We start from the raw sequence: 57,671 nt of genomic DNA on the forward strand, positions 1-57,671 counted from the left end.
CGCGGGCGCGGCAAAGCTGAGCCGTGCAGACACTGGTAAAGGCCAGCGGGAAAAAGAGAATGACCAGGTTCTGCCCGCTGAAGCTGCTGAGCGAAACCGGTTGCTTTTCGGTGTTGAATAGTGTGAAAGCAGGTGCTTTCTGTCCGATCGATAACATAGGTTATAATGTGGTGGCGGTAAAAAATGGATTATTTCCGATCACAAAAGTACGTTCATTGCGCAATAAAATCGTACTTCGTGGTCCGTATAACTCTTTTCCAAACTATGCAATCGTACTGGGGCGTTGATTTGGGAGGCACCAAGATCGAAGGTGTTGTGCTGCAGGCCAGCTCCGGGTCGCTTCCCTCTCCCAAGGATGTGCTGATCCGTCAGCGTATCGATACCGAAGCCAGCAAAGGCTACGACCATATTCTGAGTCAAATTCAGAAACTTATAAACCAGCTGAAGGCCGAAACCGGTCTGACGCCCGAGCGCATCGGGTTTGCCACACCCGGTGCCTTCGACCCGGTGCGGCAGACCATGAAAAACTGCAACACCACGGCCCTCAACGGCAAGCCCATGAAACAGGATCTGGCCCGGCTGCTGGGTGTGCCGGTCGAGGTTGCCAACGACGCCAACTGCTTCGTACTGGCCGAAACCACCCTGGGTATCGTACCCGACGTGGTGCCCAACTACCAGACAGTCTTTGGGGTGATTATGGGAACTGGCGTCGGTGGTGGTGTCGTGGTGAAAGGGCGCGATGGCCAGCCTGTCGTGCTTAACGGCCTGCAGGGCATTGCCGGCGAGTGGGGCCACAACCTGCTCGAAGAAAACGGCTACCCCTGCTACTGCGGCAAACGTGGCTGCGTTGAGCAGGTGATTTCGGGACCAGCGCTCCAGCGCTACTACCACCAGATCAGCGGGGAAGCCCGGACGATGAAGGAAATCATGGAACGCTACCAGGCGGGCGAAGACCTGTTTGCGAGCCAGACTGTCAACCGCATGCTTGAGTACTTCGGCAAAGCCATGTCGGTCATTATCAACATTTTCGACCCCGACGCGATTGTGCTGGGCGGGGGCGTCGGCAACGTCGACCTGCTCTACACCGAGGGCGTGGAGCGGGTCCGGAAATACGTTTTTAACAATGGGGAGCTGAACACCAAATTCCTGAAGCCCAAGCTGGGCGACAGCGCCGGCGTTTTTGGCGGAGCCATGCTGTAACGAGTATGTACCATAACCCAAAAAAAAGGGGAGCCTCCGTTAGGGCTCCCCTTTTTTTTGACTGGTGCGTAACGCTATGACCGGGGCCGGCCCCCGCCTGGGCGACCACCACCGGCCCCGCCGGCCGGAGCTGCGGGCGCTGCCGCGCCACCATTGTCGGAGCCGCCTTCGTCTTTGAGGTCGTCGTTGCCCGATTTGCCGCGCTGCCGCTGGGGCTGATCGAAGCTGAGCTTACCGAACTTGTAGCTGAAGTTGACCCGGACGCCGGCATTGTACAGACTCGTAACGCTCTGTTGCGAGAACAGGGCCGACTCCGATGCCGAGCGGATGGTGAAGGGGTGATTGAAAAAGTTTTCGCCCGCAATGCCGAAGCTGCCGCGCTTGTCTTTCATGTCTTTCTTCACGCCAATGCTGTAAAAGCCGAAGCCGCCCGAATAACCCTGCAGCTGCACCTGCCGGCCGCGCATGAAGCCAAAGCCCTGCACACCCCAGCCGTTTTTAAGCGTCAGGTTGGTAAAAATCCGGCCCGACACGACGAAGCCCGAATTCGACGCCCGGTAGATCAGGTTCGAACTGTTGTTGGTCAGGTCGGCGTAGAACGCGTCGAAGCCGCCCCCGATCTGCCATTTCGAAAACAGCGTGGCATTACCAAACAGGTTGATTCCGTAGGCCGCTTCGCGTCCGATGTTCAGGTAGGTGGTGCGCAGGGCCTGGGCCAGCGCCGGACTCGTTACGGTGCCGGTAGCCGTCGTATCGAAGTCACGCACGCTGGTGATCGAGTTGTTGGTACGCCGGGCAAACAGGGTTGCGTTGATGTACACCGATTTGATGTACGTGCTGCTGCCCAGTTCGAGGTTATCCGTCAGCTCGGGCGACAGCAGGGGGTTACCCTGTACGATATTGAGCGGGTTCGACGAGTTGGGGTTGGGGTTCAGAAACTGGATACCGGGGCGCTGCAGCCGGCGGTTGTAAGCCAGCTTGATGGTTTTGCCGCCCTTCAGCGTTTTGGAGATGTTGATGCTCGGCACCAGATTACCATACGATGGGATACCCAGGTCTTTACCGGCCTGCTCGCCCGACTGCGACTGATCGTAGAAGGCACGGATCGTTGTGTACTCGTAGCGCGTACCGGCCTTGATCGTGTATTTATTTTTGGTCGTCAGTGTGTACGACAGGTACGTGGCGGCAATATTCTGATCGTAGTTGAGCGTATTGGCCGGCCGGTTGGGGTCGATCACGAAGGCGGCATCGGGGCCGTTGGCAAAATTGTACTGGTAGTTGCTTTCGACCTTCCGGAAAATCCCTTTACCCCCAAATTCGAGCAGCTGGTTTTTACCCAGTGGTGTCTGGTAATCGGCCCGGATGGTCGACTCCTGGTTGTAGCTGCGGTTGAGGTTCTGCTGCCGGAACTGGGTTGTTTCGAAGTTGGTGGCCGGGTTCATGATATCGGCCGTGAAATCGTTCGTGCGGTTGTTGCGGCTGTACTGGGCCGATACGCTGAACTCCTGCTGGGGTTTGGCGTAGGTCTTGGTGTAGTCGATATTGGCATCGAGCGTACCCGACAGATCGGTGGTTTTGACGTTGCGGTCGCTCAGGCTGGGGAAGAAGCCCGATGCACTCACCGTCCGGGTCAGAAAATTATCCTGATACTGGTAGTTGTTGCGGGCCCCGTAGCGCAGGCTGGCCGTCAGGGCGCTGGTCTTGCTGATGTCGTAGTCCCAGCCCAGCGTGTATTGCCCAAAGAGTCCGTTATTGCGGTTGTCGGCCGTCTGGCGGGTGGTGCTGCTGTTGGCCCCGAAGGTTTGCTGCGTATTGTCGAAAGCGCCCTTCACGTTGTAGTTTCCCCGTCCGAACCCGCTCAGGCTGAAGCCCATTTTGCCGGTGCGCAGGTTGCCGTTCAGGCCCAGGTTGGCGCCCCGGTTCCCCACCCCCGAATCGAGGTTCAGCGTGAATCCCTGCAAGCTGGTTTTCTTGGTAATGATGTTGATGATCCCGGCCGAGCCTTCGGCATCGTACTTGGCCGAGGGCGAGGTAATGACTTCGACCGTTTTGATCATATCGGCCGGAATCTGCTTCAGGGCGTCGGCCACACTGCTGGCCACGATCGTGCTGGGCTTGTTGTTGATCAGCACGCGCACGTTGCTGCTGCCCCGCAGACTTACGTTACCGTCCAGATCGACCGACAGCAGCGGCACCTTGCGCATCACGTCGCTGGCATCGCCCCCCTTGTTGGTAATATCCTTGTCGGCATTGTACACGATCCGGTCGACTTTCTCCTCAACGATGGCTGCCTGGCCCACTACGTTTACTTCGGAGAGTGTCCGCACATCGGGAATCAGCCGGATGGTACCGATGTTCACGTCGCCCCGCCGGTCGAGTTTCACGCTCGATACGGTTTTGTTGCGGTAGCCCACAAACGAGATGAGCAGCCCAAACTGGCCCGGCGGCAGTTTAGGCAGCGTAAACTGGCCGTTCTCATTGGCTACAGTGCCGTCGATTGGCTTTTTGGTTTGCGGGTCGATGAGGGCAATGCTGGCAAATTCGACGGGTTTGCCGGAGGTCGAGTCGACCACGGTACCGGTTAGTTTCGCGTTGCCCCGGCTGGTAGCGCCATCAGGCAGGGTAGCGGGCGTGGCTGGCTGCGGGGCCGGCGTCGGAAACTGAGCCGATGCCGCCGTTGCCAGCAGCGTGCCTGCCAGTAAAAAAGGTAAAGAATAGTTCATGATAATGGCCCAGCGGGCCCGATAAAGAAAATACAAAAGTCGGTACGTCTCCCGGAAAAAGACAATTGAACCTGAACAATGATTACGTAAACCGAGCCCAAACCCGGAATATTACATAAGCGGCCCGTTGTCTGGACAAGCGGACGGCATTACTCAGGAAAACAATTGAGCGTTATTACTCAGTGCCGGATAATCGACCCGCTCGAGCACGGCCGGTACGTTGGACGGTTCGGTTCTGGATGTAATCTGTTTGCCGACGCTGTAGCTGTGCAGCTGCGCATCGGGGTATGGCGTTGCCAGCAATCGAAGGGCGTCGGCCTCCGTCAGCTCGTCGTGCAGCCAGGCCTGCTCAGCCTCGGCCGTGAGCACGCAGGGCATGCGCTGCTTGGTGTTGTGAATAGCGGCCAGCAGGGCGTTGGCGTCGGTCGTCAGCATCGTGTAGGTCCGAAACGTGCCTCCGGGCTCCGACGGGTCGGCACCGGGTTTGATCCACTCGTCCCACAGACCGGCAATCGACACGATGGGCTGATCACGGGCGCTGATGAAGAAGGGATATTTCTTACCCCCTTCTTCATGCCACTCGAAAAAGCCCGTTACCGGAATCAGACAGCGCTGCCCCGAACGGGCGGCCGACCGGAAGGATGGTTTCTCGAACATCGTTTCGGATCGGGCGTTGATCGTTCGCGACCGAATGTCCGTCGCGTCGCTGCCCGTTTTCACCCAGTACGGAATCAGGCCCCAATGCATCAACTGCAGGGTATCGGGTTGTTGTCGGGTCAGAATCGGCCAGGCCGGAAAGGCGTAAGCATTGGCGTGATAAACGGGCAGCAGCCCCTCGGCACCAGGCAGGGTAGCCTGGTAGCGCACTTCGAGCTCGGGAAGGGGTACGTTGAGTGACGTATGAAAACACATAAGACAGCGGGTCAGAACAGGCACGCTGTGTTCAGCCCGATTGGCTGGTGCAGACAGCGCCGTGGAGACAACTGTGTGTGTACGAAAGGGGTTATGAAATTATAGCTACGCGCCCTTTTTCGATTGTACCGTCCTGCCAACAGCTGGCCGACGAACAAAAACCGGAACTGCCGGTTAGAATCCCTTGATTACCGACCCATATGGCCACTTCAGATACTCCAGTCTCCGACACCAAACCCACTCAGCCCGCCGGCGTCCTGTCGCTATCCGACATACAGGCACAGTGCTGGCAACAGCTCAGCGAGGCCGTCGACGCGCCAGACCACGGCTTCCGAACGCCCGTACTGGCCACTGCCACCCACGGGGGCGCCAACGCCCGCACAGTGGTGCTGCGCAAAGTCGACACCGATCATCGTTACGTGTGGTTTCATACCGACGCCCGCGCCGACAAAGTGCTCGAGCTGGAAGCGACGCCCCATGCGCTACTGCTGTTCTGGGATGCCGAAAAACAGATTCAGATTCGGCTGGGCATCGAAACCCGGCTGCATACCGATGATTACGTTGCCGATGAACATTGGCAGGCCCTGGCGCTCAGCAGCCGTAAAATGTACCTGTCGGAGCACCCGCCCGGCCACAGCATCGACACCCCCTACCCAGGCTTCCCGGTCGAGTTGGGGTCGGAGTTGCCCGATAAGGCGCAGAGCGAAGTGGGGCGGCCTAATTTTGCCGTGATCGAATGCCGGGTGTTGCGGATGGAATACCTGCACCTGAGTCGTGCGGGCCAGGCGCGGGCCTGTTTTCAGTACGAGCCGGTGAGCCAGATGACCTGGCTGGTACCCTGATCGGGCTAGCGCACGCTCCAGACATACAGTCGTTCGACCCGTTCGCGGGCCCAGGGCGTTTTGCGCAGAAACGCCAGACTCGATTTAATACTCGGATTGTTGCGAAAGCAGTTGATGGGAATCTGTTCGCCCAGTTCGTCCCAGCCGTAGCGCGCTACCAGTTCGGTCAGGATAGCTTCCAGTGTTTTACCATGAAGCGGGTTGTTCGGTTGCTCCGTCATATCCGGCAAAGGTACACGACAGGATGACGGGATAAAGCCAGTTTTTAACTATCATCGACAGGATTTCAGGATGAAACAGGGCTATTGATCCAATCAATCCCGTACTCCTGTCCAGAAAAACCATCGACAGGATTAGGGTATGAAACAGGGTTGTTAATCTAATCAATCCCATAATCCTGTCCAGAAAAACCATTGACGGGATTAGGGGATCGAACAAGTTTAAAAACCCACCAAATCCTGTCATCCTGTCTATAAACCAACACACCATGCCAGACCGCGGCTTCAACTATGATCTCGACTTCACATCGGTCGATTTTCGGCAGCAGCCCGAGTTGTACCGGGTGGGCAAGGGTGAGCAGGGCGTACTGCTCGTGCAGCCCTACAAAGGCGAAATACTGCCCCACTGGCGTTTTAAAACGCCCGCTATTGCCCAGGCTTCGGCCGAGGCCATCTACGAGCTGTTTCTCGCGTATAAAACCGACGGCGACTTTGTCGGTATGGACATGGCCCGCAAGTTTCTGCAGATGGGCTACACCCGCGCCCGGCGCTACGCCAATCACCGCAGCGGCCAGAAATACGACGGCCCGGTGCCCGCTGATCAGAAAGGGCGGTCGGGTGCCCATGGCCGCGATCAGCTCCCCCGATCCGAAGACCCGGTCAAAGCCGAGTCGGCCCGGATTTTCTACGGCATGTACCTCAAAGCCCGCGAAGACGCCGACTATCAGCGGCTGAAAAAAGCATGGCAGGCGCAGTACGGCTGATCTTTCCGTAGTTTTGCGGCTGGTTCCGGGGTTGATCTACCCCGCAACCGACAAACTACAACCACAAACTCGTTCCATGCAGCTCCTCGACGGAAAGTATCTCTCCCAGCAGATCAAACAGGAAATTGCGGCCGATGTCGCCCAGATTCGCCAGCAGGGTGGCAAAATCCCCCACCTGGTCGCCATTCTGGTGGGTGCCAATGGCGCGTCGGAAACCTACGTCGCGTCGAAGATGAAAAACTGCGAGGAAGTCGGCATGACCTCCACGCTCATCCGCTTCGAACCAACCGTTACGGAAGATGAACTGCTCGACGCCGTGCGGCAGGTCAACGATAACCCCGACATGGACGGGCTGATTGTACAACTCCCCCTTCCCCCCCACATCAATCCCGACCGGGTTATGGAAACCATTGCGCCCGCCAAAGACGTCGACGGATTTCACCCCATCAATATCGGCCGGATGGCCAAAGGGCTGCCGGCCTACGTATCGGCCACCCCGCAGGGCGTGCTCGAAATGCTCAAACGCTATAACATCGAAACCAGCGGCAAGCACTGCGTGGTAGTCGGGCGCAGCCAGATCGTGGGGCTGCCCATGTCCATTCTGATGCAGCGTAACGACTACCCCGGCAACTGCACCGTTACGCTGACCCATTCGCGTACGCAGAACCTGGCCGAAATCTGCCGCACCGCCGATATTCTGGTAGCCGCGCTGGGCAAGCCCGAATTCGTTACCGGCGACATGGTCAAAGAAGGTGCCGTGGTGATCGACGTGGGTCTGGAGCGCGTACCCGACGCCAGCAAGAAAAGCGGTTTTGCCCTCAAAGGCGACGTGAAATTCGACGAGGTGGCGCCTAGGGCCAGTTACATTACGCCCGTACCGGGTGGCGTTGGCCTGATGACCATCTGCTCGCTTATGCAGAATACACTGAAAGCCGCCCGGGGCGAGGTGTATTAGTTTTTCATCGCCCAGTCTGCCCTTTCTCAGTCGGGCGGTCAGCGCAGTTATCAGCTGCTCCTGACCGCCCGATTTCCATTGATAACCGGTTGGTCCGGTTGGCTGATGACAGCCCCGGACGGGCTTGTCAGGCAAAAAAATATTCGCCCGTAGTTATACCGACCGCTTGTTCCTTCCCGGCCAGGATCGGACTCCCGGCAAAATACAATCAGCTGACGGTTCAGGACACGCGCCTGTACTATAGTCATCGCTTCCACGCCATCCCCCGCCCATACGCAACCAGACGTGTTTCCTGGCTGGGCAGATTTGTAGACGGCGTCGCCGGCACACTACAGTGTTGCCCCCAACGCTCATCCGTTATCGTCTGAAAAGACCGCTCCCAACCTGGTTACCAGGCGCCTTCGATTCCCATCTCTCCATCCCGACAAGTGTTAGCTTACCAACCGTTCGGTTGCCCCGGCCAGGTCGCTGTCACCGGCGCATCGTCCTGACCAGAATCCTGTTTTCGCCTTGTCGGACAGGCCATCGATGGTTGGGTAGATATACCCGGACGGCCCTGACCAGCTCACCGGGTGGCCCGCTTTTTCGCGCTCAAACCATCAGTAGAAACGATTTAGCCGCCTTTTATTAAAAAAATTAAAAAAGGATAAAAAAGCGCCTGATCGTATTCAACGCCATGATATCGTGCCTGCGACCTGTTTGTGCGACCGTGGTCGTCAGGCAGGCTACGGTGCCGATACATATCTGCTAACCGACTATAGCCAGCCTCCTTCAAGTAGCCTTTACTCAATTTTTTTCACTCAATCCATCCTCTGAATGCCACGATCACTGTACAGTTCAGCGGCCCGACAACGGCGAGTTGCCCGCCGGTCGGCCAGCCAGTTTGTACTGGGCTTATGCCTCACTGGCGGTTCACTTACGGCCTTTCTGCCCACGCTGGCCGGGGCTGCGCCAACAACGCCCCCGCCCACCGGCAACCACCCGCTGTCGGCGGCCGGCGCCGTTTATGCGCTGCGGCCCGACCATCACCCGTTGTTGCGAACAGCCCAGGCCCCGCCCCCGGTCACCATCAAAGGCCGGGTGCTGGACGAACTGGGCAAACCCATTCCGGGCTCGACGGTGCTGGTGAAGGGAACCAGTAACACGGGTACCGTTACCGACGCCAACGGCGCCTACACGCTGAGCGTACCCGACGGCGGGGGTATTCTGGTAGTATCATCGATTGGTTTTACCACGCAGGAGGTGCCCATCGACAACCGGGCGGCCATCGACATCACGCTGAAAACCGACGTGAAGTCGCTCAATGAAGTGGTGGTGGTGGGCTATGGGACGCAGCGCCGGGCCGAGGTAACCTCGGCGGTGGCCACCGTAAAAACCGAGGATTTCAACCAGGGCGGCACCCGCAACGCGCTCGATCTGGTGCAGGGTAAGGTAGCCGGCCTCCAGATCACCCGAACGCAGGGCAACAACCCCAACTCCAGCCCGGCGGTGCAGCTCCGCGGTATCGTTTCCATCAACGGTACGCAGTCGCCCCTGATCGTGATCGACGGTGTACCGGGCGGCAATCTGGACCTGCTGCAGCAGGACGATATTGCCTCGTTCGACGTGCTGAAAGATGGGTCGGCCGCGGCCATTTACGGCACGCGGGGCAACGCTGGTGTTATTCTGATCACGACCAAGAAAGGCAAGGCTGGCCCGGCGCGCTTCGATTATTCGACCTACGTACAGCACGAATCGGTGGCCAGACGGCCAAATTTCCTCAACGCCGACCAGTGGCGGGCGTATCGGGCCGATCCAGCCAACCAGAAAGCCGGCCAGATGCAGGACCTGAAGGCGACAACGGATTTCTACGACCTGCTGCTGAACAAGCAGAACCTGAGTCAGTACCACAACCTGGCCCTGTCGGGCGGAGGGGAGAAAGGCAGCTACCGGGCGTCGATGTACTACAACGGGGCCGATCCGATTACCATCCAGAACTGGCGGAAGCAGTTTGGCGGACGCCTGAGTTTCAACCAGCGCGGCTTTGGCGACATGCTGACGGCGCAGGTCAACCTAGCCACCAATTTCAACCGGGCCAACCTGCTGGGCGGTAATTCCGGCGATTTCGAAAACGCGCTGGGCCGCAATCCAACCCAGCCCGTGTTCAACCCCGACGGAACCTACTACGAAGAAGGCTCGACCACCAACCCGCTGGGCCGGCTGAATCAGGAGAAAAATGAGCGGGCGCAGCAAACAACGTCGGCCGATGTGCGCTTTACGCTCGAACCCATTCCCGGTTTGCGGGCCTCAGCGTTCGGAGCCATCATCCGCGACAACCAGAACGACAACGAATACCGGTCGACCCAGTCGCGGTTTTCAGATATCGGTACCCTCAACGGCACGCCCGTCAAAAAAACGGGTTACGCCCGCAAGTACAACTACCTGTCGACCAGCCAGACCTTCGAATCGACGCTGGAATACGAGCGTACCGTGGCCCAGGATCACAGCCTGAAAGCCCTGGCCGGCTACTCCTACCAGTATTTCGTCGCCGAAAATTTCTCGGGGGCCAACAGCGGCTTTCTAAACGATATCTTCCAGGAAAACAACCTGGGGGCCGGCAACTTCCTGCAGCTGGGCAAATCGTCGCTTAGCAGCGGCAAGGAAGACAATACGCTGATTGCGTTCTTCGGCCGACTCAACTACGCCTACAAAGACAAGTACATGGCGCAGGCCATTCTCCGGCGCGAAGGCTCGTCGCGCTTTGGGGCCAACAACAAATACGGCTATTTCCCCGCCGTATCGGCCGGTTGGACAATCAGCAAGGAGTCGTTTATGAGCAACCTGGCGTTTGTAAACGAGCTGAAACTGCGCGTGGGCTACGGGGTGACAGGCAACCAGGGCATTCCTAACTACCAATCGGTGGTCCGGCTCAGCACGGGCAACCAGTATCTCAATGACGATGGCATCTGGCGGCAAACCTATGGCCCCAGCAACAACCCGAACCCCAACCTGCGCTGGGAACGCAAACAGGAGGTTAACGTTGGTGTTGACTTTGCTCTGTTCAACGGCCGCCTGACGGGGGCCCTCGACCTGTATCAGCGCCGGACCTCCGACCTGCTGGGGAGTTTCAACACCCAACTGCCGCCCTTTGTGCAGTCGACGCTGTTTACCAACGTGGGTGTTATCCAGAACAAGGGGATCGAGCTGACACTGAGCGGCACAGTGCTGAAAAAAGAGAACTTCAGCTGGAGTATGGACTTCGCCGGCAGCACCCAGACCAACAAGCTGGTGTCGTTCTCCGACGATGTGTTTAAGGTCACGTTCCTCACCTTCGGCGATATCGGGGGCTTCGGCGCCCTGGGGCCCGCCATCCGCACCATCGAAGGCGGACCACTGGGCAGTTTCTACGGCAAGCGGTTTGCCGGCTTTACCCCTGAGGGTCGCTGGCTGTTCTACAAAGCCACCGGCGAAGCCGTAACGGCCGACAAAATTGTGCCTAACGACGATTATGCCTACATCGGCAACGGGATTCCGAAGGTCTATGCATCGTGGACCAACCGATTCCAGTACAAAAACCTCGATCTGTCGCTGTTTTTCCGAGGCAAGTTTGGCTATGATATCCTGAACCTGCAACAGGTCTTTTTCGGCAATAAAATTTACCTGCCCAACAACGTGCTGGTCGACGCCATCACGCGCAACAACCAGATCAACGACGCCCTGCAATTCTCCGATTACTACCTGGAACCGGGCGGTTTCGTCAAACTCGACAACGTGACGCTGGGATATAATGTCAAGCTCAACACGCCCCTGGTCCGCAACCTGCGCCTGTACCTGACGGGGCGCAACCTGCTGACGATTACCAAATACCGGGGCCTCGACCCCGAAGTCGACGATACAGGCCTGGCGCCCGGTATCGATGGCCGCGGCTTCTATCCGCGCACCCGCTCGTTCACCGCTGGTCTAAACATTGGCTTCTAATCCGATACCCATGAAACGATATACTCTCCAGCTGGGCCTGACGGGGCTACTGACCCTGTCGGGGCTTACCAGCTGCACCAACCTCGACGAAACGCTTTACAGCCAGATCAACTCGGCCCAGTTTTACAACAACCGTCAGGAAATTCTGTCGGGAGTGCTGCGCCCCTATACCCACGCCAACGCCTGGATTGCGCCCACCAGCCAGCAAAGCTACTGGCGGCTCAACGAACTCACGGCCGATCAGCTGGCCTGGCCCCAGAAGGGCCGCCATGGCTACGACGACGCGCAGTGGATTCGGCTGCACGGCCACAGCTGGGTGTTCACGGAAAACAACATCTGGAATCCCTGGTCACTGCTCTTCACGGGTGTCGGTTTCTGCAACAGTACCCTGGGCGATTTCAACCGGGTCGATTTTGCCCGCGCCGGCGTTAACGACACCGAAAAGGCGGCTTTCATTGCCGAACTGAAAGTATTCCGGGCGTTTCATTACATGAAACTGATGGACCTCTACGGCAACATACCCATCGTTACCACGGTTGGTACGCCCCTGAGCCCGCCTACGGCCAGCCGGGCCGAGGTATTTGCCTTCATCGAAAAAGAACTGAAGGAAAACGTGGATTTGCTGCCCAACCTGAGCAAACAGCAAATCGGCCGCATTACCAAAGCGGCCGGCTACGCCATGCTGTCGGAGCTGTACCTGAACGCCGAAGTCTGGCTGGGCACCGCCAAATGGGATGAGTGCATTGCAGCCTGCGATAAGATCATTCGGGGCGAAACGGGCGGTCTGAACGGTGCCCCCGCCCTCGACCCGGATCTGGTGTCGACATTCAACAACACCAACGAAAACTCGAAGGAGGCCCTGTTTCAGCTGACCTACGATTACCAGGCCACGCCCACCCGCTGCGGCTGGAACAGCGACTTCTACCACTTTGCCCAGCGCCTGATCTACGACGGCGATGCCAACGGCAACAACGGCGTGGTGGTAATCCCGAGCGCCTACGATGCCTTTAAAGACACCGACCTGCGCAAGTCGACCTGGATGCTGATCGGGCCCCAGTATCAGGCTGCCGACCCGACCAAGCCGGTGCTGGGAACCGAAGAATACCGGGACAAGCCGCTGGTGTTCGTGAAGGAAATTCGCCGGGCGAGCGAAAACAAAACCAGTTCGACGATGATCGACGGAGAGGAAAACAGCGGTGCCCGCTTCAACAAATACCGGCCGGGCCGGCAAACCGAAGCCAAATACTGGAGCAACGACTGGCTGATCTACCGCCTGACCGAAATTTATTTCAACAAAGCCGAAGCCCTGATGCGGAAAAACGGCGGAACGGCCACCACCGAAGCCGTAGAGCTGATCAACAACTGCCGCAAACGGGCCTTCAGCGCAGTCGACTTCACCAAAGAAGCCTACACCCCGGCCACGCTGACCCTGACCGAACTGCTGGCTGAGCGGGGCAGGGAATTTATTTTTGAAGGGAAACGCCGTACCGATATGATCCGTGCCGGCGCCTTCACGCGCGTGTCGTGGTGGGATCATCAGCCCAGCGATCCAAGCAAAAATCTGTTTCCGATACCGCAGCGTCAATTGGCGGCCAACCCCAATTTAGTGCAGAATCCGGGCTATCCGGCCCGTTAAACGGCCATTAGCTTAACAAACTTTAACAGCCCGACCCGCCCGGTCGGGCTTCTTTTGTGTAATTTTGGCTCCGGTCTGGATAGACCCTTTACACAAAAAGCACAGTCACCTTTATGCAATCATTTAAACGCCTGAACACCCTTACCGGCTGGTTCGTGTTCGCCGTGGCGCTCGTTACGTATGCGATGACCGTCGAACGGACCGCCAGTTTCTGGGACTGTGGTGAGTTCATTGCGTGTGCGTTCAAACTCCAGGTGCCCCACCCACCCGGCGCTCCGTTCTTTCTGCTGCTGGGCCGGGTGTTTTCCCTGCTGTCGCTGGGCGACCTGACCAACGTAGCGTACTGGATCAACATGGTATCGGTACTGGCCAGTGCCTTTACCATTGCCTTCCTGTACTGGACCATTTCCATGCTGGCCGAGAAACTGCTGGCGCAGCCCGGCACGCGCCCCGACGACCGTACCTACTCGACGGCCGATACGCTGCTGCTGATTGGTACCTCGGCCGTAGGCGCCCTCGCCTACACCTTTTCCGACACGTTCTGGTTTTCGGCTGTCGAAGCGGAGGTGTACGGGATGTCGTCGTTTTTTACGGCGATCGTGGTCTGGGCCGCGTTTAAATGGGAGCGCATCGACGATGAAGCCGCGGCCAACCGCTGGCTTATTTTCATTGCCTACCTGACGGGTCTGTCGATCGGTGTTCACTTGCTGAACCTGGTTACGCTGCCCGCCCTGGCCCTGATCTATTACTTCAAGAAAACGGCCAAACCAACCTTCTGGGGCGGCACCATGGCGTTTGCCATCGGGATGGTGGTACTCGGTATCATCAACGCCGGCATTATTCCGGGCCTGCCCGGCATGGCGTTTGTAGTCGAGCGGTTTTTCGTCAACACGCTGGGGATGCCGTTCAACTCGGGCACCATTTTCTTCACCGTGGTCTTTATCGGGCTGGTCGTGTTCGGCATCATATGGTCGGCGCGGCAGAAACGGGTGGTGCTCAACACCTCGCTGCTGGCCCTGGCCTTCGTGCTGATTGGCTATGCCTCGTACATGCAGGTGCTGGTGCGGGCCGATTTTAACCCGCCCATCAACGAAAACGATCCGAGCGATGCGCTGAACTTCCTGTCGTACCTGCGTCGGGAGCAGTACGGCAGCCGGTCGCTGCTCTACGGGCCGGTGTTTACTTCGCGCCCCATCGATCAGAAACCCGGTGCCGCCGTCTGGAAAAAAGAAGGCAAGAAATACGTGGTGTTCGATCACCAGCCTGAGTACGTGTATGCGCCGGGCGATGAGATGCTGTTTCCCCGCGTCTACAGCAGCCAGCAGAATCACCCGCAGCTCTACCGCCAGATGCTGGGCCTCGCCGAAGGGCAGAAACCCACCATGGGCGACAACCTGAAATTCCTGTTCGATTACCAGCTGGGCCACATGTGGTGGCGCTACCTGATGTGGAACTTTACGGGCCGCGAGAGCGACGAAGAGGGCGCCGGTTACCTGATGCCCTGGTCGTCGGACGAAGGCGCCCCCGACCTGCTCAAAACCAACAAGGCCCGCGACAATTTCTACATGCTGCCCTTCCTGCTGGGGCTGTTCGGTATCGTGTTTCAGTACTTCCGACGCCGAAACGATTTCCTGATCGTGCTGCTGCTGTTCGTATTTACGGGTATCGCGCTCCAGGTGTTCCTGAACTCGCCCCCCTCGGAGCCCCGCGAACGGGATTACATCTACGTGGGTTCGTTCTACTTCTTTGCCATCTGGGTTGGTCTGGGCGTTATGGCCATTGCCGAAGGGCTCCGCGCCTACCTGAAAGCCGATGGGCTCCGCAACGGGGCTGTGGTGGGCCTGAGCTTGCTGGTGCCGGTGATGATGGGCGCCAAAAGCTGGGACAACCACGACCGCAGCGACCGCTACCAGTCGGTCGACTTTGCCAAGAACCTGCTGAACTCCTGCGCGCCCAACGCCGTGCTCTTTACGGGTGGCGACAACGATACCTTCCCGCTCTGGTATGTGCAGGAGGTCGAAGGGTTCCGGACCGACGTACGGGTGTGTAACCTGAGCCTGCTGGGTACCGAGTGGTACATTCAGCAGATGAAGCGCAAGACGTACCAGTCGGATCCGCTGCCCATTTCGCTTGAGTTCGATAATTTCAACAAAGGCAAGAACGACATCGTACCGTTCTACGAAGTGCCGGGCGTAAAAAACGGCATCGACCTGAAACAGTACATCAGCCTGATCAAAGGCAACAGCAGTGCCATTCAGGTGCCGCTTTCCAACGGCGACATGACGAGTGTACTGCCCTCGTCGGTGCTGTTCCTGCCCATCGACCGGGCGGCCGTAGAGAAAGCCAACTTTGTACCGGCGCTGCTCAAACCCATCATGCGCGACACGCTGCAGTGGACCATCGGCAAGAAGGACCTCTACAAGCCCGACCTGATCATGCTCGACATCATCGCCACCAACAACTGGCAGCGGCCGATCTACTTCTCGAGCACCCTGGCCAACGACAACTACCTGAACCTGAAAGACCACATGCAGCTGGAAGGCTATGCCTACCGCCTGATGCCGGTATCGGTGCAGGGCGCTACGGATGGCTACGTGAACTCGACGATCATGTACGAAAACATGATGAAGAAGTCGGCGTTCCGCGAGTTCGACAACCCGAAGGTGTACTACGATGAGACGTACCGCACGCCCATCGTGTCGGCCCGGATCGCGTTCTTCCGCCTGGCCGATCAGTTGCTGCGCGAAGGCAACAAGGCCCGTGCGCTCGAAGTGCTGAACTACTCGCTGAAGGTGATTCCCGACAAGAGCATCCCCTACGACCAAATTTCGTCGAACTACGTCCGGTTCCTGTTCGAGCTGGGCGAGCCCAAACGGGCGCTCGAAATTGCCGATATCATGGCCACCCGCGCCGATCAGGCACTGAGCTACGACAAAACGGGGCATCAGTACGGCAGTCCCAACTCCGACCTGTATGTGCTCCAGACCATTGTCGAAGCCTGCAAGGACGCCAAACAAACGGCAGCCGCCAGCAAATACGAAGCGATTTTCCAGCGGCACATTAGCACCTTTAACTAGTCGCACCTGCGTTCCGGCGCACCGGAACGCCGGACCGCCGGCGCTTCACGGTCTGTTCCGACGGCCCATTCCTGATCAGGGGTGGGCCGTCGGGCGTTTTGGGCCGATGCGGCACCGATGAAGTCGCGAAAAAGCCGTTTCTTTACGTAGACTATGCCACTTTACATTACCTCTCTCAATTCGGGCAGCAACGGCAACTGCTACTATGTGGGCAACGGGCAGGACGCGGTGCTGATCGACGCCGGCATTTCCCGCAAGCAAACCGAACTGCGCATGGCCCGGCTGGGCCTGTCGCTCGATACGGTTCGGGCTATCTTCGTATCGCACGAACACAGCGACCACGTGCGGGGTATCCATCACCTGGCCAGTGCCTACCGGCTGCCGGTCTACATTACCACCCAGACGCGCCAGTCGGTGCGGCTGCCCGACCAGAAATTTCCGATCAAACCGTTCCGGAGCCACGAGTCGGTCTGGATCGGCGACCTTTGTGTGAAAGCCTTTCCGAAATACCACGATGCCTGCGACCCCCACAGTTTTGTGGTCAGCTACGGCGACATTCGGGTGGGTGTACTGACCGATATTGGCATGGCCTGCGACGAAGTGGTGGCGCATTTCAGTCAGTGCGACGCGGCTTTTCTGGAAGCCAACTACGACGAGCAGATGCTGGCCAGCGGTCCTTATCCCTTCGTACTGAAACGCCGGATTCAGGGTGGTCGCGGCCACCTTTCCAACCAACAGGCGCTGGCCCTCCTGCGAGCCCACAAGCCGGCCCACATGAGCCACGTGCTGCTGGCTCACCTCTCCAAAGACAACAACAACCCCGAGCTGGTGCGCCAGCAGTTTGCGCCCCACATGGATCGGACCGAGCTGGTCATTGCCTCCCGCTACGAAGAAACCCCCGTTTATACCATCGGGGCCTAACGCAGACGGGGTTGCCGGAACCAGTTTCCAGCAACCCCGTTTAGTGTTAGCATCATCACTCCCTTTCAGTTGTCGGCTAAACCCGCTACACCCTGTTCGACAGGCGTCGTGTTTGCTGGCCCGTCGGACGACGCCCGAAAGGTTTTCATCATCCAGTGATTCAGCATAATGCATTTGATCGCCAGGCGGGTCATATCGTCCCGGGTAGGCTCATCGGCAGGCATTGCCTCAGCCGCCTGCAATACCTTTGCTTTCAGGCTTATAAAATCGGCCGGTGCATCCGGGCTGATGAGCTGCCGATAAAGCACGTAGATGTCGGCCCGGATGCGAACCATATCGTGTACTGTTTGCAGGGCCTTATCCGCCGGTACGGCACCAGCCGCTACTTTCCGTAGCAGCTGGCAGCGATAACTCGAACAGATGGCCAGACGGGGCTGATCGTAGATGGTGCAGCATCCGGCGAAGTACGTACACGGCTGCCGAAAGAAGGCCTGATTACCATCCACCACATACGCATCTTTTAGTCGGGGAGGCAGTTGCTCCCCCGGCTCCAACATGGCCTGCTCGAATAAAGTCCCGTCGCAACAGAAGCCACAGTGAAGGCAAATTTGCTGCTCCTGATTCAGGCTAGGCTGCATAGTTTGCGGATTTTGATAGGGTCTATAGTCTGCTGATTAGTCAAATCGCCAGGCTAACTACTTGATTTTATTTGCTTGCTTCAACGCTTCTTCTATGAGACGCTCAAACTCATTGAACTCCATCATCCCGCTGTTATTCGCATCAAACATTTTGATAATTTGAGCTGCTGCTGCTGGTGTAATATCCGCTTTTATATCATTTCTCATCTCCTTATCAAGCTTTATTTTGGCGATAAATTCAGAACCTCTTATGCCCCCTTTTGCCAGTACCAAAGCCAGTTCAGTAGCTGATATCTGACCACTTTTATCAACGTCGAACGTATCAAAGGCAGCTTTGATCTGTGCAGATGACGGATATGCAGGCATGGGCATGATTTCTCCCCCTTTGTCGCCGGAAGCTGAGTTAAGAACGCCTAAAGTAAGATCGTCATTCGTTTTCACTGCCTCAACCGTGGGGGCTACGGTATCGGTTGGCTGACAGGCCGAGAAGGTAAGCGTCATGGCCACGGCCATCAGGGGTAGTACTTTTTTTTTCATGGTGTTGTACTGTCTACGATGCGAGTAATTGTGAACCGATTCAGTTAAAACGTTTCTTTTTTCATGAATATAGAAACACATTTTCCCTGTAAGCAACCATTTGATCTACTTTGAGTGCGAATCGGCACTTTTTTGAGCACGAAACCGGTGTTCACCGTGTAATGCGAACCGGCGATATGTATTCTTGAACGACGCATAGCCAACCCAACCGGCAACCGACAGCGAGCCGCTTCTCCAGCTGCACCTGCTGGCCTGACCCTACCAAAAAGCCGCGGGGCTGATTCATACGAACCAGCCCCGCGGCTTTTTATAGGCTGCATCGACAGGCGTTTACCCAATCTTGCCAACCATATCTTCGGGCTTCACCCACTCGTTGAATTCGGCTTCGGTCAGGTAGCCCAGCTGCAGCGCCGTTTCCTTGAGCGTCGAGCCGTTTTTGTGGGCGGTCTGCGCAATCTCGGCGGCTTTGTAGTAGCCAATTTTGGTGTTCAGCGCCGTAACCAGCATCAGCGAGCTGTCGACGTGCTTTTTGATGTTGGCTTCGATGGGTTCGATACCCTCGGCGCACTTGTCGTTGAACGACACGCAGACATCGCCGATCAGGCGGGCCGAGTGCAGGAAGTTGTAGATCATGACCGGCTTGAACACGTTCAGTTCGAAATGACCGTTCATGCCGCCGATGTTGATGGCCACGTCGTTGCCCATCACCTGCGCGGCCACCATGGTCATGGCTTCGCACTGCGTGGGGTTCACTTTACCCGGCATGATGCTCGACCCCGGCTCGTTGTCGGGGATGTGCAGCTCGCCGATACCGGCGCGGGGGCCACTCGACAGCATCCGGATGTCGTTGCCGATTTTCATTAAACTGGCGGCTACCGTTTTCAGGGCACCGTGGGCTTCAACGATGGCATCGTGGGCGGCCAGGGCTTCAAACTTGTTTTCGGCCGTTACGAAGGGCAGCCCCGTCAGCGTGGCGATGTGTCTGGCTACGTTTTCGGCGTAGTTGGGGGGCGTGTTGATGCCCGTTCCGACGGCGGTGCCGCCCAGCGCCAGTTCGCTCAGGTGGGCCAGCGAGTTATTGATGGCCCGCAGCCCATGGTCGAGCTGCGAGACGTAGCCCGAAAACTCCTGCCCTACCGTCAGCGGGGTAGCATCCATGAAGTGGGTCCGGCCAATCTTCACCACGTGCATGAACTGCTTCGATTTGGCAGCCAGCGTATCGCGCAGTTTGGTGATGCCCGGAATCGTTACGTCGAGCAGAATCTTGTAGGCCGCAATGTGCATAGCCGTCGGAAACGTGTCGTTGCTCGACTGCGATTTGTTGACGTCGTCGTTGGGGTTAAGGTATTTTTTCTCGTCGGTCAGGTTGCCCCCGTTGAGCACGTGGGCGCGGTAGGCTACCACCTCGTTGACGTTCATGTTCGACTGCGTGCCCGATCCGGTCTGCCACACCACCAGCGGAAACTGATCGTCGAGCGAACCGCTCAGGATTTCGTCGCAGACCCGGCCAATCAGGTCGGCCTTATCCTGCGCCAGCACCCCCGCGTCGAGGTTGGTCAGGGCAGCCGCTTTTTTGAGATAGGCAAACGCCTGAATGATCTCGCGGGGCATTTTATTGATGTCCTGCGCAATTTTGAAATTTTCGATCGAGCGCTGCGTCTGCGCGCCCCAATAGACATTGGCCGGTACCTGTACCTGCCCCATCGTGTCTTTCTCGATGCGGTATTCCATGTGATTATTGAGCGATTAAGTGCATGGGTGATTGAGTGCTGGCTGGACGAGTTATTCACTCAATCGCGCACGCACCCATTCACTCACTGGGTTTCGTCGCAAAGGTAGAGTGCAGGCAGACAGGGTTGCAAGGAATTATCACCTTTGTATAGGCGGCATTATGGGTGGCAACCGAACCACATCCCTTCGATCTGCGGTTAACGGGGTACTACGTTCCCTCTCCTCCCCCGCTCGTATGGCAGCGCCTGTTCTCCCCAAAAAAATTGCGGCCCGGCAGCACGAAATTACGGCCGACTACATGGCCCTGCTCGACCGGCACCTGGCCGACGTGGTGGCCGGCCGCGTCGAACGCATGCACGAAATCCGCGACCTGGCCGACGAACTGCATATGCATCCCACCCACCTGAGCAACACCATCCGGCTCACGACGGGGCAGTCGCCCTGCTACTTTTTCGAAGCCAAAATCATGGACATGGCCCGGCAGCTGTTGCTCGATCCGGGGCGTTCGGTGGCCAGCATTGCCACCCTGCTTACCTTCGACCCGTCGAATTTCACCAAGTTCTTCAAGCGGTTTCAGGGCACCACACCCCGGCAGTACCGCGAAGAACAATGGGCCATACAGCGCCAAAAAACGGAAGCTGTCACCAGTTAATCGGAACTACTCACCATGTTGGGGCAGGCCGGGTCACCGACCTTTGTGTTGTCAGGAAAAGAAACGACCGGGCATGAGTATGCTACATGATGCTGTCGAAAACGGTTTCCGACCGTCTTTCTTCTGCCGGCTCACCGCTCGTTTCCTTCTCCTGTCACCTCACACATTTAGCACATAAAGCAAATGGCAACCGAACAGAAAATCGCATTGGTAACCGGCGGGAGCCGGGGCCTGGGTAAAGACATGGCCCTTCGCCTGGCCGACCGGGGTATCGACGTGCTGCTGACCTACAACAGCCAGCAGGCCGACGCCGAAGCCGTGGTAGCCCAGATTCAGGCCAAAGGGCAGCGGGCCGCAGCGCTCCAGCTCAACACCGGTCAGACGACCACCTTCGACGGATTTTATGAGCAGGTCAACGCCACCCTGCAGCAAACCTTCGGGGCCAGTTCGTTTAATTTCCTCATCAATAACGCCGGCATCGGGATGTATGTACCCTTCGCGCAGGTATCGGAAGACCAGTTCGACGAGTTGATGAATGTTCATTTCAAGGGCGTTTATTTCCTGACCCAGAAAGCGCTGCCCCTGCTCACCGACGGGGGCCGGATCATCAACATCTCGTCGGGTCTAACGCGCATCACCATGCCCGGCTCATCGGCGTATGCCAGCATGAAAGGGGCGGTCGAAATTTTCACGCGGTACCTGGCCAAAGAACTGGGTTCGCGGAAAATCACGGCCAACGTGGTAGCACCGGGCGCCATCGAAACCGACTTCGGCGGGGGTCGCACGCGCGACAATGCCGAAATCAACAAGATGATTGCGTCGCTGACGGCGCTGGGCCGGGTTGGGCTGCCCCACGACATTGGCGGGGTGGTGGCGTTCCTCTGCACCGATGATGCCTACTGGATCAACGGGCAGCGCATCGAAGTATCGGGCGGGCAGGGGCTGTAGGTCCATTACCCGACTCCGCAGCGGCAGTGGTGATGGGGGTTGGTCAGACCAAAGGGGGCATTCAGCCGTCCGGTTGAGACCTTCGCGCATCACCACTTGCTTTTGCCTGAAAGCCGTAGCAGCTTTACGAAAAACCCCAACCGCCCCTGCTATGGATCAGCGCATTATCAATCTGTTCGACGAATACACCCACAAGCCGCTCCGGCGCGACGATTTCCTGAAACGGCTGGCCAAACTAACCGGCAGTATGGCCGCGGCCCTGTCGGTACTACCCCTGCTCGAAGTCAATTACGCGCAGGCCGCTACCGTACCCGATCAGGACGATCGTATTAAAACCGAGTCGATTACCTACCCCGGTGCCGATACCACCATGAAGGGTTATCTGGCCCGGCCAGCCGCGGCCGGCAAGTATCCGGCGGTGGTGGTTATCCACGAAAACCGGGGCCTCAACCCCCACATCGAAGACGTTACGCGCCGGCTGGCGCTGGCCGGCTTTCTGGCGCTGGCCCCCGACGCCCTCTCGGCCGCGGGTGGTACGCCTGCCGATGAAACCCAGATGCGGGAGCTGTTCGGGAAACTCGACCCCGCCACTACGCGCTCCAATTTTGTCAAGGGCATCGACTACCTCAAATCCCGCCCCGACAGTACGGGCAAGGTGGGCTGCGTGGGGTTCTGCTGGGGTGGAGCCATGGCCAACCAGCTGGCGGTTCATTCGCCCGACATGAAAGCGGCCGTGGCCTTCTACGGCCGGCAGCCCGACGCGGCCGACGTAGCTAAGATCAAAGGCGCCGTTCAGCTGCACTACGGTGGGCTCGACGAACGGGTCAACGCCGGCATTCCGGCCTACGAAGAAGCGCTCAAGAAAGACAAGATTCCCTACGAACTGTATGTCTACGATGGCGCTCAGCACGCCTTCCACAACGACACGGCTCCGACCCGTTATAACGAAGCGGCCGCCAAACTGGCCTGGGGCCGCACCATCACCTTTCTGAAGAGCCGGCTGGCCTAGGCAAAAAAAAGCAGCCCGGCAGTGGGTTACCTTTTCGTAGTCAGGGTATTAAGAAGCAGATCACTTGTTAATTATCCCAAAACGAATACACCTGTGAAAAAATCAGCTTTCTTCCTGCTGTCGATGGCAGCCTTGGCTACGGCCTGTTCGAGCAATAAACCCGAGACGTCGGCCACGACGGTAACCGACACCACCATGTCGGCCATGCCGGATTCGGCCATGTCGACTACGACGACGACCATGAGCACCGATTCGATGAGCACCGACACCACCCGTCGCGATTCGATCAAATAGATTACGCTTTAGTCAACGACCAGACGCCCGGCTGATTCAGTCGGGCGTCTGGCATTTTTGGCAGATCCAACACGAAAAAATAAAGAACAATTGGTCGGCATGTAGTTTCTGTAGTAAACCGTCGCCCCTTCGGACAGATACCCTGTCCCGATCTGGCGATTGGCCAAACCTGCTTTATTCTCATGTCTACTCACAAATCAGCCGATGCGCTCCGCGATCTGGGGACGGTCGTCGGCGTTGGCATTCTGGCCGGTCTGGCCGGCACCGTGGCCATCACGCTCTCGCAAACCATCGAAATGAGCATTACTAAGCGCAAACCCAGCACGGTTCCGGCCGATGCCGTGTCGAAGGTGCTCGATGTGAAGGCTACCCAAAAAGAAAAGAAAGAAAAAGTGTCGCAGGAAATTCACTGGACCTACGGCACCGCCTGGGGCATTCCGCGCGGCCTGCTGGCACTGGCGGGCGTGCGGGGCTGGCCCGCCACGCTGGCCCATTTCCTGACGATCTGGGGAACCGGGCTGGTGATGCTGCCTAAACTTGAGCTGGCACCACCCATTACCGAGCAGGATGCCCAGACCATTGCGACCGATGCCCTGCACCACGCCGTTTATGCGGTCGGTGTCGGGCTGGCCTACGATGCCATCGACGGCGACCACTGATGTCATGGGCCCGGTTACTGTCCCTGGTAGCCGGGCCCATGAATACCGTTAAAAAAAACCGCATTCCGGCATACGCCCCGACGATCTGTGGGTTACCTTTGCGGCATGATTTCCCGAACGGGCATGTCCCCCTGCTTCCGACATCGACTTCATCAAGCTGGTCACTGACCTCCGGTCATACCCACACAGCCCCGCCCCCGTGCGTGACGGTCTGTTCTTTTCCTCTATTTTTGCTCGTTGTTTTCTCGTTGTCGCTACCGGTAGTAACTGGTGCCGACTGATTTTCTCACCACTTTGGTACCTGACGGGTCGCCCTGTTCCGATCGTTGGTTACCCATCGCACGCTGTGCTTTTTTCATGACCTCTGTATTACGTATTGCGCTTCAAAAGTCTGGTCGGTTGAGCGAAGACTCCTACCAGCTGTTTAAAGAATGCGGTATCCGGTTCGACTATGGCACCGGCAAGCTCCGCTCCGTTTCCTCAAACTTCCCCGCGGAGTTCCTGTTTCTGCGCGACGACGACATTCCGGGCTACGTCGAGGATGGCGTTGCCGACCTGGGCATCGTGGGCGAAAACGTAGCCGTCGAAACGGGCCGCGTTGTCGATACGGTGCATAAGCTGGGCTTTTCGAAGTGCCGCCTGTCGATTGCCGTACCCCGGGGTGCCGAGTGGAACGGTATTCAGGACCTTGAGGGTAAAAACATCGCTACCTCGTACCCCAACCTGCTGGGCCAGTATCTGGCCGGGCAAAACGTAACGGCCGATATTCACGAGATCAGCGGGTCGGTTGAAATCGCCCCCAGCATTGGGCTGGCCGAAGCCGTCTGCGATATCGTCAGTTCGGGCAGCACCCTGCTCAGCAATGGACTAAAAGAAGTCGAAACGATTTTCCGTTCCGAAGCCATCCTGATTGCCCGCCCGAACCTCGACGCCGACAAACAGAAGCTGCTCGACAAACTGTTGTTCCGTATCAAATCGGTGCAGACAGCCAAAAACAACAAATACATTGTGCTGAACGCCCCCAACCACGCCCTGCCGACGATTACGGCGCTACTGCCGGGGATGCGCAGCCCGACCATCACCCCGCTCGCTACCGAAGGCTGGAGTTCGGTCTATTCGGTACTGAGCGAAAATGAGTTCTGGGAAAATATCGAAGCCATCCGGGCCGCCGGCGCCGAAGGCATTCTGGTGATTCCAATCGAAAAAATGATTTACTAGCGGATTCGCCGTTCTTCGCACGTGGTTAGTGGTTCCTGCGGCAGCATGGCGTTGCGCCTGCTACCCACAAACCTCGAGCGATAAACCGCAAACGACAAACGTACATGAACATTATCCCCTTCCCCGACCGGACCGACTGGCCTGCCCTGCTGGCCCGGCCGGTGCAGTCGACGCAGCAGATCGAAGCCATTGTGGCGCCTATCCTCGACCAGGTCCGGACGGGGGGCGATGCAGCACTGATCGACCTGACGCAGCGACTCGACAAACGAACCCTGACGCCCGACACGCTGGCCGTATCACAGGCCGAGCTCGACGCGGCCGAAGCCCAGCTGAGCGACGAACTGAAAAGCGCCATCCGACAGGCTTACCAGAACATCCGGCTGTTTCACGAACGCCAGAAGCAGCCGGTCGAAAAAATCGAGACCATGCCCGGTGTTACCTGCTGGCGCCGGAGCGTCGGGATCGAAAAAGTAGGGCTTTATATTCCCGGCGGTACAGCGCCCCTGTTCAGCACCGTGCTGATGCTGGGGGTGCCGGCGCAGCTGGCCGGCTGTCGTGAAGTGGTGCTCTGCACCCCCGGTGCGCACCCCGCCATTTATTTTGCCGCCAAACTGGTAGGCATCACGAAGGTGTTTCGGATTGGTGGGGCACAGGCCATTGCGGCCATGGCCTACGGCACGGAGTCGGTACCCAATGTCTACAAGATTTTCGGCCCCGGCAACCAGTACGTCACGGCGGCCAAGATGCTGGTTGCCAGGGAAGGCATGGCCATCGATATGCCCGCCGGCCCGAGCGAAGTAGCCGTGTATGCCGACGATACGGCCGTGCCCGCGTTCGTGGCCGCCGATCTGCTGTCGCAGGCCGAACACGGCCCCGACAGCCAGGTGCTGCTCGTGTCGACGAGTCGCAAGCTGGTGGAGCTGGTCAACCTGGTGCTGAGTACGCAACTGGGCAAGCTGCCGCGGGCCGCCGTAGCCGGCCAGGCCCTGACCAACAGCAAGGCCATTCTGGTCGATACGGCCGACGATGCCATCGATCTGCTGAATGCCTATGCCGCCGAGCACCTGATTCTGAGCGTGGCCGATGCGGAGCAGGTAGCCGAGCGCATCATCAATGCGGGGTCGATCTTTCTGGGCAACTACACCCCCGAATCGGCCGGCGACTATGCGTCGGGCACCAACCACACGCTGCCCACCAATGGTTTTGCACGGGCCTACAGTGGCGTGTCGCTCGATAGTTTCGTGAAGAAAATAACGGTACAGCACATTACGCCCGAAGGGCTGCAGCACGTTGGCCCGGTAGTCGAGGCCATGGCCGAAGCCGAATCGCTCGACGCCCACAAGCGGGCCGTCAGCCTGCGGCTGGCCAGCCTGGCCGAGGAGGTAGCGCCGTAAGGCTGATCAGAGCCGTTTTTGTGCGTAAAAATTGGTAGTTTGTAGATAACAACTCATTAAACGACAAACGATATGAGCCAGTTGCTAATCGAAATTGATTCACCCGAGAACGAAGCTATTCTGCTGGCTTTATTGCCAAAGCTGGACGGTCGTTTGATCGAGAAAAAAGATAACGCAATTAAAAAGTCATTCGCTCAGATCGCTGAAGAAATTGCCAGCCGTGGGGGTGTCAGCGATTCATTTGGCGACGCTTCAGAGTGGCAGCGAGAAATCAGGAGTTGGGATCGGCGCTTAGACGGACGTGAGTAATGATTCTGGATAGTAACATCCTAATCTATTCTGTCGAACCGGCTTATGCACCGGTGAGAGCCTATATTGACGCTGGCAACAAGCCGATTTACGTTTCACTGATCTCCCATCTCGAAGTACTTGGTTATCACAGGCTAAGCGAAAACCATAGAATCGAGCTATCAGCGTTACTTGCCTCGGCAACCACGCTGCCAATCACCCAGGCCGTCATCGACAAAGCCATCGAACTGCGGCAGCAGCGCCGGCGGTCGCTGGCCGATGCCATCATTGCCGCTACCGCACTGCTACACAACCTGCCCGTGCTGACTAACAATGTAGCCGACTTCGCCGACGTAACTGGCCTGCCGGTTATTCCGCTGGCCGACATCCTGAACGCATGAAACACCTCGCCGACCTGCTCCTGCTGGGCGACCCGCGGCTCTACGAAACCTGCCCGCCCGTGCTGGAATCCGAACTACCGCTGGTGGCGGGCTGGGTCGCCGATCTGCACCGGGTGATGAACGAAATTCGGCATACCTACCAGTTTGGCCGGGGCATTGCCGCGCCCCAGCTGGGTATTATGAAACGGCTCGTTTACCTCAACGTCGACCGCCCCATGGTGCTCATCAACCCCGAACTGGTGTCGGTCAGCGACGAAACCGCCGAGCTGTGGGACGACTGCATGAGTTTCCCCAATCTGCTGGTGCGGGTTCGGCGGCATTGCGGGCTCACACTCCGATACCGCGACGAACACTGGCAAACCCATACCTGGCCCGTTACTGACTGGGCGCTCTCGGAGCTGATTCAGCACGAGTGCGACCACCTCGACGGCGTCCTCTGTACCATGCGTGCCATCGACGCCCAGTCGTTTCGCTGGCGCCCCACACCAATCCCGCCGTCAAGCTAATCAACGGCGTAAGCCTTTCATTCTGCTTTTTTTCCATGTTTCAGCTCGCTTCCCTACTCCGCCCCCACATTGCCGCGCTGGTCCCTTACTCGTCGGCCCGCGATGAATATACCGGCACCGAAGGCGTCTTTCTGGATGCCAACGAAAACCCCCTGGGCTCTACCACCACTGAGGGCAATTACAACCGCTATCCCGATCCGCACCAGGCCGCCATCAAGCAGCAACTGGCGCCGATCAAAGGCGTGCGGCCCGACCAGATTTTTCTGGGCAACGGCTCCGACGAACCCATCGACCTGCTGGTACGGGCCACCTGCCGGCCCGGCGTCGACTCGCTGCTGATCATGCCCCCCACCTATGGCATGTACGAAGTGTCGGCGGCTATCAATGAGGTGGGTCTTACCAAAGTACCGCTCACGTCCGATTTCCAGATCGATACCAATGCTGTGCTGGCGGCCATTACCGATACCACCCGGCTGATTTTCACCTGCTCGCCCAACAACCCATCGGGCAACCTGCTGCAGCCCGGGGCTATCCGGCAGATTCTGGAAGCGGCCACCACCGCCCTCGTCGTTGTCGATGAAGCCTATATCGACTTTGCCGATACCCCCTCCTGGACCAGCCAGCTCGACACGTATCCCAATCTGGTGGTGCTGCAGACCTTCTCGAAGGCGTGGGGGCTGGCGGGGCTGCGGCTGGGCATGTGCTTTGCCTCGCCCGAGCTGATCGCCGTACTGAACAAGATCAAGCCCCCCTACAACATCTCGGCACCAACGCAGGCGCTGGCCCTCGATGCGCTGGCCCACGAGGCCGACAAACGCCGGATGGTCGATCAGATTATGGCGGAGCGGCAGGTGCTGGCCGAGGCACTGGCAACCCTGCCCATCGTAGAACACATCCATCCGTCCGACGCCAACTTTCTGCTCGTTCGGTTTACCGACGCCAAAGGCACGTTCGCCCATCTGATCGAGCAGCAGGTCATTGTCCGCGACCGCTCGTCCGTGAAACTCTGCGATAACTGTCTCCGCATCACGGTGGGTACCCGAACCGAGAACGAGCGGCTGCTGGCCGTACTGCGCCAGCCGGCCGGTTCGACCGATGCCGGGGCGCTGCCGCTGGGCACGGGCGACGACGCCACCCGGCCCGAACTCGTGTCGAATACCTGAACCGGCTTTACGGTCGTTGCCCCTTTAACGTACCTTTGGGCCGGTATCACCGTCTCACAGCGGTCGATACCGGCTTTTCTTGTTTATCATTCCAATTGGTTATGCGGAAACTCCTCTTTATGTCGGCCCTGCTGCTGGGCCTTGTCAGTGCGATTAGCCCGGCGCGGGCGCAGTACAACAACTGGGCGGTGGGCTTCCGGCTCGGCGAGCCTTCGGGCATCAATGTGCGGAAATATTTTGGCGACAAACACGCCTTCGACCTCAACGTAGGCACCTACGGCGGCCTCTACGGCACCCGGCGCAGCTACCGCTCAGGCGAGTATAAAAGCGTTGGGCTCTCGGTGCAGGGGCACTACCTGTGGTATGCCAACCTGACCAAGAGCGAGAGTATCCGGGGCTACTACGGCTTTGGCGGCCAGGTCAATACCCGGCGGTATTACCCCGTCCGGCTCAATGGCGAGTATGAAAATGCGCTGTCGATCGGCGGGTCGGGCATTGGCGGACTGGAGTTTTTCCCGGCCAGCAAGCCCTATTCGTTTTTCCTGGAAACCGGCCTTTACGTCGAATTGCTGCAGGCGCCCTTCTTCCTGAACCTGAACACCGGGGTTGGCCTGCGCTACAACTTTTAGTCGGCGGCTTCCGTTGTTGGGTTGGCCCCAACCGGCTCGTGTCCTCACCCGTTATGCTTAAGATTTACAGTTCATCGGCCGGTTCCGGCAAAACCTACACCCTGACCCGGGAGTACCTCCGGCTGGCGCTCGACCCCGATCAGCGGGCGGGTTATTTCGGTTCCATTCTGGCCATTACGTTTACCAATGCAGCGGCCAACGAAATGCGCAACCGGATTCTGAAAGAACTGGTGGGCATCTCCGGCGAACAATCGGCGTCTCCGCTGCTCAACGATCTGACCCGCGCCTTTTCGAAGGCCGAACCGGGCACTCCGGCGTTCGAGGCTATGCAGGTCCGGCTGCGGCAGCGAGCGGCACTGGTGTTCCGAACCATTCTGCACAACTATGCCGACTTCAGCGTGACAACCATCGACGCCTTTACGCAGCGGGTAGTCACGGCCTTTACCGATGAACTGGGCCTGCCCTATTCGTTTGACGTCGAAATGGATACCGAAGCGGTGCTCGAAGTGGCGATCGACAACCTGATCGAGAAGGCCGGCACCGACGAGATGGCCGAAATCACGACCATCCTGAGCGAGTATTACCGGCTGACGGCCGAAGATGGCAAGAGCTGGAACCAGTTGCCGGCAACGCTGAAGGAGTTCGGCAAAAACCTGACCTCCGATCAGCATTACGATGCCGTGAGTGCCGTGCAGGCCCTGTCGCCAACGGCCCTGCGCACCATCCGGAGTCAGCTCGTGAGCCACAACCGAACCATCGAAGCCGACATTGTGGGCCACGCTCAGCGGGCCTGGTCGCTGATTACCGGTGCGGGGCTCACAGAAGACGATTTCAAAGGCAAGCGCAACAGCCTGGCGGCTTACTTTAAAGCCATCGTCGAAAAAGAGCCCCACAAGGAGCCATCGGCTACGCACCGGACCCAACGCACTACGGGGGAATTATACATGGCCAAGGGCACACCCCTGTCGGTGATGGCCGCTATCGACGCCATGGCCGATGAACTGTGCGCCTGTTTCGACGCCATCGACACCATTCGGGCCACCAGCGGCCAGCAGCTGGCCCTGTTCGATGCGCTGATTCCGCACCTTCAGAAGATGGCCCTGCTGGGGCAGATGCGCGTTGAGTTCGATGACCTCCTGCGCCGGGATGGGCGCGTGCATATCTCGGAGTTCAACAAAAAAATCCTGAGCATCGTCAGCAGTGAACCCGTTCCGTTTCTGTACGAACGACTGGGTACCCGGTACAACCACATCCTGATCGACGAATTTCAGGACACCTCGCGGCTGCAGTTTGCTAACCTGCTGCCGCTGATCGAAAACTCGCTGGCGGCCGGCCATTTCAACCTGGTTGTAGGCGATGGTAAGCAGGCGATCTACCGGTTTCGCGGGGGCGATATGGATCAGATTGTGGCGCTGCACCGGCAGGATCTTGACAGCCTGAAAGAAACCCACGGGGTCGACTCCTGGACGGCCGACCGGCTCGACACGCTGCACGGGCTGATTGAGCCCGAATTACTCGATACCAACTGGCGCAGCGCCCGGCCCATCATCGAGTTCAACAACCAGTTTTTTGAGTTCACGGCCCGCGCCTTCGAACAGAAACACCCCCGCATCGCCGATGTCTTCGACGCAGCCCGGCAGTTTCACCAGAAGACCAGCGAGCGCACGCCCGAGAAGGGCCACGTGCAGATCAATTTTATCCCGAAAGAGAAAGACAGTGAGGTAGAAGATGGGGCCACCTTTACCCGGCAGATGCTCGACAAAACGCTCGAGCTCCTCAACAAAGCGCTGGCTGAAGGATACCAGTATGGCGATATCGCCATACTGTGTCGTAAAAAAGACCACGCCCGCATGTTGGCCAACGAGCTGAACCGGCTGCGGATTCCGCTGATCTCAGCCGATTCGCTGTCGCTCGAGTTTTCGGAACCGGTTAAATGGCTCATTGCCGTGATGCAGGTGCTGCAGCGTCCCGATCAGCTCCTGCTGCGCTACGAACTGCTTTACCTCTACCACCGCGTCATCCGGGGTATTTTCCCGAACGATACCCTTACCGAACAGCTCCGGGCGGTGGCCGAGGCCGGGCACGAAGCGGTATTTGACTACCTGCAGGCCGAAGGTTACCCGCTTGACCCCTACGCCCTGGGCCAACTGAACCCCTACGAACTGACCGAGCAGCTCACCGCCCAGTTCAACCTCTTCAACCAGGCCGAACACAATCCGTTTCTGTTCCGGTTTCTGGATGAAGTACTGACCTTTAACCAGAAACAAAGCGGTCACCTGAGCGATTTCCTGGTACATTGGGAGGGCGTGCGCCAGAAAATCTCGGTCGAGGGCGCGCTGGTCAACGCGGTCAGTATCCAGACCATCCACAAATCGAAAGGCCTCGAGTTTCCCGTCGTTATCATTCCGTTTGCCAACTGGTCGACCACGCCGAATGCGCAGGGCACCATGTGGGTCGATCTGGCCGGGCTCGACATTGACGCACTCACCTACCAGGCCGACACGGGCGAAGTAAGCCGGCTCGTGAGTGCCCCCGTACAACCCAGCAAATCGCTCGAGAAAGCGCCCGAGCCGGTCGGAAAGCAATATACCGAAGAAGTGGCCCGGACGTTTCTGGAAAACATGAACCTGCTCTACGTGGCCTTCACCCGCCCCACCGACCGGCTCTACATTCTGACTCAGGCACCTAAAGCAACCAAAGCGGGCGGAAAGGCCAAAGCGGGCGATGACCCGAAAAGCGGTAATGTAGCCGACTGGCTGCTGCATTTCCTGACCGAGAGCGACATGGCGCTCAGCTGTGGCAATCAGTGGCAGGAAGGCCAGACCGAATATGTACTGCACGTGTGCAGCGATGGCAACACGCACCAGAAACGGGCCGACCTGACCGGTCAGATCGTTGTCGATACGGTGATCAGCGGGAGCCGGGGCCAAAACCTGCAGCTGCGCCGGCAGGCCGACCGCGTATTCGACGTGGCCACGTTCGAGCGCACCCGCGAACGCGACCGCAAACTGGCCGCAGCGCTGAGCCTGCTGCGCGGAGCCGCCGACCTCGACCGGGCCCTGCGCCGGCTGGTGAGCGAAGGGCTGGTGCGGCAGGCCGAACAGGACGAGTTGCGGGCCAGCCTACAGGCCATTGTCGAACACCCCGACCTGCATCACTTGTTCGATCCCACCCTGCGTGTCGATACCGACCGCAGCATTCTGAGCAACAACAAACTGATGGGCGCTCCGCACCGCGTGGTGCATTTTCCCGACGGCCGGGTTGTGCTGGTTCAGTACGAATCGGTCACGGCAGCGGAAACCCAACCCGAAACCGACCCTACCGCCAGCCTCACGTACTTCACCCGACTCTACCGCGACATGGGGTTTCCGAATGTCGAGGGCCGGCTTGTGTGGCTGGCCGCCGAACCGATTGTCGTTTCGGTTGTTTAACTACCTGCGTATACTCCCTACCCTATGCGATTGCTACCTACTGCCCCCCGTTTGCTGACGGGCTTGCTGCTTACGCTTAGTTTGCAGGTGACGCCCCTCCGGGCGCAGACCCCCTACCAGCTCAATACCGGCCGCGAAGTAGGGCTACTGGGGCTGGGCGCGGCTACCGGCGTTACCTCGCTGGTACTGGAGCAGAAACTGGACCCACTTACGGTCGCCGAGGTGAATTCGCTCAACCGCGCCGATATCAACGCCTTCGATCGCCGGGCCGCCTACCAGTACAGCACGACCGCCAGTCACCTCAGCGATGCTACCCTGCTGGGCAATGTGGCCGTAACCGGTCTGCTCACGCTGGGCACGCCGGTCATGCGCCGGGAGGTCAAAACCGTGGGCGTTATGTTTCTGGAAACGCTGCTGCTGGCCAACGGCGTGCAACGCTCGGTTAAAAACCTGACCGAACGCACCCGCCCGTACGTTTACAACCCCAATGCCCCCCTCGATACGAAACTCGATCGGAGTTCGCGACAGTCCTTTTTTTCGGGCCATACTACCAACGCCTTCGCCACGGCCGTGTTTACGGGTGAAGTCTTTCGGCATTATTTTCCAGCCTCCCGGTTCAGGGGTCTCGTCTGGGGCGGCTCGCTGGGACTGGCCACGGCTACGGCCGTGCTGCGCTACGAAGCCGGCATGCACTACCCGACCGACCTGATTGCCGGCGCGGCCTTCGGTTCGCTGGTGGGCTGGGGCATTCCCAAACTCCACGAAGTAACGGGCAAAACAGCGCTGGGCCGCCGGCTCGACCTGCAACCGTGGAGCAATGGGCAGTCAAGCGGAATTTACGCGCGGATGCTGGTGTTTTCCCGTTAGTTTTGCGTCTGCTCATGACAAAGATTACCGACCATATCAAGGCCGCCAACGGCAAACCGATTTTCTCCATCGAAGTGATCCCGCCCATCAAAGGCGATACGCTGAAGAGCCTGCTCGACAACATCGAGCCCCTGATGGAGTTTAAACCCCCGTTTATCGACGTTACGTACCATCGGGAGGAGTACATCGAACGGCCGTTGCCCGATGGCACGATTCAGAAAATCGTGACCCGCAAACGGCCCGGCACCATCGGTATCTGCTCGGCTATCATGCACCGCTTCGGCGTCGACGCCGTGCCGCACGTACTGTGTGGCGGGTTCTCGCGCGATGAGACGGAAGATTTTCTGATCGATCTGAACTACATCGGTATCGACAACGTGCTGGTGCTCCGGGGCGATCCGGCCAAGCCGTTCAGCACCTTCAAAGCCAAAGACAATGGCTATTCGTATGCCAGTGAGCTGGTGGCCCAGGTAGCCGACATGAACCAGGGACGGTACCTCCATGCCGACGATACTACCTTGACAGCTAGCAACTTCTGCATCGGCGTTGCGGCCTACCCCGAGAAACATTTCGAAGCGGCCGATCACGACATCGATTTTCAGTATCTGAAACAGAAGGTCGACAAGGGCGCCGATTACATTGTCACCCAAATGTTTTTCGACAACCAGAAGTACTTCGATTTTGTCGACCGCTGCCGGCAGGCAGGCATTACGGTGCCCATTATTCCGGGGCTGAAACCCATCAGTACGCGCCGGCAACTCGAGGTTCTGCCCCGGCTGTTCCACCTCCGCATGCCCGATGAGCTGACACAGGCCGTGTCAGCCTGCGAAAATGATCAGCAGGCGCGGCAGGTGGGTATCGAGTGGAGCATTCAGCAGGCCCGCGAACTGGTTGCGGCCGGCGCCCCCGTGCTGCACTTCTATACCATGGGGAAAGCCGACAATGTGTATAAAGTAGCCAGCGCGCTCTTTTAAACCAGCTTAATCTAGTCAACTGGACTAACTTTTGTCAGGCAAAACTGCGATATTACCCTTTGTTTCTGTTTTCCCGGTATCCATGATCCGCGTTTTATCGCTTGCCATCTCCGCAGGGCTGATGACTCCTGCTCTTTTGGCGCAGCGTATGCCTTCCGACACGCTCTATCAGCAGGCTTTCCGGCCGTTCTATCATTATTCTCCCCGCGTCAACTGGATCAACGACCCCAACGGACTGGTTTATTTCGACAGTGAGTATCACCTGTTTTACCAGCACAATCCCGTCGGAACGCAGTGGGGACACATGAGCTGGGGACACGCCATCAGCCGGGATCTGGTGCACTGGCAGGAACTGCCGGTTGCCATTCCGGAAGCCCCACCGGTCATGATTTTTTCGGGCACCTGCGTGGTCGACAAAGCCAATACCAGCGGCTTTGGCCAGGAGGGTAAACCGGCCATGGTAGCGCTCTACACGGGTGCCCAGCCCACCAATCAAAGTCAGTATCTGGCCTACAGCACCGACAAGGGACGCACCTGGACCAAGTACGGCAACCGCCCGGTTATCGATCTGAACAAGAAGGACTTTCGCGACCCCAAAGTGTTCTGGCATGAGCCCACCCAACGCTGGGTAATGGTGGCCGCCCTGCCGCTCGAGCGCAAAGCCATTTTCTTTCAATCGACCAACCTCAAAACCTGGACCCGCTCGGGTGAGTTTGCCGGTGCTGAACCGGGCAAAGCCGGCGCCCCGGCCGGTGGCATCTGGGAATGTCCCGATCTGGTCGAAGTGCCGGTCGACGGAACCGTGGAGCGGAAATGGGTACTGCTGCTGTCGGTAGGCAGTGGCGCGGTAGCGGGTGGTTCGGGCATGCAGTATTACGTGGGGCAGTTCGACGGGCGAACCTTTGTGCGCGATGCCAAAACGCCGGCGGCCCGCCCCCTCGACTGGGGTAAGGATTACTACGCGGCTATCACGTTCAATAACATGCCAATCCGCGGCAACCGCGGTGCCATCAGCCTCGGCTGGATGAACAACTGGCAGTATGCCAACGAGATACCAACCCGCTCGTTTCGGGGGGCCATGACCCTGCCCCGCGAACTGCGGCTTTCCAAAAATTCCGCCACGGGGTACGACCTGCGGCAACGCCCCATTCAGGAGCTGAAAACGCTGCTCGGACCGGCCTTCCAGTGGGCTGGTTTCGACCCCGGCGCCCTTAACCAGAGCCTGCTGGCCAGCGGCTTCGACGCCGAAACCTACCAGCTGACGATCGATCTCGACGCGACGCAGAGCGACGCCGGTGTGAAGCTTTGCCAGAACAAGAACCATGAAACGGTGGTGGGCTACGACCCGGTGAAGCAGCAGGTGTACGTCGACCGGACGCGCTCGGGACAGGTCGCCTTCAAGAGTGAGTTTCCGGGGCGGTTCACGGCACCCGTGAAGCCGCAGAATGGCCGGGTGTCGCTCCAGATCTGGGTCGACCGCTCATCAGTCGAAGTTTTTGCCAACGATGGCGAAGCCACGCTGACCAATCAGATCTTCCCCGCTCCCGACAGCCGGGGCATTCAGTTTTTCGGTAATGCCCTGCGGGCCGCCAGTATCCGGCCGGTCGAAACGATCTGGAAGTAGGAAAACTAACGTTGCAGGGTTGACAGGTCAGCGAGTTAGAAAGTTGGATGGTTACGAGGTTAGTGGGTCCTGGGGTTGGGGTGTTTGGGGAGCATCTGGCGCCTGGAGGGGCCTTTTTCTCACCAGCAGGCCTAATCGGCGTACACGCTCACACGTCTCTAGGTAAACAGCCATTGGCTACCCTCAACCGCTGTGTTATAAGACGTGCGCTAATTCTTCCCTGAGCCCTACCCTTCCACCCACAAACGCCACAACTCGATAACTCTGTACTTATACAACTCGCCAACCCGACAACGCCACAACCCGCTACTCCCCCTCCCCTTCGGTTGGCTTAAATTTTCTTAAATTGGCCGTTTGCCCGGTCATAAACGTTACTTTTGTTACCTCACACGAACATCCAGCATGGCTCGTAAAAAGAAAAAAGTGGGCGCATACCCCAGCGGTATGATCCTGTTCAGCCTGACCCTGGCCCTGTTTCTGATCGGTTTTTGCGGTATGCTGGCCATCCAGTCCAAGCGGCTGGTACAGTACATCCGGGAGAACTACGAGGTTCGGGTCTTCATCGATAAAGACCTGAATGCCGATAAAGTCAGGACGTTAGCGACCGCCATTGGCAGCCGCCCCTACACGCTGCACAGTGCCGACAGCGCCCAGGTGACGTTTGTTCCCAAGGAAGAAGCTGCCCGCGAATTCATTGCCGAAACCAAAGAAGATTTTTCCAAATTTCTGGGCGAGAACCCCCTGCGCGACAGCTACCGGGTCAAGCTCAACGAAGCCTATTTCGAAGAGTCGAAGCTACAGGGGGTAAAAAAAGATCTGGAGTCGATTGACGGCGTGTTTGAAGTGGTGTATCAGGAAAATCTGGTCGACAGCATCAACCGCAACATCACCCGTATCTATGCCATCATGTCGGCCTTTGCGCTCATCATGCTGCTGATCATTGTGGTACTGATGAACAACACCATCCGGCTGGCCCTGCACTCCCAGCGGATGCTGATCCGGAGCATGCAGCTGGTAGGCGCTACCAATGGCTTCATAACACGGCCGTTTCTGGGTCGGGGTATGTGGCAGGGGCTGCTGGCCGGCGTGCTGGCCGTGGGCCTGCTGGTCGGTGGGCTGCAACTGGCCATTCAGCACATGCCCGAGCTGGCTGCCTTTCAGGACACCCAGAAACTGGTTATGCTGCTGGCCGGCATTGTGGGGCTGGGCGTACTGATCGGGTTCCTGAGCACGTTTCAGGCCGTACACCGGTACCTGGGCCTCTCGCTCGACGAACTCCACTGATTGACAAACACATCGACCGCCCCGCAGTTGATGGTTATGATAACGAACGCACGAAAACCTACGCTTGATTATGGCAAAAGATAAGCAATACCCGGCAGCCGCTCCCGTTCGGGAAGAGCCTGCCGCCCGGACCGCACCGGTAACGACCGTGCCGCCCAAGTCCTATACGGCCCGAACAACGGGGGCCGAACCGGCGGGTGCCGCCCTCCCCTTCGGTCGGCAGAACTACACCTTCATGCTGATCGGCATTGCGGCTATCCTGGCCGGCTTTTTCATCATGAGCCTCGACAAAGAGGAGTTTGGCTTCGGTTTTCTGGGCCTTACGCTGGGCCCTCTGGTTGTGATGGCGGGCTTCGTCATCGAGTTTTTCGCCATTCTGGCCAAACCCAGGGCGTAAATGGTGTACAGTTATGGGGTTGTATGGTTGGATTGTTAGCTGACGCAACGAATAGCCGTTTAGTTACTCGATTACGCTGTAACTTTGCAACCCTATAGCTGTACACCTTTTTTCAATGGACCTGATTCACGCGATTGCGCTGGCCATCATTGAGGGGCTTACCGAATTTCTGCCGGTATCCTCAACGGGGCACATGATTATTTATTCATCCCTGGCCGGTATCGCCGGTAACGAGTTCACCAAGCTTTACACAGTCGACGTTCAGTTTGGCTGCATCCTGTCGGTGCTGGTCCTGTACCACCGCCGTTTTCTGCTCGATACCCGTACCGACGATTTTCAGGCGCCCGCCTGGGTGCGGCAGTTTCCCGACCGATTTCAGCGGACGGTCGATTTCTACGCTAAAATCCTGATTGCGTTTCTGCCTGCGGCCGTGATTGGTTTTCTGCTGAATGACTTCATCGATTCGCTGCTCGAAAACGTAACGGTGGTGGCTATTTCGCTGCTGTTGGGGGGGATCGTGCTGGTATTCATCGACAAGTTCACCAATGCGCAGCCCAAAGACCACGACGTGACGGGTCCCGATGCGCTGCGTATCGGCTTTTTTCAGTGCATCGCCATGATTCCGGGCGTGTCGCGGTCGGCAGCCACCATTATCGGCGGTATGTTTCAGGGCCTCACACGCACACAGGCAGCCGAATTCTCTTTCTTTCTGGCCGTGCCGACCATGGCGGCAGCCTCGGGCTACAAACTGCTGAAAACCTACAAGCTGCTTCAACCAGCCGACTACTCGACCCTGCTGATTGGCAACGCCATCGCCTTTGTGGTTGGTTTGCTGGCCATCCGGGGTTTTGTCGGTTTCCTGACCCGCTATGGCTTCAAGGTATTTGGCTACTACCGCATCGCCCTCGGGCTGCTGCTGCTGGGTCTGCTCGCAGCCGGTGTTAAAATCGATGTGTTGTAAAGCCGGCTACGGTACTCAGTAGTTTGTTTTCAGTGGTCGGGTGTCCGCAGGGAATAACCGGCACCTGGACGCCGAAACCGTATTCCCCTCAAAAAATCCGTTCGTTTGACGCCGTTACCAACCCCCGATCCCGGTCAGGTTATCCTGATCGATAAACCCCTTACCTGGACGTCGTTCGACGTAGCCAACAAGCTGAAGTATGCCTGCAAGTTCAAGAAAATAGGGCATGCCGGCACGCTCGACCCCCTCGCCACGGGGCTGCTCATCCTGTGCACGGGCAAGATGACCAAACAGATCGATACCTTTCAGGCGCAGGAGAAAGAGTACACAGGTACGCTGGTGCTGGGTAAAACAACCCCCTCGGTCGATCTCGAAACCGGGTTCGATGCCGAATACGACACCAGCGGCATCACCCCCGAAGCCATTGCGGAAGCCGCCCGGCAACTAACCGGCGACATTCTGCAGGTGCCACCTATCTACTCCGCCATCCGGGTCAACGGCGAGCGACTCTACGAAAAGGCTCGCCGGGGCGAAACGGGCGATCAGGTCGAAGGAGGCATCAAAAGCCGACAGGTAACCGTGTCGCTCTTCGAGGTCGATGCGGGCCGGTTTCCCGAGGTTGATTTTCGCATAATATGCTCGAAGGGCACGTATATTCGCAGTCTGGTTCGCGATCTGGGGCTGCTACTCAATAACGGAGCCTACATGAGCGCGCTGCGGAGAACCCGCATCGGTGCGTTTCGGATCGAAGACGCCGATACCCTCGACCACTTCATCAGCCGACACCAGGCGGCTATCAGTCAGTAAGGCCCGGCTGCGGGCCGCTCCGGCACCGGGGCAACGTTTCTGAATGCCTATGCTTATCCATCGCGGTCTCGACGACCTCCAGCCCATTCCAAACGCCGTTGTGACGAGCGGCACCTTCGATGGGGTACACCGTGGCCACCAGACCATTCTGGCCCGCCTGACCGAAATTGCCCAGGCAACCGGCGGTCAGTCGGTATTGATCACCTACTGGCCGCATCCCCGCATGGTGCTCTCCAGCGACAGCCTCGACCTGAAGCTGCTGACGACACTCGACGAAAAAATCGAACTGCTCGAACAGGCCGGCGTCGATCACCTCGTCGTGATTCCGTTCACGCGGGCTTTCTCTGAGCTATCCTCGGCCCAGTATATCCGACAGGTGCTGATCGACCGGATTGGCACACGCAAGCTCGTAATTGGCTACGACCATCGCTTCGGCCGCGACCGCGAGGGCGGCTTCGACTACATCCAGAGCCACCAGAGCGAGTATGGCTTCGAGGTAGAAGAAATTCCGCGGCAGGATATTGAAGCCGTTGGCGTCAGCTCGTCCAAGATCCGGACCGCTCTCGAGGAGGGTAACATTGCCGTAGCCAACCGCTTTCTGGGCCGCCCCTACAGCCTGTCGGGAACGGTGGTGAAGGGACGGCAGTTGGGCCGCACGATTGGCTTTCCGACGGCCAACCTGCAGGTCGACGATCCGGTGAAGCTCATTCCGGCCAATGGCGTCTATGCCGTCGATGTGGTGTATGCCGATCAGCGGTTCAGCGGTATGCTCAACATCGGTTTCCGCCCCACCGTAGCCGGTACCCATCAGACCATCGAAACCTACATTTTTGACTTCGACCGCGACATCTACGGCGAGCACATCACCCTGAAATTCCGGGCTTTCCTGCGCCCTGAGCAAAAGTTCGATGGCCTTTCGGCGCTGGTTGGTCAGCTGAAGCAGGATGAAGCGGCTGCCCGAAAGCTGCTGGTGTAAGGGGTGAGTTTGCGGTTTTCAGTTTATGGTTTACGGTATTCCGTTTTCAGTTTTCGGCGTTTACGGCTGCCGGGCGACTCGTATTCCCTTAATGGGAGCACCTATCCAGGCCGATCCGGATGAGCGACTCAATCAACCGCCTGCTATTGACTGGGTAGCCCGAAGCGTACGTACCGCAGCCCAAAACCCAATCACTGAAAACCAGCCTACTACAGACTGTAAACCGCAAACAGAATACTGAATACTGAATACTGAATACTGTAAACTGAATACTGTAAACCGACTACTGAACATTCATGCCCTACCTTGTTCTTGACCTGGAGATGACCGGCCCGGAGCCGGACTATAACGAAATCATTCAGATTGGCGCGGTGCTCTTCGACGATCAGTGGATCGAGAAGGGACGGTACCTGACCAACGTATACCCCGAAAACGAAGACGCCTTTTCTTCGTCGGCCGAGAAAATTCATAACCTGTCGCTGGCCGACCTGCAGGATGCGCCCATGATGTACGATGTGCTGCCGGAGCTGGAAAACTGGATCTGCAAGGAACTGGGTATTCGGGTACCGCCCAACCAGCTCGACCGCACGCCCTACCTCCGCGACGTGATTATCTGCGGGCAAAGCGTCATCAACGATATCAATTTTCTGAAGGAAGCCTACCGCTACGAAAAGATGAAGTGGCCCTTCTCGCGGGTACTCATCGACCTCCACACCCTGAGCTATTTCACATTCCGGGTGCTGAAAGCCAATGGGCGCAAAGCCCCCGACCGGCTGAGCCTGACGGCCATTGCCCAGTATTTCGGCTTCGCCCGGGAAGATGGGTTTCATAACGCGCTCGAAGACGCCGACCTGACGGCCAAATGCCTGAAAGAGGTGTTCAGGCTGGCCGATGGCATGAAGCTCTAGCGCCGGGCCGGGTGCCGGCTCCCCCACCAGAAGCCCAGTAATCCCGCCAGGCCCAGCGCCACGCAGGTCAGCAACCAGATCATCACCTGCGTCCGGTTGCCGAACGACAGCGATGTGAGCAGGAGTAGCCCCCCGATGCCCTCCCACCAGCCCGGCCGGCCAAGTTGATCGGCGTCCACTACCACCGTAGTCGACCGGTTCCGGTTGGGCAGCAGCAGCGGACTCAGTTGCCGGTAACTCCAGCCCAGCAGCGCCAGATTGCCAAGCAGCATCAGGCCCGTCAGCACGGGCGTCCCGTGAAACGCCATCGACAGCGTTATCAGAAAAATGCACACGCTGATGGGCAGGTAGGCCACCGCCCCCAGGGCCGCAAACCGCTGGGTGAGCAGCAGCGCCCCCGCCAGCACCTGCCCCGCCCCCAGGCTCTGCCACCACAAGCCGGTTCGGAACAGCACCTCGAAGAATACCCCGATCGACAGGGGGTCGCCGGGTAGCAGCGTAACCGGCGTTTGGGGCATGAATCGGCCGCCGAGCGCCTTTCCCCAGCCGGCGTAGACGTAAGCCCCGCCGAGCAGGTAGCGAAGGTAAATGATGGTTAGGCAGGCCCAGGTCTGGGTGCGCAGCGAGTCGATCCAGCGAATTGATTGCATACGGGCGAAGCTAGGGTGATTTTCGGGCCGGACGGGCAACGAACGGATGGGCGGTTACACGCTGGGTGCCGGGCTTAGGCAACTTCGGCTATTTCGGACTGCGGAGCCGGGACGAGCGGACCCGAAAATGTCAGACGGGTACCCTGTCCGATCATCGTATCGACCCGGAGCTGACCGCCCAGGGCGCTGGCCCGCTGCTGCATACTGCGCAGGCCTGTGCCCCGCTCCGGCCGGGCCGGGTCGTACATGAACCCCCGCCCGTCGTCGCTGACCGACAGGCAAAACACATCCGATTCGATCCAGAGACGTACCGTTACGCTGTCGGCCTGGGCATGGCGCAGGGCGTTGTGCATCATCTCCTTAGCCATCAGCAGCAAATCGCGTCGCCCCTCGGCGGGGAGCAGCCAGGGCAGCGCGTCGTCGGGCAGGAGCAGGTAAAGCTGGGTAGCCTGATGGGCAAACAGGGCCTCGGCGGTTTCGCGCAGCCGGAAACAGAAACTCTCCAGCGACGTTTCGACCGAGCGCAAACTCCAGACAATTTCGCGCATGGCCGTGATGATGTGGCGGGCCGTTGTGGCTATTGTATTGAGGGTCTGGTAAGCCTCGTCGGGCTGCCGTTCGACCTGCCGGGCCGCCACCTGACTCAGAATGCTGATCGTGCTCAGATCGGACCCCACATCGTCGTGCAGATCGCGGGCAATATCATCGCGAATGCGCTCCAGCCGCTGCTGCTTCTGTTCATTTTCGCGTAGCTGCTCGATCAGCTGGGCCTGGTAAACTATTTTTTCGCGTTCGATTAGCTGGTTACGCAGTGCCATGCCCAGCGTAAAACACAGCACCTCGCCCACCACCCCAATCTGCATGAAGCTAATGGGAAAGGTGAAGGGGTTGCCGGCTTCGCGCGTAAACAGCGACGGGGCGAAATTGATGACCAGGGCCACCAGACAGCCCGCTACAAACAGCGTGGAACCGGCGATGAAGTAGTTGACTACCGGCTGCCGCAGCCGAATGATGCGCGGCACCACGACCAGCGCCGTCAGGGCAACACCAAATCGGTTCATGGTGTACACGGAGCTGCGAACCATGTCGGCGGTATGACCCAGCCACAGCGCCGTATCGATCAGTATACCCGCCCCCAGGATTGCCACCATCCCTTTGAGTACCCCATACGTAAACGCATCCTGCCGGGGAATGTCGATGAGCAGAATGGCAAACCGGATATACAGAATAAAGGCGATGGCCTCCAGGTTCGACGCGTAAAAATTTACGCCCGGCAGGTAGTCGGCCCGTTTGTATTCTTCGTCGTCGATGCGGAACACCACGATCATGGTACCGATGTACAGGGCATACTGCCAGTAGATAGCCCGCCGTTGCTGACAGAAACTCAGCAGCGCATACAGCGCCATCATGGCGAGCATGCCATCGAGAAACAGGCGGACTGTCGCGTAGGCCGAAAAAGGGGTCATAGGCAGCGGGCCGGTAACCGGTATTGACCAGTGGGCTTCTGACAAAGCTACACGTTCGTTTGGGTTTACCGCATGCTCATTCCTTTTTTCGTTTTACACTAACTCATTAACAATTAACAGGTTAACCTATGTTCAGGCCACGCATTACGGTTTCCCTGTCGAGCGCTACTACCTCACCGGGCTGCATGCCCTCGGCGGTCAGGGATCCGATGGCCCACCGCACCAGCCGGAGTGTGGGAAACCCGACAGCAGCCGTCATGCGCCGGACCTGCCGGTTTTTTCCTTCGTGAAGCGCGATGGCCAGCCACGATGTCGGGATGCTGGCGCGGTAGCGGATGGGCGGTACGCGCGGGGGCAGGGCCGGCTCGGGCAGAGGGCGGGCGCTGGCCGGCAGGGTGTGATAGGGCTTTCCGTCGACCGAGATAGTTACCCCCGCCGACAACTGCGCACAGGCCTCGTCGGTCAGTGTCCCTTCGACCTGCACGTAGTAGGTGCGGTTGTGCCGAAACCGGGGATTCAGCAGGCGGTGATTCAATTGCTTGTCGCTCGTCAGCAACAGCAGCCCCTCGCTGTCGGCATCGAGCCGCCCCACCGGGTACACGTCCGGCGGAAACCGGAACGCCAGATCGGCCAGGGTAGCCTTGTCGCCCTCGCGGCTAAACTGCGAGAGCATGTTCATGGGCTTGTAGAGGAGGTAATACATAACCATTGAGTGAATGAGAGATTGAGCCCTTGAGCGAATCGTCTGTTGTTTAGTCGCGGCAACAGCGTTTATACACCCGGGGTCGTTGCATAACGTGCTTTATATCCGCCACGCAATCACTCAACCACCGACTCGCTCAACGCCAGCCAGACCGGGCAGTGGTCGGCGTGGACGGCGTCGGGTAGCATGCGGCAGTCGAGCAGGCGGGGGCGCAGGGTCTCGCTGATGGAGGCATAGTCGATGCGCCAGCCTTTATTGCTGCTGCGGGCACCCGCCCGGTAACTCCACCAGCTGTAGGCTACCTCGTCGGGATGCCGGTCGCGAAAACTGTCGACCATGCCCGAGCCAAACCACTGGTCCATCCAGGCCCGCTCCTCAGGCAGGAAGCCCGTGGTGTTTTTGTTGCGGACGGGGTCGTGAATATCGAGGGGCGTGTGGGCAATGTTGTAGTCGCCGACGACGATCAGGTTTGGCCGGGTTTGCCGCAGGGTCTGCACATAGTCGTAGAAATCGGCCAGAAACGCCATTTTCACCTGTTGCCGGGCCGCGCCCGTGGTACCCGACGGGAAATAACAGTTCAGGACGGTCAGGTCGCCGAAGTCGGTGCGCAGGATACGCCCTTCGCAGTCGTACACGGCCAGGCCGCAACCCATCACCACCTGCGTAGGCGCGATTCTGGAGAATGTGGCCACGCCGGAATAGCCTTTCTTTTCGGCAGCATGCCAGTGGTACTGGTAGCCCAGGTCGAGCAGGGGCTGCAGATCGACCACGTCGTGCGTCGCTTTCACTTCCTGAAAGCAGAGAATATCGAACGAATGCCGGGCGAGCCAGTCGGTCAGGCCATTGCGCAGGGCCGCCCGGATACCGTTTATGTTGTAGGAGATCAGTTCCATCGGGATGAGCGCCAACCAAAACCAGTGGTCGGCGGGGGCGCAAGTTACCAAAGGCGGGCCAGAGACCCAGCGTACCCGGTCTTCGGTGCGCACGGGTTTTTTAGCGCCCGTAATGCAACGGGGGCGACTATTATGTACTTTGCCGCGTCAATTTCGGCTGCGCCACCCACGCCAACAGCCGGCTTCTTCCTCTATTTACTAAACTGTATGGCCAATACCGGTACCCGTTTTCTGTCGCTGGATGTGTTCAGAGGCATCACCGTCTGTTTCATGATTATTGTCAACACGCCGGGCAGTGGCTCCCGGTCGTTTGGCCCGCTCAACCACGCCAGCTGGCACGGCTTTACCCCTACCGACCTGGTATTTCCGTCGTTTCTGTTCGTCGTGGGCAATGCCATGAGTTTTGCCATGCAGAAATACCACGCCCTCGGCACCGGCGCCGTGCTGACCAAGGTGGCGAAGCGAACGGCCCTGATTTTTTTGCTGGGTTACCTGATGTACTGGTTCCCGTTTTTTCGGCTCAGTCCCTCGGGCGATCTACTGCCTTTCCCGATCAGTGAAACCCGCATCTGGGGCGTTTTGCAGCGCATTGCCGTTTGCTACGGCCTGGCGTCGCTGCTGGTTTATTTCGGCACCTTCCGGCAGGTGGTCATCGTCAGTGTGCTGGCGCTGGTCGGCTATTGGCTGCTGCTGCTGACGTTCGGCGACGCGGCCGACCCGCTCGCCCCTACCGGCAACGCGGTGCTGCGACTCGACCGGTTCATGCTGGGCGACGACCACCTCTACCACAGCAACGGTCTTATTTTCGACCCCGAAGGTTTATTGAGTACCCTGCCGGCCCTGGTCAACGTTGTTGTGGGCTATTACGCAGGGGTTTTCGTACAGCAGCGTGGCAAGGGCTACGAGGCCATTGCCAAACTACTGCTGACGGGCGTTACGTTTATTTTCCTGGCGCTGTGCTGGGATCAGGTTTTCCCAATCAACAAAAAGCTCTGGACGAGCCCGTTTGTCCTGCTGACCACTGGTCTCGATCTCTGCATTATGGCCACGCTTATCTACGTGGTTGAAGTGCGCGCGTGGACGGCGGGCAACTGGACCCGTTTCTTCGTCATTCCGGGCAAAAATCCCTTGTTTATCTACCTGCTCTCCGAGCTACTGGCCATTACGCTCTACATGATTCCGGCGGACGGGGGTGTCAGCCTGTTCGACTACATCAACAACCTGATCTTTCAGCCGCTGGCCCCGGGCCCTGTCGGCTCGCTGCTGTTTGCGCTGAGCTTCATGCTCCTCTGCTGGGCCGCCGGCTGGTGGCTCGACCGGCGTCGGATCTACATTCGGGTATAAGTGGGGGATGGGAGTTGTTAAGAAGTTATAGAGTTATAGAGTTGGAGAGTTGTATGGCTAGCCGGTTGGCTAGTTATCGAGCTACTGCGTGTAGCGATGTGTGAAAACAAGGTCGGCGCTCACGGGAATTAATTGTTCGTTGCCAGACACCATCCCTGCAACTTGCCAACGCTCTAACCACCAACTCGATAACCCTATAACTTTACAACCCTATAACTCTCCAACTCCCCCCTCACACCAGTGCGTCGGCTTCGGCGGGGACGGTTTTTTTATCGGTAAAGAGCAGCAGGAACAGCACCAGCACCACGGCCGCAATGCCGGCCGGCACGAGCCATACGCTCAGCCAGTCTTTGGTGCCATCGGGGCGGGTGTAGTAGTCGAGCACCATACCCGAAATTTTGGAGCCAATGCCCATCCCGATACCGTAGGTGGCCAGTGAGATCAGCCCTTGCGCCGACGATTTGATCTTGTCGCCGGCTTTATTGTCGGTATAGATCTGCCCGGTTACGAAGAAGAAGTCGTAACACACCCCGTGCAGAATAATGGCGATGTAGAGCATCCATTCGCCCGAACCCCCGTCGCCATAGCCGAAGCAGATGAAGCGGATGATCCAGGCTACCAGCCCCACGATCAGCATCTTTTTCACGCCCAGGCGGGTGTAGGCCAGCGGAATCAGCAACATAAAAATCACCTCCGACGCCTGCCCCAGCGACATCTTGTTTTCGACATTGAGCATACCCGAGTCGGTCAGCGACGGGTTGGCCATGGCGTAGTAGAACGAGAGCGGAATGCAGATCAGCACCGACGACAGAAAGAAAATAGCGAACGAGCGATCCTTAAACAGCCGGAACGCATCGAGCCCCAGAATCTGGCTCACCGAAGTCGACCCCGTGGCTTTGGGTGGGGTGTCGGGCAGGAAAAACGCAAAGACACCCAGCACCGCGGCCGAATACATCGACAGTTTGAAGATGGTTACCTTGTCGCCGAAGCCGTAGAAGCCCACAATATTGGTCACGATAATCCAGGCTACCGTACCCAGTACCCGAATGGCGGGAAACTCTTTTTCGGGCACCTGCATCTGTTGCATGGCAATCGACGAGGTGAGCGCCAGCGTGGGGGCAAACGTAAGGCAGTACACCAGAATCAGGCCGAAGAAATGGTCGGGGTTTGTGTTTTGGGTAATGAAATACAGTACAACGGCGCCCAGCAGATTCAGCACTCCCAGCACCTTCTGCGCCGAGAAGTACCGGTCGGCAATCATGCCCATAAAAAAGGGCGAAATCAGCATCGCCAGCGAGAAAGCAGCGTAGGCATTGCCCACCTGATCGCCGGTCGCTTTCAGATCGGTCAGCAGGTATTTACTCATCTGTCCGTACCAGGCCCCCCAGACAAAAAACTGGAGAAACATCATGACCGACAGCTTAACGCGGGTTGTTGAGGACATTGTGACGAAAAAGGTAATTGGTTTAGCCGTTGAAGGTAGCCAAGCCCACCCAGCCCTGCAAGCAACGCCCCGGCTAAAGTTGCCACCGCCCCCCAAAGTACGTCGGTCGGGGCGCTTTACGGCTGCCGACCGTGCCCGATTCTGCCCGCAAAGCCGTATCTTTGGTCTATACGTTCATCCGACTAGTAACCCATGAAACGACAACTCAGTACGCTCGTCGCCCTGCTGGGCCTGGCTACGGCCTCCCTTGCCCAGACCGCCGACGACATCGTCAACAAACACGTGGCTGCCCTGGGTGGCGCCGACAAAATTGCCGCCGTCAAAACGGCCGAATACGAACAAACCATGTCGGTACAGGGCATGGAGTTTAAAGCAAAAACGGTCGCTATTGTGGGCAAGTCCTCCCGCAGCGATATTTCCGTAATGGGCCAGACGATTACGCAGGTCATCGACGGCGACAAAGGCTGGGCTATCAACCCCATGCAGGGCGGTACCAAAGCCGAAGACCTGCCCGCCGACATGGTCAAACTTCAGAAGTCGACCACCGAACCATCGGGCATGCAGCTGGCCTACGCCAAACAGAACAAGCTGCCCTATGCGCTGGTCGGCAAAGAAAAACTGAATGGCAAAGACGTGTATAACATCAGCGTGACACGGCCCGAAGGGATTTATAACTACTACCTCGATGCTACCACCTACCAGCTGCTGTCGTCGAAATCGCGCCTGACCGTGCAGGGGCAGCCTGTAGAAGGCTCGGCCGTTTTCTCGAACTATAAAACCGTCGACGGCCTGACGCTGCCCTACACGCTGGCCATCACAGGCGCGGGTATGCCGGGCACTATTACGGCTACGGTTACCAAACTGACCCTGAACGGCACCATCAACCCGTCGGTGTTTGCCAAGCCCAATTAAGCCTGCCAGGAAAACAGCATTTTGCGCGGGGCGCCGATCCAACGATCGGCGCCCCGCCTGTTTTGCAAACTATTATTCCGTTAATCACCGTTAAAACAATAGATAATGTCGATATTTGGCCAATACCCAACCAATTTTGTATGCCAACATTTGACCTGACCAACAGCCGGCTCCTCGGCACCCTGCTCCTGAGCGGCTGGCTGCCGCTGGCCAGCGCCCAAACCAGCCTGACGGGCTTTGTGCCGGGCCGGCAGGATGCGCAGCGTAAACTCGAAGCCGACTTTAAAACCAAGCAGTCGTCGGCGGCTTTCAGGAGCCACCTCGAACACCTGAGCAGCATTCCGCACATTACGGCGACGCCCGAGAATGAGAAGGTGCGCGACTACATTGCCGAAACCATGCGCAAAGCAGGCTGGCAGGTCGATATCTACCCTCACGACGTACTGCTACCCAAAGGCCCCGGCGACATTGCCGTTGAACTCGTTACGCCTACCCGCCAGCCCCTCAACATCCGGGAGTTCCTGTTTCCGCAGGACAAATACGCCAGCGACCCGCGGCTGACACCCGGCTACAACGCCTGGTCGGGATCGGGCGACGTGACGCGCGAAGTAGTGTACGCCAACTACGGCCGCAAGGAAGATTTCGAGCAGCTGGCCGCCATGGGTGTGTCGGTAAAGGACAAAATCGTGCTGGCCCGTTACGGCGGCAACTTCCGGGGCTACAAAGCCCAGTTTGCGCAGGCCGCCGGAGCGGCCGGGGTCATTATTTTCACCGACCCGGGCGATTCGGGTTATATGCGCGGGCTGACGTTTCCCGAAGGCCCCTACTATTCGGAAAGTATCATTCAGCGGGGCTCGCTCCTGACCGTTCCCTACACGGGCGATCCGCTGACACCCGGCGAAGCCGCGCTGCCCCTCGACGCCAAAAACACGCCCAAACGGATGGCGATGGCCGACGTACAGCTGCACCGGATTCCGGTAACACCCCTGCCCTACGGTTCGGCCGTCGAGATTCTGAAACGCATGGCCGGCGCCAAACCCGTTCCGGCGGGCTGGCAGGGGGGCCTGCCCTTCACCTACCGGCTGGAAGGCGGTCCGGCCCTGACGGTACGGCTGATGGTGAAGCAGGAAAAAGCCATCCAGCGCATTTATCAGGTGGTAGGCACGCTGACCGGGGTCGACTTTCCGGACGAATGGATTATTGCCGGCTGCCACTACGATGCCTGGTCGTACGGGGCTACCGACCCCAACTCCGGTACGGCCATGCTCCTGAGCCTGACCGAATCGCTGGGCAAGCTGGCCAAAACGGGACAGAAACCCCGCCGAACCATTAAAGTCTGCCACTGGGACGCCGAGGAACCGGGCGTGATCGGGTCAGCCGAGTGGAGCGAGCAGTTTCGCGACGAGCTGAGCCAGAAAGCCGTCGCCTACATGAACTACGATGCTGCCGTGTCGGGGCGGACGTTTGGCGCGTCGGCCTCGCCCTCGATGAAAAAACTCATCATCGAAGCGACCCAGGCGGTGCAGTACCCCGACTCCAACAAAACGGTGTATCAGCTGTGGCTGGGCAACAAGGCAGCCGGCAACCCCACGCGCGTAACGGGCTCATCGGCGCCGGCCGTGGCCGAGGGCGAACCCACCATCGGTAACCTGGGCGGGGGCTCCGACCACATTGCGCCCTACATGCATGTGGGTATCCCCTCGCTGAGCGCCGGTATGGAAGGGCCAACACTCTACCACTCGCAGTACGACGACCTGTTCTTCTACGACAAATTTGCCGACCCGACCTACAAGATGGGCCCCATGATGGAACAGATTGTGGGCACCATGACACTGCGGCTGGCCAATGCCGATCTGGTACCCTACGATGTGAAGCGCTATCCCACCGACCTGGCCGTGCACCTGAAAGCTGCCGAACGCGCTATTCAGGCCTATGCCCCAACCTACAGTATCAAGCCCCTGCTGGATGCCGTGGCCGACCTGAGCCGGAGCGCCGACGCCTGCGAAGCCGCCCAGCAGCAGTACCTCAAAGCCGGCCGCACCGACAAGCTGATCGAGCTGAACCGGGAGCTGCGCCTGCTGGAACGGGCTTTTATCGACCCAAAGGGCAACGCCTTCGGCAGCTGGTACCGTTCGCTCTATGCGTCCTCCGACCCCAACAGCGGCTACGCGTCGTGGATGCTGCCGGGCCTGCTCTACGAAGCGTCCCTGAAGTCGACGGCTAACCTGCCCGATCTGGAAAGCCGGTATAAAAAAGCCATCACCACGCTGAGCGAGAAGCTGCAAACCCTGTCGCAGACGATGGGTGTACCGGCGGCCCTGGGTGGCAGCAAATAGGCCCGACACAACGGTGCATTAGTCCGGGCTGATAGGCCAACGACACGCATCGAGCGCCCAGTTGCTACATGAAAAAAGCGAGCCGATTAGTCGGCTCGCTTTTTTGGCTTATGGTCGGGTCGTTTAAACCGCCCGGGCCGGTTTGGCGTGTTCGGGTTTGAGCACCACCACATCGCGTACCACGCCCCCCGCGTTGATCTTGGCCACCATGGCGTCGAGCAGCGGGCTGGCCCAGTCGGGAATGTATTTGTCGGTGGTCTGAATCAGCACCTTCGGGAAGTCGTACAACCCCCGGCCAAGGCCAAACTGCACCGCGCACCGCTTCATAGCGTCGCTGATGCCGCCCTTCACGGGCTCGACGGCCGTGCGGCTGGCACCGTCGGTTTTTTTCACGATTTCGCCACCCGGCAGTATGGCGGTGATGGTACACAGAAAACCGCCTTCGATTTCTTTGATTTCGTTTTGCCACCCCGCCCAGCCAAACTGCTCATCGAAGCGCTGCATGACGCAGCGGTTGGTGATGTAGGGCACCACGATGATTTTCTGACCGTCTTTGGTCTGGCTCTGTACGCGCCATTCGACTTCGTGCGCCGTCAGGGGCGCGGTGAGTGCATTCAATTCCATAGTTGTTGTTTACTGGTAAAAGCCAGGTGCTGACCGGGTCCACAGCCTCCCACCGGAGTGCTCGCCGGCGCCTTGCCAGACACCCGTCTATACAGCAGAAAGGTACTTATTTCTGACCAGAAATCCCAATGATTTTTCAACCCATTTTAGCCCACAAAAAGGGCTTTTCCGGCGCCAAAACCACGATTTTGAGTCTGGAAAAGCCTATCGAATGTATGGACTGCCGACACCCTGCGGAGATCGGCTCATTCGGCCAGTTTGAGCAGTTCGTTCAGCTTCAGCAGGGCCTCGATGGGCGTGAGCCGGTTCACATCGATGGCGCGCAGTTTCTCTTTGATCAGCTCGGCTTTGGGGTCGCCCGCTTCGAATATCTTTAGGGCCAGTTCGGGCCCCGAGGGGCCGGCCTCCGGGGGGCGTTTGTTAGGGTTGACCTCATTCGTACTGGTCAGTCGATAAATGGGTAATCGATTTACTCAGTCAGGGAGATACGCTGACTTTCTTACGAACCACCGGCCTTTCTCCGCTCACTCGTAAATGTGCCCACGGTGCCCTATAGCAATCACACTGACAATCAGTACGTCGTCGGCAACGTCGTAGATGATTCGGTAATCTCCTTTACGGATTCTATAGCCCAATCGACCCTTCAGTTTTTTGCAGCCGTCAGGGCGGGGTTCGTGCGCCAGCTCGTCAATGGCACGCAACAGCCCATCGGCAACTGAATCCGGTAATTTATCGAGTTGTTTCTGAGCCGTTTTTGTCAGGACAACCGTATAATCAGCCATTCATTTGCTGGCGTTTCTTCCGGTAATCGGCCAGTGACATAGTTGGCTCATTGCGTGCTTTTACCGCGTCATATTGCCGAATATCGTCCAGTTCTTCTAGCTCATCCAGCATCTGCTGCCACTCTTGAATCGACAAAACAACCGAGACGCGTTCACCGTGCTCGTTAACGATGTATTGCGGATAAATAGCCTTGCTCATAGTTCGTTACAATAAACTTGTTTATGTCCTTACTGGATTCCAGCTAATTTATGGTCTTCCAAAAATGCCTTTATTGCCTTACTGGGGGTTTTCCAGTTATACACTCCCGATACTGACCAGGATAGCGATTTGCCGGCATTTGTGTTTGCCAGCAACCAGTCCTTCACGTCGTCGTGAGCAAACAGGTAGCACCCCTTCCAGTCTGGTGTTGGAAAACACATCCAGATTTCCTTGCCTATGTATTTCTTATTGATCTCCAGCCGACCTTTCAACTGTACCTTTAAAAAAGTACCTGATGTATGCTGGGCAATAAAGTCTGCCCCCTGCCAGTCATCACTCAGCCGCATTGTAACGAAGCCGTAATCGGCGAGAATAGCCGATATCTTCTGAAAGTTATAATTTTCCTGTTGACGGCTATTCAACTGCGCATACGCTATTTTAGTGAACATGGTCTGCTGCGTCATTTAGGACAAGAAAAGCCCACCATTTTTGTACATCCATTGGCTCGACGATAGCCTCATTCGGCCAGCTTGAGCAGTTCGTTCAGCTTCAGCAGGGCCTCGATGGGCGTGAGCCGGTTCACGTCAATGGCGCGCAGTTTCTCCTTGATCAGCTCGGCTTTGGGGTCGCCCGCTTCGAATATCTTTAGGGCCAGTTCGGGCCCCGAGGGGCCGGCCTCGCGGATCCGTTCGCGGGTTTGCTCCCGCCGGGGTGTCGAGCCCTCGTGCGACGATTCGAGCTGGGTCAGAATTTCCGACGCCCGGTTCACGATCTGCGCGGGCATACCGGCCATCTGCGCCACATGAATGCCGAAGCTGTGCTCCGACCCGCCCTCCTTGAGTTTGCGCAGGAAAATAACCTTGTTGCCCAGTTCTTTCACCGCTACGTTGAAGTTGCGGATGCGCGGGTTATCGTTGGCCAGATCATTTAGTTCGTGGTAGTGGGTCGCAAACAGCGTTTTGGGGCGGCAGTCGGTTTTGTTGTGCAGGTACTCGGTGATGGCCCAGGCAATCGACACGCCATCGTAGGTGCTCGTGCCGCGTCCGATCTCGTCCATCAGCACCAGACTCCGTTCGCTCAGGTTGTTCAGGATGCTGGCCGTTTCGGTCATCTCCACCATAAACGTGCTTTCGCCCCGCGACAGGTTATCGCTGGCGCCCACGCGCGTGAAAATCTTGTCGACCAGACCGATCTGGGCCGAGGAAGCCGGCACGAAACTACCCGCCTGCGCCATCAGCACAATCAGGGCCGTTTGCCGCAGCAGAGCCGACTTGCCGGCCATGTTGGGGCCGGTAATGATAATGATCTGCTGGGTTTCGTCGTCGAGGTAAATATCGTTCGGGATGTAGGGTTCGCCCGGGGGCAGCTGCTGCTCGATAACCGGGTGGCGACCATCCTTGATGACCAGTTCTTTCCCATCGGTGATCTGCGGCCGTACGTACTTGTTGCGCATGGCCACCCGCGCAAACGACGACAGCACGTCGAGCACCGACAGCACCCGCGCGTTCTGCTGGATAGCACCCACGTAGTCGCTGGCGGCCACGATCAGATCGTTGAACATCCGGGCCTCGATCTGAAAAATCTGCTCCTCGGCGTTCAGGATTTTTTCCTCGTACTCCTTCAGTTCGGGCGTAATGTAGCGCTCGGCATTCACCAGCGTCTGCTTCCGGATCCAGTCGTCGGGCACCCGGTTCTTGTGAGCGTGGGTTACCTCGAGGTAGTACCCAAACACTTTGTTGTAGGCCACTTTAAGCGAGCTGATGCCCGTGCGCTGCACCTCGCGCTCCTGCAGCTGCAGCAGGTAATCCTTACCGGAGTAGGCAATGGCCGTCAGCTCGTCGAGTTCGGCATTGATGCCGGGTTTGATCATGCCCCCCTGGTTGGCCAGTGTCGGCGGATCGTCGCGCAGTTCGGCGTCGATACGGTCGATCAGAAAGGCTACCGGGTTCAGCTGATCGGCGTATTTGCGCAGCGACGCACCGTTGCCGCCCCCCGCATCGGGCTGACTGAGGGCCGTGATCAGCAACTCCTTGATGGGCAGGATGTGCTGCAACGAGCGTTTCAGCTGCAGCAGTTCGCGGGGATTGATACGCCGGACGGCCACTTTCGACACCAGCCGTTCGAGGTCGCCGATCTGGCGCAGATGACTCAGCATCAGATCGGCCAGGTCCACATCGGCCACCATCAGGTCGACCAGGTTGAGCCGCTCGTCGATCAGCGCCTTATCCTTGAGGGGCAGGTTGAGCCACTTGCGCAGCAGCCGCGCTCCCATGGGCGTTACGGTCTGGTCGAGAATCTGAATAAGCGGCACGCCCCCTTCCTGCTGCGGAGCCGTCAGCTCCAGGTTCCGGATCGTGAAGCGGTCGAGCCACACGTAGCGGTCTTCCTCGAGCCGCGTCACACGGGTGATGTGCTGGAGGTCTTTGTGCTCGGTTTCGTTGAGGTAATGCAGAATAACGCCGGCGGCAATAATACCATCGGGCAGGCCCTCGATCCCGAATCCTTTGAGGGAGGTCGTCTGAAAATGCTGCTTCAGGAAGTTGTAGCCGAACTCGTAGGTAAAAGCCCAGTCTTCGAGCGTGTAGGTGTGAAACTTATCGCCGAAGAGCGCGCCGAACTCCTGCCGGTTGCGTTTGCAGTAGAGCACCTCCGACGGGTTAAAATTCTGCAGCAGCTTGTCGATGTAGGCAGCATTGCCCTGCGACGCCAGAAACTCGCCCGTCGACATATCGAGAAACGACACGCCGAACTGATCGTCGGCACTGCCGGTACTGCCTTTGCCGAAGTGAATGGCCGCCAGGTAGTTGTTCCGGCGCGTATCGAGCACGTTATCGTTGAACGACACGCCCGGTGTCACCAGCTCCGTTACGCCCCGGCGCACAATGCCTTTGGCCTGGGCCGGGTCTTCGAGCTGATCGCAGATGGCCACGCGCTCGCCCGCCCGTACCAGCTTGGGCAGGTGCGTATCGAGTGAATGATGCGGAAAACCGGCCAGCTCTTCGTTGGCGCCCCCGTTGTTGCGCTTGGTCAGGGTAATACCCAGAATCTTACTGGCCTTCACCGCATCTTCGCCAAAGGTCTCGTAGAAATCGCCGACCCGAAACAGCAGCAGTGCCCCCGGATATTTTGCTTTGATCTGGTTGTACTGGCGGTTGAGCGGGGTTTCGGTTTTCTTCGTCTGCGACTTTCCGGCGGGGGCTGTTTTCACTGTAATCGGCTTGTTGTACACTAACAAAAATAGCGATTTTAGCCGAGAAAGCCGTCCCTGACCCGCGTAAAAGCACGGGCCGGCCGGGCACCGAACGGCTTGCGTTCGGCCCGGCCGGCCCGTGTTTTCCCGTCCGGTTCGCTACTCGACCGGCAGCTGCCAGCCGGCGTCGAAGAAGCCCGCCGTGCGCAGCCCCGCGCTGCCTTTCTGGAGCATGTCGAGCCCGAATACCATGTAATCGGGGAAGCCGCTGGCACCGGCAAAATACTGGTTGGCCAGGGCTGCCCGCATCCCTTTCAGACCCGTCCCGCCGATTACCGCCACCGATGCCGTAGCCGACCCGCGGATGGGCCATACAAAGTAAGCCGCCAGATCGTCGCCCTGCCACTGCTGGTTGCCGACCTGCACCCGGTTGCGGCTGAGCTGAATGGGACAGTCGGCCAGCAACTGCGACCAGGCCGTGTTGTTGGTTGCGTTGCCGATCAGTACCACCCCCCGGTCGGGGTAGCGCGCCAGGCTGTAGTCGGTATCGGCAATGATGTCGACGGCGCCGTTGCCCCGATAATACCAGCTTTCGGCATCGTAACGGGCTTTCTGGATGTTCAGCTCGGTTTCGGCGGGGGTGCCGCGGGTGCCGTAGACCCACACCATCCGGTTGCGGAACGCATCTTTAAAGGTACCGTAGCGGTGCGGCCCTTTGGCGCGGGCATCGGGGCGGCTGGCAACCACCCAGCCCGATGCTGCCCGGCGCAGCCACAGCGTATCGCGGTCGCTGCGGGGCGTGTAGGTCAGTGCCGGCAAGCTGTCGAGCGCCACCGTAACCGGCTTGCCCGGCGCCAGTGCGTTCAGCGCCAGCCGAAGCAGGGCCACGTTGGTGGTGGTGCCGCGAATGGCCTGCCCCTCGCGGGTCAGCTGCAGGCGGCTGTAGACCAGTGATTGCTGCTGCTGCTCGACCGATGCCCAGTAGTAACCCGCCGAAATACCGGGGTTGGCCGTAGTGAAGTCGATGCTGGTGACGGTCGAATCGACCGGGCGCCGGTGCCAGCTGAAATAATCGAACAGCGGGCCCCAGTCGACGCTCTGATCGCCGAACCAGTGACTGCCCCCCGGGTATTCATAGTAGCTCATGTCGGGCTGGGTCGTGCCCAGCAGCCGGCGCATCTGCCGGGCGTAGGTCACGGGCACCGTGCGGTCGGCATCGCCATGCAGTACGTACACGCCCAGTGGTTTGTAATTGGTGGTGAGTTTGAGTACGTCGCTCTGGTTACCGGCCCGCAGCAGCAGCCGTTCGAGCGGATTGCTGCTGCTGTCGGGAATCAGCCCGTCGGCCGAACCGTACTCCTTCAGCGTCGGGTAGCCGGCGCAGGGCGCGATGGCCGCCCACTTGTCGGGGTAGGTAGCCCCCAGAAACCAGGTGCCGTGGCCGCCCATCGAGTGGCCGGTGAGGTAAATCCGGGCGGGATCGGGCCGAAACTGCTGCCGCGCCAGGTCCAGCACTTCCAGCGCATCGAGCCGGCCCCAGTCTTCCCAGTTAAACCCCCGCGGCCGACGGTTGGTGGCGGCTACCAGGTTGCCCCAATCTTTGGGCTTATAAGCCCGGGCCTGCCCA

General features: G+C 58.5%; 52 protein-coding genes (2 of these 52 running past the window's edge). 34 read left to right on the forward strand and 18 right to left on the reverse strand.

What is annotated here, in order from left to right; translation table 11 throughout:
• Positions 1-157: the 5' portion of a redoxin domain-containing protein gene (locus tag ACYVAC_RS08625; RefSeq protein ID WP_461097213.1), read on the reverse strand. Its footprint begins 308 nt before the window's first position; the window shows 157 of its 465 coding nt (coding positions 1-157); the start codon lies at positions 155-157; the stop codon falls past the left edge of the window.
• 107 nt (positions 158-264) lie between these two features.
• Here ACYVAC_RS08625 and ACYVAC_RS08630 point away from each other — a divergent pair, with 107 nt between their 5' ends.
• Positions 265-1,200, forward strand: coding sequence for an ROK family protein (locus ACYVAC_RS08630; RefSeq protein WP_461097214.1), 936 nt, complete (start codon positions 265-267; stop codon positions 1,198-1,200).
• A 74-nt stretch (positions 1,201-1,274) separates the two neighbouring features.
• Here ACYVAC_RS08630 and ACYVAC_RS08635 read toward each other — a convergent pair whose 3' ends face one another.
• Together ACYVAC_RS08635 and ACYVAC_RS08640 are read right to left on the reverse strand one after the other, a co-directional pair.
• A complete protein-coding gene (locus ACYVAC_RS08635) occupies positions 1,275-3,923 on the reverse strand; it encodes a TonB-dependent receptor (RefSeq protein ID WP_461097215.1) in 2,649 nt (882 codons plus the stop codon).
• 153 nt (positions 3,924-4,076) lie between these two features.
• Positions 4,077-4,835, reverse strand: a complete 759-nt coding sequence (locus tag ACYVAC_RS08640; protein WP_461097216.1) for an SOS response-associated peptidase — start codon at positions 4,833-4,835, stop codon at positions 4,077-4,079.
• A 200-nt stretch (positions 4,836-5,035) separates the two neighbouring features.
• Here ACYVAC_RS08640 and ACYVAC_RS08645 point away from each other — a divergent pair, with 200 nt between their 5' ends.
• On the forward strand, positions 5,036-5,677 hold the full coding sequence (locus ACYVAC_RS08645) for a pyridoxamine 5'-phosphate oxidase family protein (protein ID WP_461097217.1): 642 nt from the start codon (positions 5,036-5,038) through the stop codon (positions 5,675-5,677).
• Positions 5,678-5,682: 5 nt separating this feature from the next.
• On the opposite strand, the gene ACYVAC_RS08650 is transcribed toward ACYVAC_RS08645, so the two are convergent.
• A complete protein-coding gene (locus ACYVAC_RS08650) occupies positions 5,683-5,898 on the reverse strand; it encodes a VF530 family protein (RefSeq protein ID WP_461097218.1) in 216 nt (71 codons plus the stop codon).
• 266 nt (positions 5,899-6,164) lie between these two features.
• On the opposite strand from ACYVAC_RS08650, the gene ACYVAC_RS08655 reads away from it, so the two are divergent.
• The 6 genes from ACYVAC_RS08655 to ACYVAC_RS08680 all read left to right on the forward strand — a co-directional run bounded on the left by ACYVAC_RS08655 (position 6,165) and on the right by ACYVAC_RS08680 (position 17,205).
• Positions 6,165-6,659, forward strand: coding sequence for a DUF4385 domain-containing protein (locus ACYVAC_RS08655; protein WP_461097219.1), 495 nt, complete (start codon positions 6,165-6,167; stop codon positions 6,657-6,659).
• 76 nt (positions 6,660-6,735) lie between these two features.
• Positions 6,736-7,614 (forward strand): bifunctional 5,10-methylenetetrahydrofolate dehydrogenase/5,10-methenyltetrahydrofolate cyclohydrolase, encoded by an 879-nt coding sequence (locus tag ACYVAC_RS08660; protein ID WP_461097220.1) that lies wholly within the window; start codon positions 6,736-6,738, stop codon positions 7,612-7,614.
• Positions 7,615-8,430: 816 nt separating this feature from the next.
• On the forward strand, positions 8,431-11,571 hold the full coding sequence (locus tag ACYVAC_RS08665; RefSeq protein ID WP_461097221.1) for a SusC/RagA family TonB-linked outer membrane protein: 3,141 nt from the start codon (positions 8,431-8,433) through the stop codon (positions 11,569-11,571).
• Between the two features lie 10 nt (positions 11,572-11,581).
• Positions 11,582-13,207: a RagB/SusD family nutrient uptake outer membrane protein gene (locus ACYVAC_RS08670; protein WP_461097222.1), complete on the forward strand. Its 1,626-nt coding sequence runs from the start codon at positions 11,582-11,584 to the stop codon at positions 13,205-13,207.
• Positions 13,208-13,320: 113 nt separating this feature from the next.
• Positions 13,321-16,284, forward strand: a complete 2,964-nt coding sequence (locus ACYVAC_RS08675) for a glycosyltransferase family 117 protein (protein WP_461097223.1) — start codon at positions 13,321-13,323, stop codon at positions 16,282-16,284.
• Positions 16,285-16,437: 153 nt separating this feature from the next.
• On the forward strand, positions 16,438-17,205 hold the full coding sequence (locus ACYVAC_RS08680) for an MBL fold metallo-hydrolase (protein ID WP_461097224.1): 768 nt from the start codon (positions 16,438-16,440) through the stop codon (positions 17,203-17,205).
• 65 nt (positions 17,206-17,270) lie between these two features.
• Here the strand turns inward: ACYVAC_RS08680 and ACYVAC_RS08685 are convergent, their stop codons facing one another.
• The 3 genes from ACYVAC_RS08685 to fumC form a co-directional block, all read right to left on the reverse strand.
• A complete protein-coding gene (locus tag ACYVAC_RS08685) occupies positions 17,271-17,843 on the reverse strand; it encodes a hypothetical protein (RefSeq protein ID WP_461097225.1) in 573 nt (190 codons plus the stop codon).
• A 57-nt stretch (positions 17,844-17,900) separates the two neighbouring features.
• Positions 17,901-18,380: an EF-hand domain-containing protein gene (locus ACYVAC_RS08690; protein ID WP_461097226.1), complete on the reverse strand. Its 480-nt coding sequence runs from the start codon at positions 18,378-18,380 to the stop codon at positions 17,901-17,903.
• A gap of 330 nt (positions 18,381-18,710) precedes the next feature.
• Positions 18,711-20,111: a class II fumarate hydratase gene (fumC, locus tag ACYVAC_RS08695; RefSeq protein ID WP_461097227.1), complete on the reverse strand. Its 1,401-nt coding sequence runs from the start codon at positions 20,109-20,111 to the stop codon at positions 18,711-18,713.
• A 235-nt stretch (positions 20,112-20,346) separates the two neighbouring features.
• On the opposite strand from fumC, the gene ACYVAC_RS08700 reads away from it, so the two are divergent.
• The 22 genes from ACYVAC_RS08700 to ACYVAC_RS08805 all read left to right on the forward strand — a co-directional run bounded on the left by ACYVAC_RS08700 (position 20,347) and on the right by ACYVAC_RS08805 (position 41,501).
• Positions 20,347-20,763: a helix-turn-helix domain-containing protein gene (locus ACYVAC_RS08700; RefSeq protein WP_461097228.1), complete on the forward strand. Its 417-nt coding sequence runs from the start codon at positions 20,347-20,349 to the stop codon at positions 20,761-20,763.
• 183 nt (positions 20,764-20,946) lie between these two features.
• Entirely contained in the window at positions 20,947-21,711 is a 765-nt protein-coding gene (locus ACYVAC_RS08705; RefSeq protein WP_461097229.1) for an SDR family oxidoreductase, read from the forward strand.
• Positions 21,712-21,862: 151 nt separating this feature from the next.
• Positions 21,863-22,720: a dienelactone hydrolase family protein gene (locus ACYVAC_RS08710; protein ID WP_461097230.1), complete on the forward strand. Its 858-nt coding sequence runs from the start codon at positions 21,863-21,865 to the stop codon at positions 22,718-22,720.
• A gap of 93 nt (positions 22,721-22,813) precedes the next feature.
• Positions 22,814-23,014: a hypothetical protein gene (locus tag ACYVAC_RS08715; protein WP_461097231.1), complete on the forward strand. Its 201-nt coding sequence runs from the start codon at positions 22,814-22,816 to the stop codon at positions 23,012-23,014.
• 182 nt (positions 23,015-23,196) lie between these two features.
• On the forward strand, positions 23,197-23,673 hold the full coding sequence (locus tag ACYVAC_RS08720) for a hypothetical protein (RefSeq protein ID WP_461097232.1): 477 nt from the start codon (positions 23,197-23,199) through the stop codon (positions 23,671-23,673).
• A 357-nt stretch (positions 23,674-24,030) separates the two neighbouring features.
• Positions 24,031-24,891, forward strand: coding sequence for an ATP phosphoribosyltransferase (gene hisG / locus ACYVAC_RS08725; protein ID WP_461097233.1), 861 nt, complete (start codon positions 24,031-24,033; stop codon positions 24,889-24,891).
• A 104-nt stretch (positions 24,892-24,995) separates the two neighbouring features.
• Positions 24,996-26,285, forward strand: coding sequence for a histidinol dehydrogenase (hisD, locus tag ACYVAC_RS08730; RefSeq protein ID WP_461097234.1), 1,290 nt, complete (start codon positions 24,996-24,998; stop codon positions 26,283-26,285).
• 72 nt (positions 26,286-26,357) lie between these two features.
• Positions 26,358-26,594 carry a hypothetical protein gene (locus ACYVAC_RS08735; protein WP_461097235.1) on the forward strand — a complete coding sequence of 79 codons (237 nt, stop codon included), beginning with the start codon at positions 26,358-26,360 and terminating at the stop codon, positions 26,592-26,594.
• The gene (locus ACYVAC_RS08740; RefSeq protein WP_461097236.1) at positions 26,594-26,974 is read left to right on the forward strand and encodes a type II toxin-antitoxin system VapC family toxin; all 381 of its coding nucleotides are present in this window, start codon (positions 26,594-26,596) and stop codon (positions 26,972-26,974) included. The genes ACYVAC_RS08735 and ACYVAC_RS08740 overlap by 1 nt, the downstream gene beginning before the upstream one ends.
• On the forward strand, positions 26,971-27,480 hold the full coding sequence (locus tag ACYVAC_RS08745; protein ID WP_461097237.1) for a peptide deformylase: 510 nt from the start codon (positions 26,971-26,973) through the stop codon (positions 27,478-27,480). Before ACYVAC_RS08740 ends, ACYVAC_RS08745 begins: the two co-directional genes overlap by 4 nt.
• A gap of 35 nt (positions 27,481-27,515) precedes the next feature.
• On the forward strand, positions 27,516-28,643 hold the full coding sequence (hisC, locus tag ACYVAC_RS08750) for a histidinol-phosphate transaminase (protein WP_461097238.1): 1,128 nt from the start codon (positions 27,516-27,518) through the stop codon (positions 28,641-28,643).
• A 101-nt stretch (positions 28,644-28,744) separates the two neighbouring features.
• Positions 28,745-29,272: a hypothetical protein gene (locus ACYVAC_RS08755; protein ID WP_461097239.1), complete on the forward strand. Its 528-nt coding sequence runs from the start codon at positions 28,745-28,747 to the stop codon at positions 29,270-29,272.
• 53 nt (positions 29,273-29,325) lie between these two features.
• Positions 29,326-32,703, forward strand: a complete 3,378-nt coding sequence (locus tag ACYVAC_RS08760) for a UvrD-helicase domain-containing protein (RefSeq protein WP_461097240.1) — start codon at positions 29,326-29,328, stop codon at positions 32,701-32,703.
• A 24-nt stretch (positions 32,704-32,727) separates the two neighbouring features.
• Complete coding sequence (locus ACYVAC_RS08765; protein WP_461097241.1) at positions 32,728-33,570, forward strand: phosphatase PAP2 family protein; 843 nt, start codon at positions 32,728-32,730, stop codon at positions 33,568-33,570.
• Positions 33,571-33,584: 14 nt separating this feature from the next.
• Complete coding sequence (gene metF, locus ACYVAC_RS08770) at positions 33,585-34,544, forward strand: methylenetetrahydrofolate reductase [NAD(P)H] (RefSeq protein WP_461097242.1); 960 nt, start codon at positions 33,585-33,587, stop codon at positions 34,542-34,544.
• A gap of 82 nt (positions 34,545-34,626) precedes the next feature.
• Positions 34,627-36,168, forward strand: coding sequence for a glycoside hydrolase family 32 protein (locus tag ACYVAC_RS08775; protein WP_461097243.1), 1,542 nt, complete (start codon positions 34,627-34,629; stop codon positions 36,166-36,168).
• Between the two features lie 402 nt (positions 36,169-36,570).
• Positions 36,571-37,452 (forward strand): cell division protein FtsX, encoded by an 882-nt coding sequence (locus ACYVAC_RS08780; RefSeq protein WP_461097244.1) that lies wholly within the window; start codon positions 36,571-36,573, stop codon positions 37,450-37,452.
• Positions 37,453-37,522: 70 nt separating this feature from the next.
• A complete protein-coding gene (locus ACYVAC_RS08785) occupies positions 37,523-37,849 on the forward strand; it encodes a DUF3098 domain-containing protein (RefSeq protein WP_461097245.1) in 327 nt (108 codons plus the stop codon).
• 115 nt (positions 37,850-37,964) lie between these two features.
• The gene (locus ACYVAC_RS08790) at positions 37,965-38,810 is read left to right on the forward strand and encodes an undecaprenyl-diphosphate phosphatase (protein WP_461097247.1); all 846 of its coding nucleotides are present in this window, start codon (positions 37,965-37,967) and stop codon (positions 38,808-38,810) included.
• Positions 38,811-38,915: 105 nt separating this feature from the next.
• The gene (gene truB, locus ACYVAC_RS08795; RefSeq protein ID WP_461097248.1) at positions 38,916-39,617 is read left to right on the forward strand and encodes a tRNA pseudouridine(55) synthase TruB; all 702 of its coding nucleotides are present in this window, start codon (positions 38,916-38,918) and stop codon (positions 39,615-39,617) included.
• A gap of 49 nt (positions 39,618-39,666) precedes the next feature.
• Complete coding sequence (locus ACYVAC_RS08800) at positions 39,667-40,593, forward strand: bifunctional riboflavin kinase/FAD synthetase (RefSeq protein ID WP_461097250.1); 927 nt, start codon at positions 39,667-39,669, stop codon at positions 40,591-40,593.
• Positions 40,594-40,889: 296 nt separating this feature from the next.
• Complete coding sequence (locus ACYVAC_RS08805) at positions 40,890-41,501, forward strand: 3'-5' exonuclease (protein WP_461097252.1); 612 nt, start codon at positions 40,890-40,892, stop codon at positions 41,499-41,501.
• Here ACYVAC_RS08805 and ACYVAC_RS08810 read toward each other — a convergent pair.
• The 4 genes from ACYVAC_RS08810 to ACYVAC_RS08825 form a co-directional block, all read right to left on the reverse strand.
• Positions 41,498-42,151 (reverse strand): hypothetical protein, encoded by a 654-nt coding sequence (locus ACYVAC_RS08810; protein ID WP_461097253.1) that lies wholly within the window; start codon positions 42,149-42,151, stop codon positions 41,498-41,500. The two genes, ACYVAC_RS08805 and ACYVAC_RS08810, sit on opposite strands and share 4 nt — an antisense overlap.
• 74 nt (positions 42,152-42,225) lie before the next feature.
• Positions 42,226-43,617 carry a sensor histidine kinase gene (locus tag ACYVAC_RS08815; RefSeq protein ID WP_461097254.1) on the reverse strand — a complete coding sequence of 464 codons (1,392 nt, stop codon included), beginning with the start codon at positions 43,615-43,617 and terminating at the stop codon, positions 42,226-42,228.
• A 121-nt stretch (positions 43,618-43,738) separates the two neighbouring features.
• Entirely contained in the window at positions 43,739-44,320 is a 582-nt protein-coding gene (locus tag ACYVAC_RS08820; protein WP_461097255.1) for a pseudouridine synthase, read from the reverse strand.
• 116 nt (positions 44,321-44,436) lie between these two features.
• Positions 44,437-45,213, reverse strand: coding sequence for an exodeoxyribonuclease III (locus ACYVAC_RS08825; RefSeq protein WP_461097256.1), 777 nt, complete (start codon positions 45,211-45,213; stop codon positions 44,437-44,439).
• A 207-nt stretch (positions 45,214-45,420) separates the two neighbouring features.
• Here ACYVAC_RS08825 and ACYVAC_RS08830 point away from each other — a divergent pair, with 207 nt between their 5' ends.
• Positions 45,421-46,557 carry an acyltransferase family protein gene (locus ACYVAC_RS08830; RefSeq protein WP_461097257.1) on the forward strand — a complete coding sequence of 379 codons (1,137 nt, stop codon included), beginning with the start codon at positions 45,421-45,423 and terminating at the stop codon, positions 46,555-46,557.
• A 232-nt stretch (positions 46,558-46,789) separates the two neighbouring features.
• On the opposite strand, the gene ACYVAC_RS08835 is transcribed toward ACYVAC_RS08830, so the two are convergent.
• A complete protein-coding gene (locus tag ACYVAC_RS08835) occupies positions 46,790-48,001 on the reverse strand; it encodes a nucleoside permease (protein ID WP_461097258.1) in 1,212 nt (403 codons plus the stop codon).
• A 192-nt stretch (positions 48,002-48,193) separates the two neighbouring features.
• Between ACYVAC_RS08835 and ACYVAC_RS08840 the strand changes: the two genes are divergently transcribed.
• Both ACYVAC_RS08840 and ACYVAC_RS08845 read left to right on the forward strand, forming a co-directional pair.
• Complete coding sequence (locus tag ACYVAC_RS08840) at positions 48,194-48,913, forward strand: DUF4292 domain-containing protein (RefSeq protein ID WP_461097260.1); 720 nt, start codon at positions 48,194-48,196, stop codon at positions 48,911-48,913.
• 140 nt (positions 48,914-49,053) lie between these two features.
• Positions 49,054-51,249 (forward strand): M28 family peptidase, encoded by a 2,196-nt coding sequence (locus ACYVAC_RS08845; protein WP_461097261.1) that lies wholly within the window; start codon positions 49,054-49,056, stop codon positions 51,247-51,249.
• 123 nt (positions 51,250-51,372) lie between these two features.
• Here the strand turns inward: ACYVAC_RS08845 and ACYVAC_RS08850 are convergent, their stop codons facing one another.
• Complete coding sequence (locus tag ACYVAC_RS08850; RefSeq protein WP_461097262.1) at positions 51,373-51,873, reverse strand: Rad52/Rad22 family DNA repair protein; 501 nt, start codon at positions 51,871-51,873, stop codon at positions 51,373-51,375.
• A gap of 128 nt (positions 51,874-52,001) precedes the next feature.
• Between ACYVAC_RS08850 and ACYVAC_RS08855 the strand changes: the two genes are divergently transcribed.
• A complete protein-coding gene (locus ACYVAC_RS08855) occupies positions 52,002-52,250 on the forward strand; it encodes a hypothetical protein (RefSeq protein WP_461097263.1) in 249 nt (82 codons plus the stop codon).
• A gap of 147 nt (positions 52,251-52,397) precedes the next feature.
• On the opposite strand, the gene ACYVAC_RS08860 is transcribed toward ACYVAC_RS08855, so the two are convergent.
• From ACYVAC_RS08860 to ACYVAC_RS08880, 5 genes are all read right to left on the reverse strand, one after another.
• On the reverse strand, positions 52,398-52,655 hold the full coding sequence (locus ACYVAC_RS08860; protein ID WP_461097264.1) for a type II toxin-antitoxin system RelE family toxin: 258 nt from the start codon (positions 52,653-52,655) through the stop codon (positions 52,398-52,400).
• Positions 52,648-52,854, reverse strand: a complete 207-nt coding sequence (locus ACYVAC_RS08865; protein WP_461097265.1) for a hypothetical protein — start codon at positions 52,852-52,854, stop codon at positions 52,648-52,650. The genes ACYVAC_RS08860 and ACYVAC_RS08865 overlap by 8 nt, the downstream gene beginning before the upstream one ends.
• 29 nt (positions 52,855-52,883) lie before the next feature.
• Positions 52,884-53,318, reverse strand: coding sequence for a hypothetical protein (locus ACYVAC_RS08870; protein WP_461097266.1), 435 nt, complete (start codon positions 53,316-53,318; stop codon positions 52,884-52,886).
• Between the two features lie 53 nt (positions 53,319-53,371).
• On the reverse strand, positions 53,372-56,062 hold the full coding sequence (gene mutS / locus ACYVAC_RS08875) for a DNA mismatch repair protein MutS (RefSeq protein ID WP_461097267.1): 2,691 nt from the start codon (positions 56,060-56,062) through the stop codon (positions 53,372-53,374).
• A gap of 141 nt (positions 56,063-56,203) precedes the next feature.
• A protein-coding gene (locus ACYVAC_RS08880; RefSeq protein WP_461097268.1) for a carboxylesterase family protein crosses the window boundary here: on the reverse strand, positions 56,204-57,671 show its 3' portion. It continues 1,046 nt past the right edge of the window; only the last 1,468 of its 2,514 coding nucleotides appear in the window; its start codon lies beyond the right edge, outside the window; it ends in the stop codon at positions 56,204-56,206.

The organism is Spirosoma luteolum, assembly GCF_054778875.1.

Excerpts from the sequence above, each read along its gene's own strand:
- ACYVAC_RS08640 (WP_461097216.1), bottom strand. The coding sequence starts at position 4,835 with ATGTGTTTTCATACGTCACTCAACGTACCCCTTCCCGAGCTCGAAGTG.
- ACYVAC_RS08805 (WP_461097252.1), top strand. The coding sequence starts at position 40,890 with ATGCCCTACCTTGTTCTTGACCTGGAGATGACCGGCCCGGAGCCGGAC.
- ACYVAC_RS08825 (WP_461097256.1), bottom strand. The coding sequence starts at position 45,213 with ATGGAACTGATCTCCTACAACATAAACGGTATCCGGGCGGCCCTGCGC.
- ACYVAC_RS08630 (WP_461097214.1), top strand. The coding sequence starts at position 265 with ATGCAATCGTACTGGGGCGTTGATTTGGGAGGCACCAAGATCGAAGGT.
- ACYVAC_RS08790 (WP_461097247.1), top strand. The coding sequence starts at position 37,965 with ATGGACCTGATTCACGCGATTGCGCTGGCCATCATTGAGGGGCTTACC.
- ACYVAC_RS08740 (WP_461097236.1), top strand. The coding sequence starts at position 26,594 with ATGATTCTGGATAGTAACATCCTAATCTATTCTGTCGAACCGGCTTAT.
- ACYVAC_RS08815 (WP_461097254.1), bottom strand. The coding sequence starts at position 43,617 with ATGACCCCTTTTTCGGCCTACGCGACAGTCCGCCTGTTTCTCGATGGC.
- hisD (WP_461097234.1), top strand. The coding sequence starts at position 24,996 with ATGAACATTATCCCCTTCCCCGACCGGACCGACTGGCCTGCCCTGCTG.
- ACYVAC_RS08785 (WP_461097245.1), top strand. The coding sequence starts at position 37,523 with ATGGCAAAAGATAAGCAATACCCGGCAGCCGCTCCCGTTCGGGAAGAG.
- ACYVAC_RS08670 (WP_461097222.1), top strand. The coding sequence starts at position 11,582 with ATGAAACGATATACTCTCCAGCTGGGCCTGACGGGGCTACTGACCCTG.
- ACYVAC_RS08705 (WP_461097229.1), top strand. The coding sequence starts at position 20,947 with ATGGCAACCGAACAGAAAATCGCATTGGTAACCGGCGGGAGCCGGGGC.
- ACYVAC_RS08775 (WP_461097243.1), top strand. The coding sequence starts at position 34,627 with ATGATCCGCGTTTTATCGCTTGCCATCTCCGCAGGGCTGATGACTCCT.
- ACYVAC_RS08655 (WP_461097219.1), top strand. The coding sequence starts at position 6,165 with ATGCCAGACCGCGGCTTCAACTATGATCTCGACTTCACATCGGTCGAT.
- ACYVAC_RS08835 (WP_461097258.1), bottom strand. The coding sequence starts at position 48,001 with ATGTCCTCAACAACCCGCGTTAAGCTGTCGGTCATGATGTTTCTCCAG.
- ACYVAC_RS08645 (WP_461097217.1), top strand. The coding sequence starts at position 5,036 with ATGGCCACTTCAGATACTCCAGTCTCCGACACCAAACCCACTCAGCCC.
- metF (WP_461097242.1), top strand. The coding sequence starts at position 33,585 with ATGACAAAGATTACCGACCATATCAAGGCCGCCAACGGCAAACCGATT.
- ACYVAC_RS08665 (WP_461097221.1), top strand. The coding sequence starts at position 8,431 with ATGCCACGATCACTGTACAGTTCAGCGGCCCGACAACGGCGAGTTGCC.
- ACYVAC_RS08780 (WP_461097244.1), top strand. The coding sequence starts at position 36,571 with ATGGCTCGTAAAAAGAAAAAAGTGGGCGCATACCCCAGCGGTATGATC.
- ACYVAC_RS08690 (WP_461097226.1), bottom strand. The coding sequence starts at position 18,380 with ATGAAAAAAAAAGTACTACCCCTGATGGCCGTGGCCATGACGCTTACC.
- hisC (WP_461097238.1), top strand. The coding sequence starts at position 27,516 with ATGTTTCAGCTCGCTTCCCTACTCCGCCCCCACATTGCCGCGCTGGTC.
- ACYVAC_RS08635 (WP_461097215.1), bottom strand. The coding sequence starts at position 3,923 with ATGAACTATTCTTTACCTTTTTTACTGGCAGGCACGCTGCTGGCAACG.
- ACYVAC_RS08650 (WP_461097218.1), bottom strand. The coding sequence starts at position 5,898 with ATGACGGAGCAACCGAACAACCCGCTTCATGGTAAAACACTGGAAGCT.
- fumC (WP_461097227.1), bottom strand. The coding sequence starts at position 20,111 with ATGGAATACCGCATCGAGAAAGACACGATGGGGCAGGTACAGGTACCG.
- ACYVAC_RS08745 (WP_461097237.1), top strand. The coding sequence starts at position 26,971 with ATGAAACACCTCGCCGACCTGCTCCTGCTGGGCGACCCGCGGCTCTAC.
- ACYVAC_RS08860 (WP_461097264.1), bottom strand. The coding sequence starts at position 52,655 with ATGGCTGATTATACGGTTGTCCTGACAAAAACGGCTCAGAAACAACTC.
- ACYVAC_RS08830 (WP_461097257.1), top strand. The coding sequence starts at position 45,421 with ATGGCCAATACCGGTACCCGTTTTCTGTCGCTGGATGTGTTCAGAGGC.
- ACYVAC_RS08700 (WP_461097228.1), top strand. The coding sequence starts at position 20,347 with ATGGCAGCGCCTGTTCTCCCCAAAAAAATTGCGGCCCGGCAGCACGAA.
- ACYVAC_RS08840 (WP_461097260.1), top strand. The coding sequence starts at position 48,194 with ATGAAACGACAACTCAGTACGCTCGTCGCCCTGCTGGGCCTGGCTACG.
- ACYVAC_RS08755 (WP_461097239.1), top strand. The coding sequence starts at position 28,745 with ATGCGGAAACTCCTCTTTATGTCGGCCCTGCTGCTGGGCCTTGTCAGT.
- ACYVAC_RS08675 (WP_461097223.1), top strand. The coding sequence starts at position 13,321 with ATGCAATCATTTAAACGCCTGAACACCCTTACCGGCTGGTTCGTGTTC.
- ACYVAC_RS08810 (WP_461097253.1), bottom strand. The coding sequence starts at position 42,151 with ATGCAATCAATTCGCTGGATCGACTCGCTGCGCACCCAGACCTGGGCC.
- ACYVAC_RS08685 (WP_461097225.1), bottom strand. The coding sequence starts at position 17,843 with ATGCAGCCTAGCCTGAATCAGGAGCAGCAAATTTGCCTTCACTGTGGC.
- ACYVAC_RS08800 (WP_461097250.1), top strand. The coding sequence starts at position 39,667 with ATGCTTATCCATCGCGGTCTCGACGACCTCCAGCCCATTCCAAACGCC.
- ACYVAC_RS08680 (WP_461097224.1), top strand. The coding sequence starts at position 16,438 with ATGCCACTTTACATTACCTCTCTCAATTCGGGCAGCAACGGCAACTGC.
- ACYVAC_RS08710 (WP_461097230.1), top strand. The coding sequence starts at position 21,863 with ATGGATCAGCGCATTATCAATCTGTTCGACGAATACACCCACAAGCCG.
- ACYVAC_RS08735 (WP_461097235.1), top strand. The coding sequence starts at position 26,358 with ATGAGCCAGTTGCTAATCGAAATTGATTCACCCGAGAACGAAGCTATT.
- ACYVAC_RS08820 (WP_461097255.1), bottom strand. The coding sequence starts at position 44,320 with ATGTATTACCTCCTCTACAAGCCCATGAACATGCTCTCGCAGTTTAGC.
- ACYVAC_RS08660 (WP_461097220.1), top strand. The coding sequence starts at position 6,736 with ATGCAGCTCCTCGACGGAAAGTATCTCTCCCAGCAGATCAAACAGGAA.
- ACYVAC_RS08870 (WP_461097266.1), bottom strand. The coding sequence starts at position 53,318 with ATGACGCAGCAGACCATGTTCACTAAAATAGCGTATGCGCAGTTGAAT.
- ACYVAC_RS08850 (WP_461097262.1), bottom strand. The coding sequence starts at position 51,873 with ATGGAATTGAATGCACTCACCGCGCCCCTGACGGCGCACGAAGTCGAA.
- ACYVAC_RS08720 (WP_461097232.1), top strand. The coding sequence starts at position 23,197 with ATGTCTACTCACAAATCAGCCGATGCGCTCCGCGATCTGGGGACGGTC.
- ACYVAC_RS08865 (WP_461097265.1), bottom strand. The coding sequence starts at position 52,854 with ATGAGCAAGGCTATTTATCCGCAATACATCGTTAACGAGCACGGTGAA.
- ACYVAC_RS08765 (WP_461097241.1), top strand. The coding sequence starts at position 32,728 with ATGCGATTGCTACCTACTGCCCCCCGTTTGCTGACGGGCTTGCTGCTT.
- ACYVAC_RS08855 (WP_461097263.1), top strand. The coding sequence starts at position 52,002 with ATGATTTTTCAACCCATTTTAGCCCACAAAAAGGGCTTTTCCGGCGCC.
- ACYVAC_RS08845 (WP_461097261.1), top strand. The coding sequence starts at position 49,054 with ATGCCAACATTTGACCTGACCAACAGCCGGCTCCTCGGCACCCTGCTC.
- hisG (WP_461097233.1), top strand. The coding sequence starts at position 24,031 with ATGACCTCTGTATTACGTATTGCGCTTCAAAAGTCTGGTCGGTTGAGC.
- ACYVAC_RS08760 (WP_461097240.1), top strand. The coding sequence starts at position 29,326 with ATGCTTAAGATTTACAGTTCATCGGCCGGTTCCGGCAAAACCTACACC.